At 58.9% G+C, this 56987-nt stretch carries 52 protein-coding genes and 2 pseudogenes (2 of these 54 cut by a window edge); 17 read left to right on the top strand and 37 right to left on the bottom strand.

What is annotated here, in order from left to right:
- The 4 genes in view from ACFOZ5_RS01340 to ACFOZ5_RS01325 are tightly spaced (at most 41 nt apart) and all read left to right on the top strand, a layout consistent with a single transcriptional unit that may run on beyond the window.
- Positions 1-162, top strand: partial view of a dipeptide ABC transporter ATP-binding protein gene (locus ACFOZ5_RS01340; protein WP_379884909.1) — the 3' portion only. The gene continues 1527 nt to the left of window position 1, outside the view; 162 of the gene's 1689 nt are visible here — the last part of the coding sequence; its start codon lies beyond the left edge, outside the window; its stop codon occupies positions 160-162.
- Positions 159-869 (top strand): GntR family transcriptional regulator, encoded by a 711-nt coding sequence (locus ACFOZ5_RS01335; protein ID WP_379884907.1) that lies wholly within the window; start codon positions 159-161, stop codon positions 867-869. Before ACFOZ5_RS01340 ends, ACFOZ5_RS01335 begins: the two co-directional genes overlap by 4 nt.
- A complete protein-coding gene (locus ACFOZ5_RS01330) occupies positions 866-2437 on the top strand; it encodes a gamma-glutamyltransferase family protein (protein ID WP_379884906.1) in 1572 nt (523 codons plus the stop codon). The genes ACFOZ5_RS01335 and ACFOZ5_RS01330 overlap by 4 nt, the downstream gene beginning before the upstream one ends.
- A gap of 41 nt (positions 2438-2478) precedes the next feature.
- Entirely contained in the window at positions 2479-3270 is a 792-nt protein-coding gene (locus tag ACFOZ5_RS01325; RefSeq protein WP_379884904.1) for a sulfite exporter TauE/SafE family protein, read from the top strand.
- Between the two features lie 145 nt (positions 3271-3415).
- On the opposite strand, the gene ACFOZ5_RS01320 is transcribed toward ACFOZ5_RS01325, so the two are convergent.
- On the bottom strand, positions 3416-3793 hold the full coding sequence (locus ACFOZ5_RS01320; protein ID WP_379884902.1) for a nuclear transport factor 2 family protein: 378 nt from the start codon (positions 3791-3793) through the stop codon (positions 3416-3418).
- A 450-nt stretch (positions 3794-4243) separates the two neighbouring features.
- Between ACFOZ5_RS01320 and ACFOZ5_RS01315 the strand changes: the two genes are divergently transcribed.
- The 3 genes from ACFOZ5_RS01315 to ACFOZ5_RS01305 all read left to right on the top strand — a co-directional run bounded on the left by ACFOZ5_RS01315 (position 4244) and on the right by ACFOZ5_RS01305 (position 11117).
- Positions 4244-6946: an endo-1,4-beta-xylanase gene (locus ACFOZ5_RS01315; RefSeq protein WP_379884901.1), complete on the top strand. Its 2703-nt coding sequence runs from the start codon at positions 4244-4246 to the stop codon at positions 6944-6946.
- A gap of 145 nt (positions 6947-7091) precedes the next feature.
- Entirely contained in the window at positions 7092-8249 is a 1158-nt protein-coding gene (locus ACFOZ5_RS01310) for a hypothetical protein (protein ID WP_379884900.1), read from the top strand.
- A gap of 285 nt (positions 8250-8534) precedes the next feature.
- Complete coding sequence (locus tag ACFOZ5_RS01305; RefSeq protein WP_379884898.1) at positions 8535-11117, top strand: sensor domain-containing protein; 2583 nt, start codon at positions 8535-8537, stop codon at positions 11115-11117.
- A gap of 56 nt (positions 11118-11173) precedes the next feature.
- On the opposite strand, the gene ACFOZ5_RS01300 is transcribed toward ACFOZ5_RS01305, so the two are convergent.
- Genes ACFOZ5_RS01300 through osmF form a run of 8 tightly spaced genes read right to left on the bottom strand, consistent with a single transcriptional unit; the run spans position 11174 to position 16724 of the window.
- Positions 11174-11791, bottom strand: coding sequence for a SagB/ThcOx family dehydrogenase (locus ACFOZ5_RS01300; RefSeq protein ID WP_379884897.1), 618 nt, complete (start codon positions 11789-11791; stop codon positions 11174-11176).
- 36 nt (positions 11792-11827) lie between these two features.
- Positions 11828-12286, bottom strand: a complete 459-nt coding sequence (locus tag ACFOZ5_RS01295) for a GNAT family N-acetyltransferase (RefSeq protein ID WP_379884896.1) — start codon at positions 12284-12286, stop codon at positions 11828-11830.
- 16 nt (positions 12287-12302) lie between these two features.
- Complete coding sequence (locus tag ACFOZ5_RS01290) at positions 12303-12551, bottom strand: DUF1272 domain-containing protein (protein WP_379884895.1); 249 nt, start codon at positions 12549-12551, stop codon at positions 12303-12305.
- An 18-nt stretch (positions 12552-12569) separates the two neighbouring features.
- Positions 12570-12860 (bottom strand): YkgJ family cysteine cluster protein, encoded by a 291-nt coding sequence (locus tag ACFOZ5_RS01285; RefSeq protein ID WP_379884893.1) that lies wholly within the window; start codon positions 12858-12860, stop codon positions 12570-12572.
- Positions 12861-12895: 35 nt separating this feature from the next.
- Positions 12896-13642 carry an ABC transporter permease gene (locus tag ACFOZ5_RS01280; protein ID WP_379884892.1) on the bottom strand — a complete coding sequence of 249 codons (747 nt, stop codon included), beginning with the start codon at positions 13640-13642 and terminating at the stop codon, positions 12896-12898.
- A complete protein-coding gene (locus tag ACFOZ5_RS01275) occupies positions 13642-14589 on the bottom strand; it encodes an ABC transporter ATP-binding protein (RefSeq protein ID WP_379884890.1) in 948 nt (315 codons plus the stop codon). The genes ACFOZ5_RS01280 and ACFOZ5_RS01275 overlap by 1 nt, the downstream gene beginning before the upstream one ends.
- Positions 14590-14609: 20 nt before the next feature.
- Positions 14610-15797, bottom strand: a complete 1188-nt coding sequence (locus ACFOZ5_RS01270) for an ABC transporter permease (RefSeq protein WP_379884889.1) — start codon at positions 15795-15797, stop codon at positions 14610-14612.
- Positions 15798-15800: 3 nt separating this feature from the next.
- Positions 15801-16724, bottom strand: coding sequence for a glycine betaine ABC transporter substrate-binding protein OsmF (gene osmF / locus ACFOZ5_RS01265; RefSeq protein WP_379884887.1), 924 nt, complete (start codon positions 16722-16724; stop codon positions 15801-15803).
- A gap of 442 nt (positions 16725-17166) precedes the next feature.
- Between osmF and ACFOZ5_RS01260 the strand changes: the two genes are divergently transcribed.
- The 3 genes from ACFOZ5_RS01260 (at position 17167) to ACFOZ5_RS01250 (ending at position 19618) form a co-directional block, all read left to right on the top strand.
- Entirely contained in the window at positions 17167-17649 is a 483-nt protein-coding gene (locus ACFOZ5_RS01260) for a hypothetical protein (protein ID WP_379884886.1), read from the top strand.
- Between the two features lie 157 nt (positions 17650-17806).
- Positions 17807-18385, top strand: coding sequence for a hypothetical protein (locus tag ACFOZ5_RS01255; protein ID WP_379884885.1), 579 nt, complete (start codon positions 17807-17809; stop codon positions 18383-18385).
- Positions 18386-18700: 315 nt separating this feature from the next.
- Positions 18701-19618: an alpha/beta hydrolase gene (locus tag ACFOZ5_RS01250; protein ID WP_379884884.1), complete on the top strand. Its 918-nt coding sequence runs from the start codon at positions 18701-18703 to the stop codon at positions 19616-19618.
- 84 nt (positions 19619-19702) lie between these two features.
- On the opposite strand, the gene ACFOZ5_RS01245 is transcribed toward ACFOZ5_RS01250, so the two are convergent.
- Positions 19703-20656 (bottom strand): alpha/beta fold hydrolase, encoded by a 954-nt coding sequence (locus ACFOZ5_RS01245; protein WP_379884882.1) that lies wholly within the window; start codon positions 20654-20656, stop codon positions 19703-19705.
- A 48-nt stretch (positions 20657-20704) separates the two neighbouring features.
- Positions 20705-22180 (bottom strand): flavin-containing monooxygenase, encoded by a 1476-nt coding sequence (locus tag ACFOZ5_RS01240; RefSeq protein ID WP_379884881.1) that lies wholly within the window; start codon positions 22178-22180, stop codon positions 20705-20707.
- Positions 22181-22283: 103 nt separating this feature from the next.
- Between ACFOZ5_RS01240 and ACFOZ5_RS01235 the strand changes: the two genes are divergently transcribed.
- A complete protein-coding gene (locus ACFOZ5_RS01235; protein WP_379884880.1) occupies positions 22284-22412 on the top strand; it encodes a hypothetical protein in 129 nt (42 codons plus the stop codon).
- 10 nt (positions 22413-22422) lie between these two features.
- On the opposite strand, the gene ACFOZ5_RS01230 is transcribed toward ACFOZ5_RS01235, so the two are convergent.
- The 4 genes and pseudogenes from ACFOZ5_RS01230 to ACFOZ5_RS01215 form a co-directional block, all read right to left on the bottom strand.
- Complete coding sequence (locus tag ACFOZ5_RS01230) at positions 22423-23274, bottom strand: ABC transporter substrate-binding protein (protein WP_379884879.1); 852 nt, start codon at positions 23272-23274, stop codon at positions 22423-22425.
- 162 nt (positions 23275-23436) lie between these two features.
- On the bottom strand, positions 23437-23943 hold the full coding sequence (locus ACFOZ5_RS01225) for a hypothetical protein (RefSeq protein ID WP_379884878.1): 507 nt from the start codon (positions 23941-23943) through the stop codon (positions 23437-23439).
- A 166-nt stretch (positions 23944-24109) separates the two neighbouring features.
- On the bottom strand, positions 24110-24448 hold the full coding sequence (locus ACFOZ5_RS01220; protein WP_379884877.1) for a hypothetical protein: 339 nt from the start codon (positions 24446-24448) through the stop codon (positions 24110-24112).
- A 586-nt stretch (positions 24449-25034) separates the two neighbouring features.
- Positions 25035-25163, bottom strand: a pseudogene (locus ACFOZ5_RS01215) (glycosyltransferase family 1 protein); the annotation flags it as partial.
- A gap of 492 nt (positions 25164-25655) precedes the next feature.
- Between ACFOZ5_RS01215 and ACFOZ5_RS01210 the strand changes: the two are divergent.
- Entirely contained in the window at positions 25656-26681 is a 1026-nt protein-coding gene (locus ACFOZ5_RS01210; RefSeq protein WP_379884876.1) for an IS110 family transposase, read from the top strand.
- 471 nt (positions 26682-27152) lie between these two features.
- Here ACFOZ5_RS01210 and ACFOZ5_RS01205 read toward each other — a convergent pair whose 3' ends face one another.
- Complete coding sequence (locus ACFOZ5_RS01205; protein ID WP_379884875.1) at positions 27153-28319, bottom strand: cation:proton antiporter; 1167 nt, start codon at positions 28317-28319, stop codon at positions 27153-27155.
- Positions 28320-28721: 402 nt separating this feature from the next.
- On the opposite strand from ACFOZ5_RS01205, the gene ACFOZ5_RS01200 reads away from it, so the two are divergent.
- Positions 28722-29798, top strand: coding sequence for a TauD/TfdA dioxygenase family protein (locus ACFOZ5_RS01200; RefSeq protein ID WP_379884874.1), 1077 nt, complete (start codon positions 28722-28724; stop codon positions 29796-29798).
- A gap of 448 nt (positions 29799-30246) precedes the next feature.
- Here the strand turns inward: ACFOZ5_RS01200 and ACFOZ5_RS01195 are convergent, their stop codons facing one another.
- The 4 genes from ACFOZ5_RS01195 to ACFOZ5_RS01180 all read right to left on the bottom strand — a co-directional run bounded on the left by ACFOZ5_RS01195 (position 30247) and on the right by ACFOZ5_RS01180 (position 32152).
- Entirely contained in the window at positions 30247-30600 is a 354-nt protein-coding gene (locus tag ACFOZ5_RS01195) for a hypothetical protein (RefSeq protein ID WP_379884873.1), read from the bottom strand.
- Between the two features lie 185 nt (positions 30601-30785).
- Positions 30786-31214 carry a hypothetical protein gene (locus ACFOZ5_RS01190; protein WP_379884872.1) on the bottom strand — a complete coding sequence of 143 codons (429 nt, stop codon included), beginning with the start codon at positions 31212-31214 and terminating at the stop codon, positions 30786-30788.
- Entirely contained in the window at positions 31192-31494 is a 303-nt protein-coding gene (locus ACFOZ5_RS01185) for a hypothetical protein (RefSeq protein WP_379884871.1), read from the bottom strand. Before ACFOZ5_RS01185 ends, ACFOZ5_RS01190 begins: the two co-directional genes overlap by 23 nt.
- Position 31495: 1 nt before the next feature.
- Positions 31496-32152: a hypothetical protein gene (locus tag ACFOZ5_RS01180; RefSeq protein ID WP_379884870.1), complete on the bottom strand. Its 657-nt coding sequence runs from the start codon at positions 32150-32152 to the stop codon at positions 31496-31498.
- Positions 32153-32422: 270 nt separating this feature from the next.
- Between ACFOZ5_RS01180 and ACFOZ5_RS01175 the strand changes: the two genes are divergently transcribed.
- The 3 genes and pseudogenes from ACFOZ5_RS01175 to ACFOZ5_RS01165 all read left to right on the top strand — a co-directional run.
- A complete protein-coding gene (locus ACFOZ5_RS01175; RefSeq protein WP_379884869.1) occupies positions 32423-33394 on the top strand; it encodes a transposase in 972 nt (323 codons plus the stop codon).
- 474 nt (positions 33395-33868) lie between these two features.
- Positions 33869-34501, top strand: coding sequence for a hypothetical protein (locus ACFOZ5_RS01170; RefSeq protein WP_379884868.1), 633 nt, complete (start codon positions 33869-33871; stop codon positions 34499-34501).
- A gap of 1153 nt (positions 34502-35654) precedes the next feature.
- A pseudogene (locus ACFOZ5_RS01165) lies at positions 35655-35933 on the top strand (transposase); the annotation flags it as partial.
- A gap of 806 nt (positions 35934-36739) precedes the next feature.
- Here the strand turns inward: ACFOZ5_RS01165 and ACFOZ5_RS01160 are convergent.
- The 3 genes from ACFOZ5_RS01160 to ACFOZ5_RS01150 form a co-directional block, all read right to left on the bottom strand.
- Positions 36740-37165, bottom strand: a complete 426-nt coding sequence (locus tag ACFOZ5_RS01160; protein ID WP_379884867.1) for a GNAT family N-acetyltransferase — start codon at positions 37163-37165, stop codon at positions 36740-36742.
- Between the two features lie 79 nt (positions 37166-37244).
- Complete coding sequence (locus ACFOZ5_RS01155; protein WP_379884866.1) at positions 37245-37466, bottom strand: hypothetical protein; 222 nt, start codon at positions 37464-37466, stop codon at positions 37245-37247.
- Positions 37463-38260 (bottom strand): hypothetical protein, encoded by a 798-nt coding sequence (locus ACFOZ5_RS01150; RefSeq protein WP_379884865.1) that lies wholly within the window; start codon positions 38258-38260, stop codon positions 37463-37465. Before ACFOZ5_RS01150 ends, ACFOZ5_RS01155 begins: the two co-directional genes overlap by 4 nt.
- A 319-nt stretch (positions 38261-38579) precedes the next feature.
- On the opposite strand from ACFOZ5_RS01150, the gene ACFOZ5_RS01145 reads away from it, so the two are divergent.
- On the top strand, positions 38580-40874 hold the full coding sequence (locus ACFOZ5_RS01145; protein WP_379884864.1) for an NACHT domain-containing protein: 2295 nt from the start codon (positions 38580-38582) through the stop codon (positions 40872-40874).
- A 152-nt stretch (positions 40875-41026) separates the two neighbouring features.
- Here ACFOZ5_RS01145 and nuoN read toward each other — a convergent pair whose 3' ends face one another.
- From nuoN to ACFOZ5_RS01075, 14 genes are all read right to left on the bottom strand, one after another.
- Positions 41027-42454: an NADH-quinone oxidoreductase subunit NuoN gene (gene nuoN / locus ACFOZ5_RS01140; RefSeq protein ID WP_379884863.1), complete on the bottom strand. Its 1428-nt coding sequence runs from the start codon at positions 42452-42454 to the stop codon at positions 41027-41029.
- Positions 42454-43986 (bottom strand): NADH-quinone oxidoreductase subunit M, encoded by a 1533-nt coding sequence (nuoM, locus tag ACFOZ5_RS01135; RefSeq protein WP_379884862.1) that lies wholly within the window; start codon positions 43984-43986, stop codon positions 42454-42456. Before nuoM ends, nuoN begins: the two co-directional genes overlap by 1 nt.
- Positions 43983-45851 carry an NADH-quinone oxidoreductase subunit L gene (gene nuoL / locus ACFOZ5_RS01130; protein WP_379884861.1) on the bottom strand — a complete coding sequence of 623 codons (1869 nt, stop codon included), beginning with the start codon at positions 45849-45851 and terminating at the stop codon, positions 43983-43985. Before nuoL ends, nuoM begins: the two co-directional genes overlap by 4 nt.
- A complete protein-coding gene (nuoK, locus tag ACFOZ5_RS01125; protein WP_379884859.1) occupies positions 45848-46156 on the bottom strand; it encodes an NADH-quinone oxidoreductase subunit NuoK in 309 nt (102 codons plus the stop codon). The genes nuoL and nuoK overlap by 4 nt, the downstream gene beginning before the upstream one ends.
- The gene (gene nuoJ, locus ACFOZ5_RS01120) at positions 46153-46680 is read right to left on the bottom strand and encodes an NADH-quinone oxidoreductase subunit J (RefSeq protein ID WP_379884858.1); all 528 of its coding nucleotides are present in this window, start codon (positions 46678-46680) and stop codon (positions 46153-46155) included. The genes nuoK and nuoJ overlap by 4 nt, the downstream gene beginning before the upstream one ends.
- Positions 46681-46695: 15 nt before the next feature.
- The gene (gene nuoI / locus ACFOZ5_RS01115) at positions 46696-47265 is read right to left on the bottom strand and encodes an NADH-quinone oxidoreductase subunit NuoI (protein ID WP_379884856.1); all 570 of its coding nucleotides are present in this window, start codon (positions 47263-47265) and stop codon (positions 46696-46698) included.
- A 9-nt stretch (positions 47266-47274) separates the two neighbouring features.
- On the bottom strand, positions 47275-48252 hold the full coding sequence (gene nuoH, locus ACFOZ5_RS01110) for an NADH-quinone oxidoreductase subunit NuoH (protein WP_379884855.1): 978 nt from the start codon (positions 48250-48252) through the stop codon (positions 47275-47277).
- On the bottom strand, positions 48249-50969 hold the full coding sequence (nuoG, locus tag ACFOZ5_RS01105; protein ID WP_379884854.1) for an NADH-quinone oxidoreductase subunit NuoG: 2721 nt from the start codon (positions 50967-50969) through the stop codon (positions 48249-48251). The genes nuoH and nuoG overlap by 4 nt, the downstream gene beginning before the upstream one ends.
- Before the next feature lie 74 nt (positions 50970-51043).
- On the bottom strand, positions 51044-52426 hold the full coding sequence (gene nuoF / locus ACFOZ5_RS01100; RefSeq protein WP_379884853.1) for an NADH-quinone oxidoreductase subunit NuoF: 1383 nt from the start codon (positions 52424-52426) through the stop codon (positions 51044-51046).
- Positions 52423-52935 carry an NADH-quinone oxidoreductase subunit NuoE gene (nuoE, locus tag ACFOZ5_RS01095; protein ID WP_379884852.1) on the bottom strand — a complete coding sequence of 171 codons (513 nt, stop codon included), beginning with the start codon at positions 52933-52935 and terminating at the stop codon, positions 52423-52425. Before nuoE ends, nuoF begins: the two co-directional genes overlap by 4 nt.
- 2 nt (positions 52936-52937) lie before the next feature.
- Entirely contained in the window at positions 52938-54704 is a 1767-nt protein-coding gene (nuoC, locus tag ACFOZ5_RS01090) for an NADH-quinone oxidoreductase subunit C/D (protein WP_379884851.1), read from the bottom strand.
- Positions 54705-54743: 39 nt separating this feature from the next.
- Positions 54744-55421: a NuoB/complex I 20 kDa subunit family protein gene (locus ACFOZ5_RS01085; protein WP_379884850.1), complete on the bottom strand. Its 678-nt coding sequence runs from the start codon at positions 55419-55421 to the stop codon at positions 54744-54746.
- Between the two features lie 70 nt (positions 55422-55491).
- Complete coding sequence (gene ndhC, locus ACFOZ5_RS01080; RefSeq protein WP_379884849.1) at positions 55492-55902, bottom strand: NADH-quinone oxidoreductase subunit A; 411 nt, start codon at positions 55900-55902, stop codon at positions 55492-55494.
- A gap of 151 nt (positions 55903-56053) precedes the next feature.
- Positions 56054-56987 carry the 3' portion of an ABC transporter transmembrane domain-containing protein gene (locus ACFOZ5_RS01075; protein WP_379885416.1) on the bottom strand. It continues 806 nt past the right edge of the window, so the window shows 934 of its 1740 coding nt (coding positions 807-1740); its start codon lies beyond the right edge, outside the window; its stop codon occupies positions 56054-56056.

The following is a 56987-nucleotide window of genomic DNA, read 5'->3' as shown; positions in this document are numbered from 1 at the left end:
CTGTGTGACCGCATCATGGTGATGCAGAACGGCGTTGTGGTGGAGGAAGGCGATGCCGGACAGCTGCTGGATGCCCCGGCCACCGACTACACCCGCACCCTGCTGGCGGCCATCCCCCATCCGCCGGAAACCGAACCGGCCCTTGAGGGAAGCCAGGTATGAGCCGGCTGCCGCCACAACCGGAGCGTGCCGGCAAGGGCACCGTGGTGGACAGTATTGTCCAGACCCTGGCGGACGATATCGTCAGCGGTAGCCTGACCCCGGGCACCAAACTGGACGCCCAGGCCATGGCGGAGCGATTCGGCGTGTCCCGCACGCCCATACGGGAAACCTTTGGCCATCTGGCGGCGATGGGCCTGGTCACCCACCGCCCTAACCGGGGCGTGATCGTCGCCACCCTGTCGCCTGAAGCGCTAAACGACCTGTACGAGGCCATGGCGGAACTGGAAGCCGCCCTGGCCAGGCTGGCGGCCCTGCGAATGAACAGTCAGCAGCGGGACGCCCTGCTTCAATTGCACCAGGAATCTGTACACCTGGTGCGTGACGGCAGCGCTGACGACTATGCCCGTTATAACCACGATTTCCACGCCCTGATTTTTGAAAGCGCCCAGTCCAGCCAGTTACAGCAGTTGGCGGAAGCCACCCGAACCCGCCTGGCGCCCTTTCGCCGGGCCCAGTTCCGGATGACCAATCGGGTCAGCAAATCCTGGGAGGAGCATGATGCCATCGTCCGCGCCATCCTGGCCGGCGATGCCGACGGTGTTGCCCGCCTGATGCGCCTGCACGTGCAGACCGTCAGCGCCATGTCGGCGGAGTTTGTAGCCGAACACCAGCCCGCATCAGAACGCCCGGGAGAGACGACCGCATGAAAGCTCAGTCCAACGCCGGTGTCATCTGCACGCCGGACGCCCGCGCCACGGAAGCCGGCATGGACATCCTTGATGCTGGCGGTACCGCGATTGATGCCGCAATGGCGGCCGGCGCTGTGCTGTCTGTGGTCTACCCCCATATGACCGGCCTGGGCGGCGATGCCCTGTGGCTGCTCAGCGACGGTGCCCGGGTCGACACGCTGCTGGGCCTGGGGCAGGCGGGCCGGCGCCTGCCCGTTGCCGGTACTGTCGACATGCGGGGGCCTGCATCGGCCGCCACTACCGCTGGCGCGTTGCGGGGGTGGGGCATGGCCCATGACTGGAGCACCCACCGCTGGGGCTCCACCCTGACCTGGCCCGACCTGCTGGAGCAGGCCATAGCCTTCGCGCGGGATGGCTATGGCGTATCCGCCAATCAATCATTCTGGCAGCAACAGCGTGAGGACCTGATCCGCGACCTGCCGGATCTCACCGTCCTTTGCTGTGACACGGACGGAGAGCTGCTAGCGGAGGGCGCCCGGGTAACACGCCCGGAACTGGCCAGAACCCTGGAGCATCTCGCCCGGGCGGGGATGGCTGATTTCTATGAAGGTGAACTGGCCACTGCTCTGGCGGAAGGGTTTGCAAAGCTGGGCAATGGCCTGACCCGGGACGATCTGGTCTCGACCAGGGCGTGGCACAGCGAGCCCCTGAGCATCCGTTACCGCAATGGCATCCTCTACAACTTCCCGCCGCCGACCCAGGGCCTGTATACCCTGAGCGCCTTGCATGCCCTCAGCTTTGTGGATGTGGGGGCCCTGCAGAATGGCGGGCCTGACTATTTTCATTACCTGGTGGAAGCCATCAAGGCCCAGCTCAAACAGCGCAACCGACAGCTTTGTGATCCCGCCGGCGGCACCCTGGATACCCGGCGCCTGCTCAGTCATGGGCGGGCAGCCGCCAACTATGCCTCTATCGACGCGGAGATTGCGGTGCCCTGGCAGGAGCAGGGCCGGCCAGCCGATACCGTCTGGCTGGCCGCAACTGACGGTCAGGGCCGCACCGCCTGCCTGATGCAGAGCCTGTTCCACGACTTCGGCTCCGGCTGCATGGTGGGTGACACTGGCATCCTGTGGCTCAACCGCGCCGCCGGCTTCCATCCGGATTTCGCCCATGCCAACGGCTGGGCGCCGGGCAAGCGCCCGGCCCATACCCTGAATCCCTCGGCCTACCTGGCGGATGATGGCCGCCAGTTCTACTTCGGCACCCAGGGTGGCGACGGCCAGCCCCAGACCCAGATGGTGCTGGCCACGCAACTGGTGGACTATCAGCAGCCCATCGACCAGGCCCTGCGGGCGCCCCGGTTCCTGCAGGGGCGCAGTTTCTTCGGCAGTAGCGAGAGCCTGAAGCTTGAGCAGACCATCAAGCCGGCCGTGGGTGACGCCCTGACCCGGCGGGGACACGATATTGAATGGATCCCGGAACTCAGTCCCTTTACCGGCCTGGCCGGAGCCATTTCGATCCAGCCCGACGGCCGCCGAGAAGCCATGCACGACCCTCGGGGCGAAGGCAGCGCTCTAGGTAAGTAAACACTTACTTTCAATATAAGACACGCAAAGAAGGAAACACCATGGACATGATCATTGCCTGCTCCGCCCTGGGTATCATCTCCGGCATACTGGCTGGCATGCTGGGGATAGGCGGCGGCGTCGTAATCGTGCCCGCCCTGGTGCTTATACTCACAGCCCAGGACTTTCCGTCGGAGTTCATCATCATTACGGCGGTGGCCACCTCCCTGTGCACCATCATCTTTACCTCGGTTTCCGCCGCCCGGGCCCAGATCAAACGTCAGGCGGTGGACTGGGCCATCTTCCGTCTGTGGGCTCCCACCGTGGTCATGGGCAGCTTTCTAAGCGGGTTTATCGCCGCGCGCCTGCCGGCGGTGGTACTGGAGATCGGTATCGCGGTGTTCCTGCTGGTGATCTCGCTGATCATGCTCAGCCGCTGGGTGCCGGACCCGGCCCGCACCATGCCTGGCAAGGCCGGCACTACCGGGCTGGGGCTGTTCAGCGGCGTACTGTCCGGCCTCGCCGGCATCGGAGGCGGCAACGTCATGGTACCGCTGATGGTGTTCTTCAATGTCCCCATGCAGCGGGCCGTGGCCACCTCCAGCACCCTGGGCTTCCCGCTGGCGGTGGTCGGCACACTGGGCTATGTAATCTCCGGCTGGGGCCAGTCCCCGGCGAACTGGTCCCTGGGCTACGTCTACCTGCCGGCGGTGGCGCTGATTGCGGTGTTTACGGTACTGCTGGCGCCGGTGGGCGTGGCCCTGAGCCACAAGATTCCTGCGCCGACGCTGAAGCGGTGCTTTGGCGGGTTATTGCTGCTGGTGGCGGGGCGGATGTTGGTGAATGCGATTTGAGTGCATGCCGGTCTTCAATGCTGGAGGCCAGTGGCCAGGCCACCGACGTCCCTGAGAACAAGATCAGGATCTCGACCTGGAACAACCATGCGTCCTCTCGGAATGACCCTTGGCATTACCTGCCCCCTGATGGTTAAGTGACGTGTCAGCCGGCTGACGGCAGATGACCACCGAGCATGTTCTCGACCACGGCGGCGTTATAGAAGGCCTCCACCTTCCGTATTTTGTCGTCATGAACGCGAAACCAGACGGCAAGTCGCACATCGCCAATCGGTTCAAAGTTGGTCCGGTAATCCAGAATGGCAAACACATGCTCACCATCGGCACTGAGCTGACGGACGATCAGGTCTTTCTGGATGGCAGCCATACCGAACTGGTAAGACAGCATGTCATCCCGGTTAAGGAAACGCATGTTTGGACCGACATACTCAAAACCCTCTGCATCCAGCAATGACTTTGCTTCATCAAAGCGCTGGGCATGAATATCAGCGATAAACTGCGCCACGATGTCTTTTGGCTGCATGAATACACTCCACCTCTAAGCTGGGGATGATTGGTAAGGGTAGGATAACCACCCGGGCCACTCTGGTTGTCCTGTCTGAAATCTATCAGAGGTTTGCCCACTTTACCCGGCTGAACCTCCGACTTTTGCGAGCGCACTCGCCAGTCGCCGACACTCTGCCCTGTTTCGCAAAACCTCAACATTAAGAATTCTTAAACCGGCAGTGAATCATCATTCCGTGACTGGGTTAGCGAACCCGTTGTGTTCGATCACACAGCCGACAGCCGATTCGTGCAAAAAGAACGATATGTACTCCATGGCTACAGTTGTTCGAGACCATGAAAACGTCAGCATACGGGGCATCACCCTCCATCGACGTCCTGTGGAATTAAGCAGTCGCCGGAGTGCGAATTGAAGGGGAGCTTAAGCCACCCTTTCCGAAACGGAAAGTCAGAACAAGGAAGGCCCGTCATGTTAAACCGAGCGACGCTGAATCCGGCGTCATTATTCAAAGCGCTTGTGCTGGTCAGTACCTGCCTGGTAACCGCCGGCCCTGCCGTTGCCAGCAACCCGATTGTTACCCACGCGTATACCGCTGACCCTGCAGCCAGGGTCATGAATGGGCGTGTGTATGTAGTGACAACCCATGACCAGCCCGGGCAGACCGATTACAGCCAGCTGGTTGATTACCGCCTGTTCTCGTCTGACGATATGGAGAACTGGCAGGATCACGGGATCATCTGGAACTCCCGTGAGGACAGCTCCTGGGCCAACCTGGCCTACGCGCCTGACATCATCGAACGTAACGGCAAGTATTACCTGTACTTCCCCGATGGTGGGTCAACGATCGGGGTTGCCGTTGCAGACCGGCCTGAAGGGCCTTACCGGGACCCCATCGGTGGGCCTCTGGTACATCGCAGCATACCCAACGCCAATGTGGAGTGGGTATTTGATCCGGGCGTGTTCATTGACGATGACGGCCAGGCCTACCTGTACTTCGGTGGCGGCGGGCCGGGTAACGCCCGTGTCATCCGCCTGAACGACGACATGATCAGCACCCGGGGTTCCGCCATTACGCTGGATGTGCCGTACTTCTTCGAAGCACTGCATATGCACAAGCGTAACGGAACCTACTACCTGTCGTATTCCACGAATTCCCAGAACGGCATCCGTATTGACTACATGACCAGCAACAGCCCGGTGTCCGGCTTTACGCACCGGGGCACCATTCTGCCGAACCCGTGGGAGAACAATAACAACAATAACCATCAGTCCATTGTCGAATTCGACAACGACTGGTACCTGTTCTACCACAACCGGGCGCTGTCCAATGCCCAGGGTGGTACCACCTATATGCGTTCAATCAACGTTGACCGTCTGACCTATAACAGCAATGGTCTGATTCCCCAGGTCGACGCCGGGCCCGGTGGTGTTTCCGCCATCAGTACGGTCGATGCCTTTGCGGTAAACCAGGCGGAACGTTTTTCAGAACAGAGCAACATCAATATTGAACCCGCCAGCGAAGGCACCCAGAACCTGATGATGCCCGGGCAAAGCTGGGTCAAGGTCTCCAACGTGGACTTTGGCAACGGCGCTTCCGGGTTCCAGGCGAGGGTTGCCGGTGAGGTTCAGTCCGGTATCCAGGTCATTCTGGACGACATCAATAACCCCCCTGTCGCCACCCTGCAGACAACGTCTACCGGTGGCTGGCAGACGTGGGAAACCCAGACGGTGAACTTCAACCAGGTGACGGGTGTACATGATGTCTACCTGCGGTCAATCGGTTACCACAACCTGAACTGGTTCCGTTTTGTGGCTGGCGAATCCGACGGTCAGCCCGGGCAACCCGCCGACCCGAATCGCAAGTTCCTCGGCAATATTGTGGATGCGGGAAATGCCAATTTCACACGCTACTGGAACCAGGTGACGCCGGAGAATTCCGGCAAATGGGAATCGGTTGAACCCCGGCGGGATGGTTACAGCTGGTCGAAAATGGACGAGGCCTACAATTTCGCCAAGTCCGGCAATATGCCCTTTAAACACCATACGTTCGTCTGGGGCAGCCAGGAACCCAACTGGCTCGGCTCCCTGTCCAACGCTGATCGCGCGGCAGAGGTGGAAGAGCTGATCCGGGATACCTGCCGCCGTTACCCGGACATGGAAATGATCGATGTGGTTAACGAGCCAATCCATGCGCCTTCCAATGCCCGTTGGGGTCTGGGTGGTGATGGCGCAACCGGCTGGGACTGGATCGTCCGGTCGTTCGAGCTGGCCCGTCAGTATTGCCCGAACTCGAAGCTGTTGCTGAACGAGTACGGCATCATCAACGACCGCGCCAAAGCGACCCGGTACCGTCAGATTGTTGAAATTCTCAACGACCGCGGGCTGATCGATGGCATGGGCCTGCAGTCGCATTCCTTCAATCTGGTGGGCTACGACGCCGCAACTCTCAAGGGGAACCTTGACTTCCTTGCGCAGGCCGGTGTGCCGATCTACATCTCGGAATGGGATATCGACGGCAGTGACCAGATGCAGCTTAACGAGTTCCGGCAGAAGTTCCCGGTGGTCTGGGAGCATCCCGCCGTCGCCGGGGTCACTCTGTGGGGCTACATGGTCGGCCGCACCTGGATGGACAACTCCGGTCTGATGTACGCCGATGGTACCGAGCGGCCTGCGTTGGCCTGGTTGCGTGAGTACACTGAGCAGAACACAGACACACCGCCGCCGCCCACATCCGGATCCGGCGATATCCTGGTCAGGGCCAGAGGTACCCAGGGTGATGAGCAGATTCGACTCATCGTCAGTGGCGAATCGGTTGCCCAGTGGACATTGAGCACGGGCTACCGGGATTACACGTACTCCGTTGATGCCGAGGGTGACATCCTGGTCGAGTTCGTCAACGACGCTGACGGCCGGGACGTGCAGGTGGACTACCTGCAGGTCAACAATGAGACCCGTCAGGCGGAAGACATGTCACACAACACCGGTGCCTGGGACGGCGAATGTGGCGGCGGCACGCTGAGCGAATGGCTGCACTGCAACGGTTCCGTTGGTTTCGGCACCACCTACGACTGCTACAGCGGCAGTTGTTCCGGCACTTCTGAGCCGGTGACACAACCGGGGTCAACCCTCCGTGATCGCTGGGCGGCCATCCGTGACCGCTGGCGTTTCTGAGTATCCCTTAAGCAGACGCGGACCGCGTCGCTGACCCTTCGGCAGAAACCGGATGTCGTCGAAGGGTCTTCATGGGACGGGACTCGTTGTTGAGTCCATGACAGCTGTGAACTTCCTTAACCCATTACAAGAACGAGGCACTGATATGGATTCGTTAAAACCCTTCGTTTCTTCTGTTAAACACATCAGCCTGATTGCAGGCCTGTGCCTGGCGTCATCCGTGAGTTACGCCGCCGGTGGTGGTGGCAGCGGTAGCGGTGATGTCGTGCAGGACGCCTGCGATGCCAGCACCATGCTGCCGGTGAGCGAAAACCCGGCGGAACGTGGCCCCTGGGCCGTGGGCTCCCGCACGGTGACCATTTCCGGTCTGACGACCGAAGTGTTCTACCCCGCAGCGCCGGGCAGCGACGCCGGCCTGCCGCCGAAAGAGTGGGATATCCGGCAGTTTCTGCCAGCCGACCAGGCGGAAAAACTACCGGACGAGGTAGCGTTCAAGTCCTGCGAAACCTGTGTTGCCGACCTGCCCATCGACGAAGCAAACGGTCCTTATCCGGTGCTGATCTATGTGCATGGCACCGCTGCCACCCGGATATATTCACTGCCGTTCTTCGAGCACTGGGCCAGCCGCGGCTTTATCGTATTGTCCGCCGATAACCCTGGCATCTATCAGAAGGAAGCACTGGAAAGCGCCCTGAATATTATCAGTGCCGACCAGAAGGGTGATACCCGGGACCTCCTGCGCAGAGTGTACACACCGTCCTATTTCGATGGTTCCCGTTTCCTGCGGGGGCACGTCGATGAGGCCAGGATTGGTTTGAGCGGCCATAGCGCCGGCGGTTTTGCGATTCGTGACCTGGGCTCGGATGCCGGCGTCCGGGTGATCATGCCCATGGCGTCCGGCGGTACTGAAGCCGGCTCAGAGCTGGAATCCACGCTGGTGATCGGCGGGCTGGAAGATCAGACGGCTACTTTTGATATCACCTCTGGTGCCTATGAGGATTCGCCAGCCAAGAAACGCCTGGTTGGTATCGAGAATATGGGCCACGTAGGCTTCGTAGACATCTGCCGCGGCCTGGAACTGCGCCAGGAATACGGACTGGAATACTCCGACGCTATTCTCGATCTGCTGGCTGACGGATGTGGCGAGGGATATGTGGAACCGGAACAAGGCTGGGAAATGGTGAACTATATTTCCACCGCTGTGTTCGAAGAAACGCTGAAGTGCTCAGCGGAATCTACCGACGCCATTAACCGGTTTACCGACCAGTATCCCGGTCAGGTGATCATGGAAGAGGAGCTGTAAGCTGCATGCGGAAATGCCCCACGATGAGTCAGCGTGGGGCATTTCAATCTCTGACTCCCTGCTATCAACACTTTGCACGCCGTGCCTGTCAGGTACATGATTGATACAAATCGACACCAAGTGCCGATACACAACGTTTGGTCAATTTGGCATTCTCGGATTAAGTAACTAATAAAAACAACGCGATGTCCTCTTGAAAAGAACCGTTTCATGAACCCATCGAATTCAGTCAACCTGAATCAAGGCAGAGACAATCCAGGTCCGGATTGGGAAACCCTGGTTGGCATGTCCGGCGTCGTGGGCGACTGGGTCTGGGAGCAGGATACCGAGCACCGTCTGATTCGGCTGGCAGGTCAAGTAGTGGAAGGCGACGCGGAAGCGAAGCCCGATGCCCTGCTCGGCTATCGCCGCTGGGAGCTGGCGTTGATGCCGGCGGAAGACGGGATGGACTGGCTCGCCCATCGCGCGATGCTTGAGTGTCGGGAGCCCTTCCGCAACCTGCTTTTGCGCCGGGAAGGGCAGGATGGCCGTATTACTTTCGTCAGTGTCAGTGGTATGCCCTGTTACGATTCCGATGGCAACTGGACCGGTTATCGCGGCATTGGACAGGACGTCACCGAAGAGCAGCAACGCTACCATACGGTTCAGCGATTCCAGGCGAGCATGGACGCCTCGCCGGACTGCATCATGATCACCGACTTCGAAACCCATCAGATGCAGTACATCAACGACACGGCTTGCGCGGTTATGGGCTTTCCCCGTGAAGAGTTGATGAAGCTCAAGCCCCACGAGATTTCCGGGCTGACTCGCGAGGAAGTGGCTCAGATCTTCTCTGCGGCGATGTCCGCGGGGCCGGAGGGCCAGACCGCCCCTCCCTTTCTGGCCGCCACGAAAGATGGCTCGCGCAAGGGTTGGTGGGAACCCCATCACCGGGGTGTGCGAATTGACGGCCGATGGGTGATCGTGACTGTCTCACGTCAGATTACGAGGCGTGTGCTGGCGGAACAGGCCGAGCTGCGTGCCAAGCGCATGTACGCGACGCTCAGTGCGACCAATGAAGCCATCATGCAGGTCAAAAATGCGGGCGAGTTGTTTCAGCAGGTTTGTGACGCTGCGGTTGATGCCGGGAAAATGGCATCGGCGAGTATCCTGCTGACGGATGAGTCCACCGGGGCCCTGTTTGTCTCTGCGAGCGCGGGTATTGGCCAGGAAGCGCTGCGTCACACCCGTATTTCAACCGACTCCACTGTACCGGAAGGCCATGGCCTGAACGGCACCGCCTACCGTAGCGGCGAGCCCTGCGTCAGCAACGACTTCCAGAGTGATCCCCGAACGGCCCCATGGCATGAGAGCGCCAAAGTAACGAACCTGAAGTCGGCAGCCTCGATACCGATTCTTCGTGATGGCAAATCCGTCGGTGTCCTCTTCCTGTGCGCCGGGGAACGCCGTGCCTTCGATGACGAGACCCTCGGTTTGCTGACCCGTATGACCGAAAACCTGAGTTTCGCCCTGCAGACCCTGGAGCACGAACAGGACCGGGCGCGTGCGGAAGAACGCATACGCTATATGGCCACCCATGACGCGCTGACCGGTTTGCCGAACCGTGTGCTGTATGGCGAGCTGCTGGACCAGGCATTGCTCACAGCGCAACGCTACGGTCGTAATCCGGCAGTGATGTTTATCGATCTGGACCGGTTCAAACTGATCAATGACAGTCTCGGCCATGCCGCCGGGGACGTCTTGCTCAAGGAAATGACCAAACGGCTGCGCTCGGTGCTGCGTGCCAGCGATGTACTGGCGCGCATGGGCGGAGACGAGTTCGTTATCCTGCTGCAGGATGTGGAATGCCGCGATGATGCGGTAACCGTTGCCCGCAAACTGCTGGATGTCGCCCTTGAACCCATGACCATTCTGGACCACGAGTGCCGTGTCACCGCGAGTATCGGGATCAGCCTCTATCCGGCCCATGGTGAAGATCAGCAGACACTGATGAAAAATGCCGATACCGCCATGTATCTGGCCAAGGAGAACGGCAAGAATGCCTTTGAAATTTACGAGACCGGCATGCAGTCCCAGTCCATTGAACGTCTGGAGCTTGAGGCGGCATTACGGACTGCCCTGGTAAAAGAAGAGTTTCACCTGCACTATCAGGCCAAACTGGATCTGAAGACCAATCGCATCACCGGTGTGGAAGCACTGCTCCGCTGGGAGCACCCGGGCCTGGGCCCCGTTTCCCCCCAGCAGTTTATCCCGCTTTGCGAAGAGAACGGCGCCATTGTGCCGATCGGGCGCTGGGTGCTGAAAACCGCCTGCAAACAGAACGTCGAGTGGCAGCGCCAGGGGCTTCCCCCGGTAAAAATGGCGGTCAACCTGTCGGCTCGCCAGTTCTCGGATCCGGACCTGCTCAACGACATCCATGCCGCCCTGAACGAATCCGGAATGGACCCGACCCTGCTGGAACTGGAGCTGACCGAGAGCATGGTCATGCTCAATCCCGCGCGTACCATCGAAATCCTGACCGCGATCAAGTCTATCGGTGTGCGTACCGCCCTGGACGATTTTGGCGTTGGCTACTCATCGCTGGCGCAGATAAAGGGCTTTCCCATCGACACCCTGAAAGTGGACCGCTCGTTTATCCGTAATCTGCCTGAAAGCGACCAGGACCGTGCGATAACCCAGGCCATCATCAATATGGCCCGCACCCTGAGCCTGCAGGTGGTGGCGGAAGGCGTGGAGACACAGGCTCAGGAAACCTACCTGCGGGACATCTCATGCGATGAATCCCAGGGCTTCTATTTCAGCCGGCCTGCATCACCGGAAGATTTTGCCACCCTGCTCAAGGGGCACGGGATCGACTTGCCGGGATAACAGTGGGAAGATCTTGCCCGATCACGATGACGATTCGCGCCCACACGGCGGGTTTCTCATTGCGCTTGCCCAAGGCAGAGGAGGGCCACGGGTTCCAGTGCCGAGGACAGCTTGAGCACTTCACTGGCCCTGATGTCATCAAACCCCGCAACCAGAACACAGCCCAACTCGAGGTCGGTGGCATGGAGGTGAACATTCTGGGCCAATGCACCGGTTTCCATATAGACGTATCGTTTGCCTCGCTCACCCACGGGTGGCTGGGATGCGAAGTGTTGAGCCGCACCGGCCAGATCGGCGACGACGCCCAGTACGGCAGCGGACTCCACCAGCCACGGCTGATCGCCAATACCCACCGTCTGAATGATGTCGTCTGAGGGCAAGCCACCGACCATCTCTAGTGAATGGCTGTCCCCCAGGTAGTCATAGATTCCCGGTTCCAGCCCCTCAACGCGACGGACCAGAACACGGATACGTAGGGGATACAGAGCACCGGCGGACGGCGTGGCCCGCTTGCCGTCCGGCCGTGTCACTCCCTGTGCGGACCAGAGTAACCGCGACAGGTATTGAATGGGGATGGGTGACATTGAGTACTGGCGAATGCTTTGGCGGGTTCTGGTGCACGCGACCAGTGAATGGGTGCTCTGTGTATCTGGTGCCGGTAAGTCCAATATCACCTTCTGACCTTCATGTACGCTGTTATCTTTTGCGGTTTAATTGGGTCCACGAGGTAAGGGCTTTCGCAGGTAAACCCGATCAAGCCCCTGCTCAGTGCGATGGTCATATTCTTCATAGCCAATCCGGGCGTATAGTTCCCGGTTCTCCGACATCAGTGCATTTGTATACAGGTAGATGGAATCGTAACCTGCAGACTGGGCGCACTGCTCGGCGAGTTCCAGAAGCGCTCGACCGATGCCTCTGCCTTGCAGCCCCGGATTCACGGCAATGTTATCCAGCAGGAAGCCTTCCCGGGTTTGGTCCAGAACCAAAACACCCTGTATCTCCTGGTCTACCACCGTGACAAAGACATTGTACTCCCGGATGACCTTGTGATAATCCTGAACCATAGGCCCCGGTGTACGGCCAATGCGTTTCTCGTAATGTTCGTAGGCCCTCGTAACGCAGTCTGAGACAGCGTCGGCATCTGCCTCGGTCGCTCGTCGAATATCCACGATTTTCCCAATACTCTTATGGGTGTTCAGCACAACCACGGGCTTTCAGGACACGCCTGGTGGAAGCCGGGAATTTCTCCATATGCGTGGCAGGACGAATGGGCCGGGGCACGAAATTGCCGCCGCAGTTGGGGCATCGGTTGTTCAGCACACCGGACGCACAGGACTGGCAAAAGGTGCACTCGAAGGTGCAGATGACGGCCTCGGTGGAGTCGGGGGGCAAATCCTTATCGCAGCACTCGCAGTTGGGTCTCAGTTCAAGCATAGGTCTCTCCTTGTTGACTCACAGCATCTCCGCCCTTTCATCCAGACACTCATCGGACCCCATCTCGAATTCCCGGCAGATCCAGGGGCGGTTTTCATAGATGGTGCACAGGAAGGTGTCCCGGTCCAGGGCGGAGCACCAGCCATCGTCCAGGCGCCGCATGGTCTCGCCACCCCATCGGTCCCGGGCGATATGGCGCTCGGGAACGCCGGTGTCGGTGATCAGCATCACTTCCAGGCGGCAGCAGCAGGCCCGGCAGTTGGAACAGGTCACTTCCGAACTGCTCAGGTCTTTGAGGGGGATCGTCATGCATCGTCGGCCAAGTTCATATCCAGGGTACAAGTTTACGCCATGGATTCCCGGGGCGAAAACCGGCGGTCCCAGGTCCGTTCCAGGGCCTCGAACAGGCTGTCGGTAGTGAGTGCCAGCAGCCCGATCAGGATCGCACCCTGCAGCACATAGGCGGTATTGCCATTCACCAGCCCGGCGATGACCGGGTCACCCAGGGTGCGTGCGCCAATGGTAGAGCCGATGGCGGCGGTGGCGATATTAATGGTCACCGAGGTGCGGATGCCGGCCAGGATGACGCGGCCCGCCAACGGCAGTTCAACCCGCACCAGTGCCTGCAGTGGGGACATACCCATGCCACGCGCGGCCTCCAGCACCGCCGGGTTGATGCCTTCCAGGCCTGCCAGGGTGTTGCGCAGGATTGGCAGCAGACCATACAGGATCAGCGCCACCAGAATGGGGGCCTCGCCAAAGCCCAGCACCGGCACTGCCAGCGCCAGCACGGCGACCGGCGGGAACGTCTGGCCGATGGACGCCACCTGGCTGACCAGCGGCAGAAAATCCCGGCCCGCCGGACGGGTGGCGAAGATGCCGCCTGCCACCGCCGCAACCGTGCCGACAGCGGCGGAGAGCAGCACCAGTGTCAGGTGGTTCTGCAGCAGGAACAGGAAACTCTCCCGCTCATAGATCACGCTCTGCTTGTCCGGCTGCACCCACTGGAACAAGGGCTCCAGCACGGGCATGGCGGCACTCAGCCCGCAAAGCAGTGTGGCCAGCAGTACCGGGGGTAACCAGCGGCGCATCAGGCGCCTCCCTGAATGATGCGCTCGCGGGTGATCACACCGCTCTCCTGCCCCTGGGCGTTGAACACCGCCATCTCGGGCAGGTCCTGCCAGAGCATGACGGACAGGGCCAGTCGCACATTGTCATCCTCTTTGACCCCTTCGGCCCCGGCGGCTCCGGGTTTCGGTGATTGGTGGCGGTCCATCAGGTCGCGTACCGGCCGCAGGCTCATCAGTTTCAGGCCACGGTCCTGCTTGCCGACGAGGTTTTCCACAAACTCGGATGCGGGCCGGCGAAGGATATTCTCCGGCGTGTCATGCTGGATGATCCGCCCCTGATCCATCACCGCAATACGGGTGGCCAGCTTCAGGGCCTCATCAATGTCGTGGGTCACGAACACCGTAGTCTTGCGGACCTGTTGCTGGATGCGCAGCATCTCCTGCTGCAGGCTCTCCCGAGTAATCGCGTCCAGGGCACCGAAGGGTTCGTCCATCAGCAGGATGTTGGGGTCCGCCGCCAGTGCCCGGGCGACCCCCACCCGCTGGGCCTGCCCGCCGGAGAGTTGCTGCGGGTATTTGTGGGCATGGGCGGCCGGGTCCAGGTCCAGCAGCGTCATCAGCTCGTCGACCCGTGCGTCGATGCGTTCCTTCGGCCACTTCAGCAGCCGGGGCACCATGGCGATGTTGCGGGCCACGGTCCAGTGGGGAAACAGCCCCGTGCCCTGGATGACGTACCCCATGTTCAGCCGCAGCTGTTGCGGGTTCATGGAGGTCACGTCCTCACCGTCCACCAGTATCTCGCCCTCACTGCTGGGCAACAGGCGGTTGATCATCCGCAGCGTGGTGGATTTGCCACAGCCGGAGCTGCCCACCAGCACACAGACTTCACCGGTTTCGATGGTCAGGTTGATGCGGTCCACCGCGACGGAGTCGCCAAAGCGTCGGGTTACCTTCTTCAGTTCGATCATTCGGAGATTTCTCCTGCCTGTCAGACCGTTGCCGGTGTGGGCCTGAGACTGGCGGCCAGCATGGTGAGCAAGGCATCGGCCAGCAGCGCGAGTGCGATGGTGGGCAGGGCGCCGAGCAGCACCAGATCCATTGCCGCCTGCCCCAGCCCCTGGAAGATAAAACCACCGAAGCCGCCCGCGCCGATCAGGGCCGCCACCGCAGTCAGGCCGATGGCCTGGATGGTGGTGATGCGGACACCCTCGATCATCACCGGAAGCGCCAGCGGCAGCTTGACCTGGAAAAACAGCTGGGTCTCCGTCATACCCATGCCCCGGCCGGCGTCCACCAGGTGGTCGGGCACATCGGTAATCGCGACAAAGGTATTGCGCACCATGGGCAGCAGGCTATAGGCAATCAGCGCCAGCATGGCCGGCGCCCAGCCGATGCCCCGGATACCCAGCGTCTGTAGCACCGGGAACGCCGACGACAGAGCACTCAGCGGCGCGATCAGCAAGCCGAACACCGCCAGGCTGGGGATGGTCTGCAGAAAACTCACCGTGCCGAGGATGGGTCGCTGCCAGCGGGGGCTGCGGATCATTTTCAGCGCCAGCAGAAACGCCATGGCGGCACTGATGCCGACCGCGCCGAAGGCCAGTGTCAGGTGGGTCCACAGGGCCTGCTCAAACTTGTCGGGCCGTGCGTTGAATTCCCGCACCAGCGACAGGCTCTCCAGGCCGTCGCCCCGCAACAGCACCAGCCAGCTACCACTTATTACAACCAGCAGCAGGAGTTGCAGCCACCGATTGGCGCGTAATCTTCCCAGTATCTCGATCAGCATCAGGGACAGCAGGAACAGCAGGCACCACAAACCCGCCCCGATGGATGAGCGGGCATAGGGCGCGTCCTCAGGCAGGTGCCGCGAGGCAAATACGTCCAGCAACCAGGGCATCATGGCCAGCGACACACCCACCAGGCCAAGGAGGATGCTGTAACGCTGCCGCAGCGGCAGTACGGACAAGGTGATAGTCGCCACGAGCACACCGGTCACCAGCACTGCCCCGGGCCAGCCCACCGCCGACAGCAGCCCGTGGCCGGTGCCCGGCACGATGCGGTTTGGCTGGATGGTACCCAGGTCCAGCAGCCAGACCAGCACCAGGGCCAGTAGCCCCAGTGCCGGAATGACACGGTTCGGTATCAGTTGGTCTGATACTGGCCCGACGATCGCCAAACCTCAGTCCTGCGCCAGGGTGTCCAGGTAATCCCGCGCGACGGTTTCCGCCGGCACGCCGTTCACCGCCACCTGGCCGTTCAACCGCTGGAGGGTTTCCAGATCCAGGGATTCGAACACCGGCTGCAGAACGTCGCGAATCTCCGGGTAGGTTTCCAGCACTTCGGCGCGAACGATGGGGGCAGGCTGGTAAACCGGCTGCACGCCCAGGGTATCTTCCATCACCTTCAGGTTCAGGGCATCAAGGCCGCCATCGGTGCCGTAGGTCATGGCGCCGTTGACGTCGTTGTCGTTAAGGGCAGCAGCCCGAAGTGTCGCGGCAGTATTGCCGCCGGAGAGGATCAGTAACTGGTCAGACTCCAGCTTGAAACCATAGGCCTCCTGGAACGCCGGCAGGGCGCTGGCGGATTCCACAAACTCGGCACTGGCGGCGAATTTGAAGTCGCCGCCGTCGTTGATATACCTGGCCAGATCTTCCAGCGTCTTGAGGTCGTGCTCCTGCGCGAGGTTGCCCCGCACGCTCATGGCCCAGGTGTTGTTGGCCTCGGCTGGTTCCAGCCAGATGATGTTATGTGCCTCCTTATCGAGGCTGGCCGCCTGCTGATAGGCCTTGTCGGCATCCTTCCAGATATCCCTGTCAGCCTGGTCGTGGAAGAAGGCGGCGTTGCCGGTATATTCGGGGTAAAGGTCGATCTCGCCAGCCTTGATGGCATTACGCACGATATTGGTTGCCCCCAGCTGAAGCCGGTTCTCCACGGGTATGCCGGCCTCTTTCAGGGATTGCAGGATCATCTGCCCTAGTACGGCGCCCTCCGTATCGATCTTGGAGGACACCACTACCGGATCCGCAGCCATGGCAGGCCCGGCGATCATCATCAGGGTTAACGCCGCAGCGCGGCGAAAGCGGGAAACAGGGGACACAGCCATTCCTCTTGTTTGAAAGTGACTTCGTCGACAGCTACTAACAGTCTATGGGAGGTCGGTACGAAGGCAAGGGGGAATTGGCTTGTTGGTTATTTCCTTGACTCGGTCTCCTCGGAGGATACAATCGAGTTTGTGACAGTGGAGGTCGCGCTTACAAGGAAACCAGAAGTTCTCCCCCCAAAGCCCGAGACGCCTTGCGTCCAACCATCCTGCATTCCTGTCACAAAACCGGGAGTTGATATCTCCTGAAAGAAAATTCCAATGCTTTAAAGGAGTAAAGCCAGTGAACGTCCAGTATTGCAAACCGAAAGCAGATTCCTATTTGATAGTCGAGTCCGTTCACAGTTCTGACGCGTTTCGAGTCTCTTTAATTACACAGCTATTTCACCTTGCTAACATATCAGCATCAACTCGATAGGGGCTGGCCGGGCACGGGAATATGACAATGAATCCTGTATTTCGATTAACGATATTTTTTGTTTTTGTTTTAGCGTTCTCGGTGTGCGGTTTTGTTTTTTATCAAGATATCCTGGCATGGGTATATCCTTCTGTTATCGTCACTGATGGAAACGGCCTGTTTTCGGGTGCATTAATTAATGCGATAGCCTTTTGTATCTTGGCCGCCACAATTGCCTTTGCGTATACACGACACCCTGCTAAGGGTTTAGGCAGGTTTTTATGGGCTATAAGCCTTTTGGTCGTGGGGTTGGGAACACTATGGCTGGTGCTTGACTATATGCGTACTGATCTGGCGTCTGTAGAAAACAGCGTTAAAGGATTTGGCCCGGTTCAGATATCGATTGAAAATATAAAGCTCTATGTAGCACCGCTTATATCGATCATTTTGATAATTTCAATGACCTTGGGGAAAGAAGTCTTATCCCGGCGACGTATGGTTAGCAACTGGGTGCCAAGTGAATCTGCCTGATTTCAGAATCTCATGCCTGGCCGTACCTGGAAATCAGGATTCGACACTGACCGGGCGTAGTGGAGCTTTCACGATACCAGCGGATCCTCTATTTCGCGGGTAGGCTACAGATATCCCCTTTAACGGAAGAGTAAATGGAATACACAAGGAGTCAGTTATGAAGCATCTCAAATTGATTACGTTCAAATGCTGCGGGGGCCTTCCCTTCCTCCTGGCGGTGATCGCTAGTCTCTCCCTCACTGGAATGGTACAGGCAGATCCACTGTCCTCCGGTCAGATTCAGTCCTTTCTGGACACTCGGGCGGATCTGGAAGGATTCGACGATAACTATCCAGGCCTTGAAAAGGCGTCGGACCAGCAAAGAGATATGACCAGGCCCATGTCCAGTGCGTTGCCCGCGCTGGACGAGTTTCCCGACGCTCGTGATGAGCTGGAGGCCATCGTCGGCAAACACGGATTCGACAGTATCGAAGAATGGGCGCATGTTGGTGATCGCGTTTTCATGGCGCAGATCGCGATCTCGATGCAGGATATGTCAGCCGAAGAGCGAGCCATGAGTGAGGCTATGATGAGTTCCGATTACGGTGAAGACATGCCTGCCCCTATGAGGGAGCGAGCCAGGGAAATGGCCAAACAGGGCAAAACCATGATGGATGCCGCTAAAAATGTGCCAGAGGAGGACATGGAAGCGGTCAGGCCATTCATGGGCGAACTGGATCCGGAAGAGTATGAGTAGGCCCGCTGTAGCAACCAGATAATCCCCCCCCCACCCAGCGTCGCCCCGAGAGCCAATCCGGGGCGCCCGGCTCGTGCCTTGCCCTGCAGATCGTGTGGCATCACACAGCCACATTGATTTCATGTCGCGTCCTGCTATATTCGATACCGAATAACAAAAATCAAAAACGAAAATAACCGAAAATATTAGGATCGATAACGCTAACAACAATAACGGAGAACGACGATGCAGGGTACGGGATCTTACAGAGGCAAGCGCCTCGCAACTCTTTGGTTCATCGCAATAATCGGTGTGCTGCTTTCAGGAGGCAGGGTTATGGCGGAAGGCAGCCAGTGGCGGCAAATGGACGCCGCTGATGGTACGGAGGTTCATTACCGCTACTGGGCCGCAGCGTCCGAGCCCCATGCGGTGGTACAGGTGGTGCACGGGGCCGCGGAGCATAGTGGTCGTTATGACCGTTTTGCCCGATTTCTCAATCAGCGCGGCTATGCGGTATATGCAACAGACCATCGCGGTCACGGCCAGACCCGAGTACGCTCTGGCGAGCTGGGTGACGCCGGACCTGATGCTTGGAACCGTTTTGTCTCGGACGAGATACAGCTGAGCACGATAATCCATAAGGAACACCCAGATGCGGACCTCGTACTGTTTGGACACAGCATGGGGTCGTTCATTGCACAGGACTATATTACCCGCCAACCGGAACTGATTGACGGTCTCGTGCTGTCAGGCACCGCGTACGGGCCGGCTCCGCCCCAGGATCTGCTGGACGCTGTTGAAACGGCGGCCGAGCAGGACCCTCTCGGTGACTCACAGATCTGGGCCGGCATCTTCACGGACTTCAACAAACCGTTCAGTGATGAGCCTGGTTACCAGTGGCTGAGTCGTGATGAGGCTGAAGTTCAGAAGTACATTGACGATCCGCTCTCCGGGTTTGCCTTCAGCAACGATCTGGTACGGGATTTCTTCCACGGCATGGCCGCTCTGCGGGACCCTGCCCGGGAACAGAATATTCCGGAGGATTTGCCGATTCTGGTCATTCAGGGGGAACTGGATCCGGTTGGCAACAACCTGGAGGCCACCAAAGCGTTGCTGGAGCGCTATAAGCAACTGGGCCTTACCGACGTCGAGCATCAATTCTACGATGACGCCCGCCATGAGCTTCTGAACGAAACCAACCGTGAGCAGGTGCAGGCCGATGTTCTTTCCTGGCTCAATGAAGTGACCCGCTGACCTGGTTGGCAACGCCCTTTCCCGGAAAAGCGTGCTGGCGCGGCCCCGGGAAAGTCTTTCTTCCCGGGGCCGTAAGCGATTGGGTTACCCGGCGATCTTCCGCTGCATCTGCCGCTCGATAAATGCCGTGGTAACGTCGGGCTGGGTCAGCGGCAGCATGTGACCGCCGTCGATCATTTCCAGCTCGATACCGGGCAGCCGGTCGGCCATGGCCTGGCCCTGCTCCTGCGGGTCGAGGATACGGTCCTGGCGCCCATAGAGAATGCCGATGGGCAGCCTCAGATCGCCGTAGCGTTGCTGCATCGCTGGCAATACCCCTTCCAGGGCGTGCATGTCCGCCGAGGCGGCAATGAAGTGGCTGGGGCGCAGGCCCAGGTAGCCACCGCCGCTCTGGGCGAAACCAGCAGGCACCGCCTCGGGGCCGAACACGATATCCAGCACCTTGTCCCGTTGCCGGACTGACAGCGGGGTTGCCAGGGTCCACGCCACCAGCTTGCGGAGCAGGGACCAACGGATGTTCAGGCCGGCAAAAGCCTCGGATGGACCTTGCGGCAGGTGGGTCAGGGGTGCGATCAGTGCCAGGCTGCTGACCTTGTCCGGGTGACGCAGGGCGGTGGCCAGGGAGACGGCGCCCCCCAGTGAATGCCCGACCAGCATCGGCTTGCCAAGGTCCAGGGCATCGATGACGCCGGCCACCACGTCGGCCTGTACGGCCAGCGAGGCGGACGAGCGACGATGGCGTACCGAGTAGCCGCTGCCGGGCCGGTCAATGGCCACCACGCGGTAATGGCGGGCCAACTGGCCCATTACGCTGTAGCCAAAGTGTTGGGCCACACCACTGAGGCCGTGAATCAGCAGGATGGTCTGCTCCCCGCTGCCCTGCTCGATGTAATGTATACGGTTGCCCATGATGGTGACAAAGCGACCCTCCGGGGGCATGCCAAGTTCCACCCGCTTGGCGATGAACAGGGTATACAGGTAGAGACCGATAACGGCAGCCAGCAAAACAATCAGCACGATACTGAACAGAGAGCTCACGAAGATGTCCTTGGGTGATGGATCGATATCAGACGGGGTGTTATCTGACTATCTGAACTGCATAACGCTGTCGTCGATACGACCGTACTGGATGGCCAGCTTGTCTTTCAGGTAGTTCTGGTGCACCTGCCACGGCGCCCGGTCGCCCTGTTTCGGCAGGATATCCGTGGCCCGCTGCACGTACCCCGAGGTGAAATCGAGGAACGGCATGACACCCACCGACGGATCGCGATAGGCGACGGCCATACGATAGCCTTTACGATCCATATGACGAATCAGACGACAGGTGTAATTGGAGGTCAGCTCGGCCTTCAGCGTCCAGGAGGCGTTGGTATAGCCGAAGGTGACAATCATGTTGGGGATGCCGCTGAGCATCATGCCCTTGTAGGACATGCAGTCGCCAAAGGCCACGGGCTCGCCGTCCACGGTCAATGCCACATCGCCCAGCGCATTCAGCTTCAGCCCGGTAGCGGTGATGATAATGTCGGCTTCCAGCTCTTCTCCGGAACTGAGCAGAATACCCCGGGGGGTAAAGCGCTCGATGGTGTCGGTGACAATGGACGCCCGCCCGGCGCGCAGGTCATGAAACAGGTCGCCGTCCGGGACGGCGCACAGGCGCTGGTCCCAGGGTTTGTAGGAAGGCGAGAAGTGCTTCATGTCCACATCGCTGCCCACCTGGGTTTTCACCATATTCAGCAGCCGTTGCCGGAACATCTCAGGCTTCCGGCGGGCAATGTCGTAGAAAAACGACCCCAGCAGCACGTTCTTCCAACGGGTCAGCCCGTGCGCGAGGGGGAGCGGCAACACTTTCTGCAGTGACTGGGCAATCCCATCCGTCTGGGGCCGCGACACCACGTAGCTGGGTGAACGCTGCAGCATGGTGACGTGGGCGGCCTTCTCCGTCATGGCCGGTACCAGCGTGACCGCAGTGGCGCCGCTGCCGATCACCACCACCCGCTTGCCGCTGTAATCAAGATCTTCCGGCCAGAACTGCGGATGGACAATCTGCCCTTCGAATGCGTCTTCATTGGGAAAGGTCGGGCGGTGGCCTTCGTCATAGCTGTAGTAGCCGGAGCAGGAGGAAATGAACCGGGTCTGGTAGTGCTGCTCGTGCTCGTTGCCGTCGTCATCTGCGACCATGGCTGTAACCGTCCAGAGTGCGTCTGTACTGGACCAGCTGGCAGAGACCACTCGGTGTCGAAAACGGATGGTGTGGATAGCGCCGGACTCTTCGGCCATCTCCTCGATGTAGCGTTTGATATTCGGGCCATCGGCGATGGCCTTGCGGTTGGTCCAGGGTTTGTAGCTGTAGCTCAGGGTGTACATGTCCGAGTCGGACCGGATGCCGGGGTACCGGAACAGGTCCCAGGTACCGCCGATGGCTTCGCGGCGCTCGAGAATGAGGTAGCGTTTATCCGGGCACTTTTCGGTCAGGGCGCTGGCTGCGCCGATGCCTGACAGGCCGGCACCAATGATCAGGACATCCAGCGGAGAGGGTTGGAATTGTTGTTGTGTACGGCTCATGGGTTCTATCCCGTCGATGGGGTAATGGTGACAATCTAGATTGTCAGGTAGTCTTTGACAATCTACCCGCGCCCTCGCCCAGCCCGGCCAGCACTTCGATGAAATGCTGCAGGCAGGCATCCTGGGGGGCGTGATCCATATTGCCCTGTACTGGATGGAAAGCGGTTATGCACAGCCGGTGGAGGTGGTGACGGAAACGGCGATGAAGCTGGGACTGTCGTTGCTGGAGTGAAGAAACCTTGCTAAGGGCTATCTGGTCGACAATCCACCGGCTCCACACCGGGCACGAAATCGGCGTCGAGTCCGTAATGGTCGAGGATCGTGCAAAGTCGTCCGTCCGCCCGGATCTCTTTGATGCCGCGGTCGAACGCACGGGCTATGGCGTTTGATCGGTCAGGGTGCTTCGGGGAAAGGGCCAGATAACCGGTATGGCGTTCTTCCAGGCAGCCGGCGTTAACAAGGCCAACGTGCTCCCCGGAATATTCAAGAAGTAACCGGTCATCAAGAAGCGCATCAAACCGTCCGATCAGGACCAGTTCCCGCAGCCGCCTGGGTATATCATCGCCCTTGATCAGGGTCACGTCCTGGTCCAGGTTCGCAGCAATGTGAGCATCAACGGCTTCTGCATAACTGTAGCCAGATGTCGCCACAAACCGGATGGTGTCGAGTGAGTCAGGACCCGCATAACGCCAGGGGGCATCACTGGATACATAGAAGCAGTATTCGGTCACCGACACCGCATGCCGGGGTAAGATGAAGCCGGGCGTTTCACCCCTGAAAGCGGGTACGATAGCGTCCACATTCCCCCTGGCCGTTTCGACAAGCGCGCGGTCGTAGGGCATATTACGATAAACGATGCTGTGCCCGGAGGCTTCCAGGGCGGTACGGGCAATTTCGACCGTGAATCCACGACGCGCCTTGTCCGCCTCACAGGCATAGGGGCACCAGTAGGCCGGTGCGGCAACGGAGACTGTCAACGATTCCCCGTCGGGCACCTCAGACCCCGCCGGCAACGACCAGAACAACCCGATCAGGTTGACAGCCAACGCCCTGAACCAGACGCCATAACTGAGCGACCCAGGATTCCCGGCCAAATCGTACCCCTTCCGAAATCGGAACCATTCACCTGACAACCCTAGCGCAAGTCAGCCAATTACGCCCGAAAACAGGCCCCCAGGTTTGTTGGGCGGGAGGATACGAGGACATATATGGACGCCCCCCCCCGACGCTATATCGTGCCGGGCATTGTCATTAACTCAGTGTTCTGACCTTGTTTTGTTGTTTTCATTTATCGCGTTCAATGCCTCGAACAGTGCATTAAATGCGCCCTTCTCCGGGAACATCATGCTGGTGAACTCGACTTTTCCTTTTGCATGCTGGAGCGTAATAATCCGGGTCGATTGAATAGATTGCATGCTGACGTTCTGAACATCAGAGACTGGAATTTCCAGGAGATTTTTTGAAAGGTTCGAGGCTGGGGTGCGTATCGTGCCGGCCCCGATTTCCACATATCGCTCACCCAGGGTTTTTGTCCAGTAAGCGGCACCGGCTGCCGCTATAGAAAAGGCGATGCCCACCCATCCCAACACGGTCAAAACCAACCCGGCATCCAGGTCAAGACGGCTTATGACCCTTCCTATAACGTGACTGTGGGTAGGCTGTTGAGCGGCAAAAAGCACGAATATACTCATTGCCAACAGTACGATAAAACCTATTAGAAACAGGCCAATCCGGGGCTGATATTTCACTTTCAGAGTATCCATTCACCTTCCCGATACGTCGAATACCTCAATACACTTGCCACAGCAAGCAGTCCACAAAGCGCCTACACCAGGATTGGTCTACTGATCCGGTATGAACCAGGGTGCGGTAGCGCGAGGTGAGTACAAGACTGGTCTAACCGGGTGGTCAGACCAGTCCAGGCAACCGTTAAAGGCCGTAGACCTCCACGTAGAACTGGTCGCCTTTATCGGTGCTTTGCACCGTATAGCTGATATCGGCTGTTTCTGTTCCACCGGGGCCAGTCATTTCCAGCTGAGCGGCGCAGGTATAGGAATCCACGGTTTCATTACGATCAGTGGTGCGGATTGCCTCTACACTGACCGCAAGGCTGTTGGCGGCATTGCCCCAGGCGGATCTTAGCTCATCCATGGTAATTTCTTTGACCAGATCAACCGTTTCACTGTCGCTGCACGTTGGAGTGGACGATGAGCAGGCCGACAGGAATGCTACTGAAGTGATCAGAGCAAAGGTCGCAGCTTTTTTCATGTTTTCTTCCTATAGTGTCGTTGGAACCCATTGGGGGGGAAAGAGGTCGGGCCACTTAACAGTGGCCCGACGAAGACCTTTTTATATAATTGAATGGCAGTGTTTCAGCGCGGCCCTCTATCAGGCTATTCACTCTGAAACATGCCGGCTTATAATTTGAAAAGCAGCGCCAGAAACGTAACAATCCACACGGTGAAATAGGCCATATTATGGTTCAAAGCTTCCTTTTCTCTCGCCTTTTTCTTCATAGAACCAGAAGACGTCGTTGTCGGCTGTTTGTGAAGACACTCACTATACCTTGGTTATAATGGTTACCAGGCCCTTTAGGGAACCTATAAGGCTTTACGCAGCCTTGTTGCCTCGCCCGCTACCAACTCGTTCGGCTGCACAGTGTTAGGTCCTTCAATCGTAGGGTGCTATCAAGTTAAGTCCTTGAAGTTTTTCACTAACCGTTTTCGCTGGCAATAGAATTGCGGAGGAAAGGACGATGTTTTGCATTGTTTTGCTTATAGATAACAATGTGTTACGCAAAGAAGCCAGCACGAACGCTTAGTGACTGTCCCTGTGATCTTAGGCTATCGCGCTCGGCACCGGGCACCAGCAGACTGGTGAGCAGGTCGGTGATGTGGGACAAAGCCTGATGCTTGGCTTGGAGGCAGGTGCGCACGCCACCGCTGGCAGGCGCATAAAACATGGTTACATCGGCAATATGCAAGGGAGGCTCCAGCCCGGGCGTGGAGTCGATCCTGTCAGTCTACGACGCCATTGTGGCAGTTGTGAGTCAGTTGAACTGTTTGAGAGTGAGTGTGCGTTTTCCTTTGCGATCACCGGGCATTCGAGTGAACTTTTCTTTTCGGCCAGAATGCTTTTGGGAGTGTNAGAAGAGAAACCCCGCGTCGCTACGCTCCGATGGGTGGCAGCCTTGCTCCGGTCCGAGTGGCAGGCTTCACGTGGAATGGGTGGCAACCTTCAGCGGTTTACGCACAGAACCGTCGATTTCAGTAACTACCACCCTATCGAGTGTGTTCTGAGGCAAGTACCGGATGGCAAGGACTATCGGTTAGAGGGTTCTTTCTGAGGGGTGCTTGTCCAATTTATTATTTCTGAGAGGTGCCTGATGAGATGGACGCCTCCCCTCTCGACACGGCGTCGCAATGCGCCAAACTTATGGTGTCAAACCCAGTCACTCGAAAGAGGAGGCGTCACCATGCAAGTTAAACTGATTGGCATCGATCTGGCAAAAAACGTCTTTCAGATCTGTGGTGTGAACCAGGCTGGAAAAGTGGTGTTTAACCGTCAGCGCACGCGTGAGAAGTTTCTGGCAGAGCTACGAAAATATCCAGAGGTACCGGTGGTGATGGAGGCCTGCTACAGCGCGCACTATTGGGGTCGCACCCTGCAGTCGATGGGGCATAACGTTCAGTTGATTCCGCCTCAGCACGTCAAACCTTTCCTGCGGGTCAACAAAACGGATGCCTGTGATGCTCGCGCTATCTGCGAGGCCTCTCAGCGGCCGGATATTCACTTCGTTCCGGTCAAATCGGTCGAACAACAGGACTTACAGCTGCTCCAACGGCTGCGCAGTCGTCACATACGAAACCGCACGGCGCTGGCCAATCAGATCCGCAGCATAGCGGCAGAGTACGGTTTGGTATTCTCCCCAACGTTGCACCAGTTGCGCATACAACTCCCGCGTACTCTGGAAGATGCTGACAATCAGCTGTCTCACGTGGCTCGCGAAATGATCGCGGCCATGGCAGATGACCTCCGAGTGCTGGACCGTAAAATCGAATACCTCACACAGCGTTTGACCCAGCAAGCCGGCCATTCACCGCAGTGGAAGCGCCTGCAGAGTGTTCCCGGTATCGGTCCGATCGTAGCAGCTGCGCTGCTTGCTGCCGTTGGCTCCGGGAAACAGTTTCGATGTGGTCGGGATCTGTCCGCATGGCTTGGACTGGTGCCTCGCCAGCACAGCTCTGGGACGTCGAAACGATTATTGGGAATCAGCAAAAACGGGGACCGTGAACTAAGGGCGCTGCTCATTCACGGAGCCAGAGCGGTCATGAGTCGAGCGAAACATCGTGATGATCCCTTGGCCCGTTGGCTACTAGCTTTGAGGGAGCGGCGAGGCCACAACAAGGCCATCGTGGCCCTGGCCAACAAAAGCGCTAGAATCGCCTGGCGCGTGATTCGTTACGATGAGACGTATGATGTTCACAAGGCTGTCGCCTGACAGCGACAGAGAAGCTTAAAACCAGTATCCAGAACTCACCGGGTTACACCAGCCAACAGATAAAGCAACCGGTTACCCGGCCTTGGCAAGAGCCTGAACATAGGACAAGTCGCGTTGCAGCACGAGTGCCTGTATAGGCTGCCGGGGTCGGATTTCATCAAGGCGCGGGGCGCGGTATCAAGACGCCCCAGAAAGACGCCGGATATATGTCCGTGAACCACTCGCTTCATCGACAGGCAGACTTGACCCCGGGGAGGTGTCCATATATGTCCATAGATCTACTANGGGGCGCGGTATCAAGACGCCCCAGAAAGACGCCGGATATATGTCCGTGAACCACTCGCTTCATCGACAGGCAGACTTGACCCCGGGGAGGTGTCCATATATGTCCCAGTCGCGCAGTAATTCTCCGCTGCTTTTGGGAGTGTCTGTCCCAGTCGCGCAGTAATTCTCCGCAGTTGCGGCACAGTGTCATGCGGACTCCCTCGTCCGTCGAAGCGCCAGTCTCGTCATTGGTGGCCCTACGACTTCGAACACAACGGTGGAAGCAAGAACAACCGATAGCAAAACTTCGGCGCGCTCGGGGAACCGCTGGGCGGCCACGAGCGCCATGCCCACGGCGATGCCCGCCTGGGGCAGCAATGCAACACCCATCCAGAGGCCCGTGAACGTTCGCATGCCGCGCCACCGAGCCCCGGCCGAAGCTCCCAGCAAACGGCCAACGATACGAGCGACTATGTAGCCAGCACCCAGCCACCCCACCGCCGGCAGTATTTGCACGTCCAGCGCGGCGCCAGCTAGCAGGAAGAAAACCAGCATGAACGGCCACTGGATGTTCTCGATGGCATGGAACGGCCGATTGTGGTGGCGGGCCAGGTTGGCGACCACAGCCCCCATTACCACGGCCGAAAGCAGGAAAGACACCTCTAGCCAGCGGGCTGCCCCCAGGCACAGGAACACAAGCCCGAGCGCCTCGGCCAGGGTCGGGTCGCCGCGGGAAACACGGCCTGTGGCGAAGGCGGCAGGGACGCCCAGGACCACGCCAAGGCCCAACGCCCCCCCGATCTCCCAAGCCCCGAGGGCCAGTGCCGTCATCCCGTCACCGCCATCCAGCATCGCCACCGAAGCCAGCAGCAAACTGAACATGAGCACCCCCCAGATGTCATCCACAGCAACCACACCCAGAAGGGTCTCGGTGAACGGCCCCTCGGCGCCGCTTTCGCGCACAACGTCCGCGGTAGCCGCCGGTGCTGTGGCTGTCGCCAGGGCGCCCAGCAGTAGCGAAAGGCCGAGGTCGCCTGACAAAAACCAGGCTGCTGCGAACACCAACACAGCAGTAACGGTGACGACCGCGAATGACAATGCCAGGACATCGGCGCCATGGCGCCTCAGATTCAGGCGATTCAGGTGGCCACCCAGCAAAAACCCGACCATGGTCAGGGCCACCTGGGATACGACGGTGAACCACTGCGTTCCGGCGGGTACCACCCAACCCAGTAGGGACGGGCCGAAAACCACGCCAGCGATGATCAATAGTGTCACCCGGGGAAGTGGCGTACGCCGACCCACCAATTCCGCTACCAGGCCAACCAGAAGCACGGAGCCCAGAAGCAGAATCATCTCAGTAAGTTCGTCCATAAGGTCCTCGAGAGCGGGTCGGTGACACGACAATATCGGCGCAGTGCCATAATCCTCCTGAGTACCGCCGAACGCAAAAATAAGCGTCGGCCCGACAGGGATGTTTACAGCCAGGGTTTGGGCGTTGGATCGTCGACTTCAGAGTTATACCGGACATAACCATGCCCTTCTATCCTTGATCGTATTTTTGAAAGTGCCTGTTTCAGTTACTCCCACCAAGTCGCCCCAGAACGACGCCGGATGTATGTCGGTGAACCACTCGCTTCATCGACAGGCAGACTTGCCCCCGGGAGGCGTCCATATATGTCCCGGCTAACTCGATTGTCGCCGGGGCCGGGGGTTGTCTCTGTAAGACACTGCGTTAGTCTGTATGAAATTCACCCATAAAAGTGACTGTGCATTATGGGTAAAGCAGCAGAATCAGCCGACCGTACGCGCCCAACCATCCCTCCGGTAGACCCGCACAGGGTCGCGCTGATCGAGAAGGCGGGGCTGACGGTCAAACAACTGGAGCCACTCGGTATCGAGGTCTACGGCGCCGATGTTCGCACCCGGCTTGCGGAGCCGGTGATCGAGGCCCTGGCGGTAGAAATGGCAAACCGGGGCTTCATCGTCTTCAAGCATCAGACCAATCTCTCTGCGGACGAGCTGGTCGATGCCAGCAAGTGGTGGGGTGCCGGCGAGATCCACTCCACCCATGGCGTCCATCCCGCCACTCCCGGGATGAACCGGGACATCTTCCGCTGTTCCAACGATGATCGCCATGGCATCCTCGGCGTTGGCCCCCAGTGGCATAACGATGGCAGCTTCGAGGCGGCAACCTTCTCGCATTCCGCCTACTACATGGCCCGGGCGCCGGAGCACGGCGGCGGCACGCATTTCGCCCATCAGGGCGCCGCCTTTGACGCCCTTCCCCGGGAAAAGCAGGACTTCTGGCAACGCCTGGTGTCCGTGAACTCCGCTACCGGCGTAACCCATCCCGTGGTCCATACCCACCCGGTCTCTGGCCGGAAGAGCGTCTGGCTGCACCTGGGAATGACCGGCGCCGTGATCGAAAGGCTGCCTGAAGAGGGGGTGCCGGTCGGCAGGCTGCAGCAAGAGCCGGCCACCACCGACCAGCTCCGTCTGCTCAACAAAGAAGAAATGGCGCAGCTGTTCAACGACTACAACGACCTGATGAATGCGTCGTTCGATGATGGATACGGCATACGCTATCACTATGACACCGGCGATCTGCTGTACATCGATAACTGGGCCCTGGCTCACAGGGCCGCGCCGGAGGCGCATATGCCGGCTGAAAAGCAGGGCCTGCGCATCATGGACCGTGTCACCATCAAGTCGAAACAGAACCTGGCCCCCCACTTCGGCCTGCCCCAGCATATTAATATCTCCAGACCTCACCCACTCAATAGCGATGGTGTCTGGCAGGCCGGCGGCGTCGGATTCCGATGGAAAGACGACATCCCCATGCAAAACTGACCGCTGCCTCGCGGCCTAATTGAGAGAAATTGAGAGGAATTGAGAGTGTCTGTCCCAGTTCCGTTTGAGAAATGCGGATTCAGTGTCTGACAGTGGGGACACTGAAAATTGCAGGCTTTCTTCCATGGGGCCAAGTGTCTCCTTACAGTTGGAACTGTGAGTTTTTAACGAGCGAGCGTCCAAGTCAACGCTGACCAGTGCGGGCCGTCCCAGTTTGCCCAGGTTGACTGAAGAATTGATAAGCCAAGGGGCCTCAGAGCACTCGTGACCGATCCTAAGCCGGCCAGGAACCCTGAATGGCTGGCTGAGGCCATGGTACTGAAGTGAGGATCAGGTTTCTTTTGAGAGTGACTGTCCCAGTTATTAGAGGTTGAGGTGGGAAATCCTGGACTTCTTTTGGGAGTGTCTGTCCCAGTTACCGGGTTGTCCCAGCTACCGGGTTACTTTACTAGCGAATGCCGAAAATGGTCGCGATTGCTACCAGCAAGACAAACCCGTGCCCGGCAATCATAAAAACCCAGGCTCGATAGTAGTCCGCTCTGGTGGAGTAGCGTTTCACGTCTGATGTCTTGAGCTGACGATTGTCGATATCGTTGAAAAAAGATTCCGGCAGCGCTACGGCGTAGGCATACCAGACCAGACGTCCACCGACACCATCCCATGGACAGGGCCGTGGTTTTCCTTCTGCCATTATGGCCCTTTCAATCCGGGCCATGGAGAGTCTGCCAAACACCAGCCAGGAGAGCATGGTAACGATCAGAAACGTCACACCTATGAAGGCAAAGGCCAAGTCAAAAGTCATTGGCGCTTCCTCTAGTCACCGAACAGATAACCGTATACCTGGCTTGCCCGGCTTTGGCCTGTTCGATCGGCTTGGTGAGCGGCGTAGAGGCGCCCATGGCAACAGCTGAACTAATTGTGAGTGACCAGCCTCAAGGCATTTTTGAGAGTATCTGTCCCCGTTGGGTGACTAAGCCTCGTTACTTTCTACGGCGAGGGAAAGCTTCCTGCCAAGTACTCTTGAGCCGCAGCCGCCTGTCGCTCACACCGCTCACCGGTATAGTTTCTCAGGCGATAGTCCTCCAGAGTGTCGTCTTCATGCACAATGATATCTGTCCGGTTTTCCATCACCAGGACGGCGGCAGTTGCAGTGTCGCCCGAAGTCCAACCTACCACGCCAGCCTCCTCTAACATGCGTATAGAAAGATCTGAGTAACGCTCTGCGGATACCTCATCCTGCTCAAAGGTAAGTGCTGTATCTGCACAAACAGCAAGGTCTAACTGAGTCATCATCGCTGACTGGAGCCTCTCGTCGACAACCAAGTCATCTGCCTGAACCGGAACCATGAATAATAGCGCTACGGTCGAGACTATCAGCGCAATCGGACATCCATCACTCAGCATCTTGAATCTCACTTTCACTCTTACGGTTAACGCTAGAAGCAACTACCCAATAGCCCCCATGAAGAACTAAAGCAATTAACGGCCATAGGCTAAAGGTGAGCCAAAGATTGGCATTTGCACCAAAATAGTGAGCAACAATCGTTGCACTCACTGAAATCAGAAGGGAGCTGGCAAGGACACAACGGCTCCAGATCGCCCAAGATCCTTCAAGCTTACCTATCATCAGGCCATCGAGCATGACGTAATAAAAGAAGCTTCCCAAGCACCCTGAAACAATAAGGACTAGAAGCATCTTAAAGCTCGCTATAGACCAGTAAGCCTCTCGCAGCGAGTTCCCGACGGGCTTTGTCGTGTTCGCCTTTTGCCATGATATTAAGGCCCGAGATCACAATAATGGTTGGAACACTTACTATGCCAATGCCGGCAGCAAGCTTCTTTGCAAAACCAAGCCTTTCTGCAACAGCCTCAAAAAGTTCCGTGTTTTTCAGGCTTCCGATTTTTTCCCGGGCGTACGCTCTGGGGCCTTGTTTGGACATTCCATAAACAGCCCCAGCAACACCAAGTACAGTGACATCGGGCAGCTCTACCGGGTTGAATTGGCTTGTGAATTCAAGCTTGTTCTTCGAAAAACTATAAAAGTCCAACAGTTCTTCATCGGACAAAGACCACATGAACCAGAAGTGTTGGACGCTCTGATCTGCTACCAAACCAATCAGTTTCTGGAGCAACATCCCATGGGCGTTATTATGGATCAAACGATTGACACTGATCCGGTCCGCCGCCTCCAAATGACGGAAAACGGCTATACCATTCAGGATGGATGTGTAGATTTCCGGAGAAGCGCCAATCTGCTCCTTGTACTGGCCAAGGCCCATAAGGTCAGCCAGAGCCAGGAGAGGGGCGTTGCTGAAATCAGCGGTTACATAACGTTCAGTGGCTGGTGCAGCCATAGCACAATCCTTGTCTGTGGTGGGTTCGACATTCCAGTGTCGCCTGCATCTATAGCGAAGATAATCAACAATAACAGTGCCTGCTGTCAACTGTTCCTGTCATTACACACTTTGCGGATCATTCTGACGCTGAGCGTTTACGAGGACACTCGCTACACCACTTTCCGCTACACCACTTTCGACGGTAATCTGCAACCAGAGTCGACGCTTGCGGGGCCCAATTTACCGTGGTTTTATACAGCTATGTTCGCGACCCGCTAAAGGACTGGCATGACTCGCCCCAGGGAACAACTTATCGCCGTTGATGACACACCCTACTACCACGTCGTTTCGCGCTGCGTGAGGCGCACCTACCTGTGCGGGTTCGACTCTGTTACCGGCGTAAGCTACGAGCATCGGCGCCAGTGGATCGAGGAACGGATACGGTTATTGTCCTCGCTGTTTGCGATCGACCTTTGCGCCTACGCCGTCATGTCCAACCACTACCACCTGGTGGTGAAGCTCTGCCCGGAGCAGACCGAAGATTGGAGCAATTCGGACGTACTGACGCGCTGGACCAGCCTGTTCAAAGGACCGCCCATTGTTCAACGCTTCCTCGCAGGTGAGGTTCTACATGAGGCAGAGCATCGGTACGTCGAGCGGATGGTTGAGGTCTATCGAAAACGACTGTCGGATCTGAGCTGGTTTATGAAGTGCCTGAACGAGTCTATTGCCAAAGAGGCCAATCGCGAAGACGACTGTACGGGTCATTTCTGGGAATCCCGGTTCAAATCACAGGCGTTGCTGTCAGAGCAGGCCGTACTGAGCTGCATGGCCTACGTGGATCTAAACCCCGTGCGGGCCGAGATGGCTGACACACCAGAAACCTCTGAACACACCAGTATCAAGGAGCGACTTGCCCCAACCTTTAATCTGTCCGAGGCCATCCAGGCTCAGACCGAGCAACTGTTCCTGAGGCAGTTTCCCGTGCCCTTGAAGCCACTACTCAACTTCGAGGAAGCCGTCAGGAACGAATTCCAACGGGGCATCCTGTTCAGTCTCAACGACTACCTGGAACTGGTGGACTACACCGGTCGAATCGTAAAGCCGGGTAAGCGGGGCAGTATCCCTGAACACATGCCACCAATCCTTAGCCGGCTAGAGCTGACCCCCGACGAGTGGCTGGCGGAAGCCACGGAATTCGAAGCCCGATATCAGGACAACCGCAGAGCTCACCTGGACCGACGACGATCGGCGGCCTGACCTCTCCAAAGCACTTCACTAACTGACATACGGGACTTCCCCCGGGGCTACGCTCGAGCTGAATTCGGCTGTATCGGTCGAAAAGCCCGGAATCGGACGCTGACTGCCAGAAATCTGCTTGAGATGAGCTTTCGGAAGTTGCGGGCGCTGAGTCTGACGACAGAAAACTCAGACTCCCTTTAAGAGTGTCTGTCCGAGTTCCACCACACTCCCCGGATCTATTTGTCCCCGTTAATGGTTATTTTTCGAGGGCTTACGTGTCAATAAAAAATACGGGTAGAAGTTTTTATGGCTCAATAATGAGACTTACGTCACGTCAAGGGCGCGTAGTGGTGCACGCGATTGGCGCTGAGGCACACTAGAAGCCAGTATTAGCGTCCGAGGTGTTAGTTTTTTGCAAAGGAATGCAAAGATGTATTTCGACGTATTTGCAATTAGTGGTCCTCGCAAACAAAATCTAATCGAGGAATAATTGTGAAGATAATATCAAAGATAATCTTGTTGGGCGCTCTCTTACCTATATTTGTAAATGCCACTGAAGTTCGCAACATCAATTCGCCCTTCTCGGCCGAAAGTCTTGAACAAAAAGAAAATACGATTATTGAGGCCCGTAGTAAGCTTTCGAGAATCGTCTCCACTATGCCTGATAAAAGGTATAAGGCGGTGGCTTTTTTTGAACGTGATATGCAGGTAGAAGAGGCTATAGAGAGCATAAAAAGCCAAGACATAACGATCACCGGGTTCAGGCATGGGACGCCCGACAACAGCGGTGGCTACATGATGGGCGAGAATGAAACTATCGAGGAGGCCCTCGCGAATTATCGACGAGACCATGTTCTTTTTCTTGAGAGAGATGCAGAGTTTAGTCAATCGGTGTTAAATGATCCCCAGAGTGACGCGGATGTAAAAAGAGCTATGTCCGCAAGACTTCGCAAAATTCACTTGCGCCAGGCCGACTATGTTGATCGAGGCCTTCGAATCATCGGACTAGAGGTATCCGGAGCCTCAGCTGAGTTGTCGAAAGCCTGGAACTCAAATCCAAACAGTATTAGGGTTCTCGAGCTAGTCGATGGCAAGCCAGTACCAAATAAATTTGATATTCAATAAAGGGATTTATTATGTCTAGTTTTATGCGAAAACTGCTTGTTACTATTATTGGAACGGTAGTGCTGGTAACTTCCACTAATACGCTGTCTGCAACGGTAAGCTGTTCGTCAGCGAGCACAACTGAGTGGGTCCCCAGCAAAGGCTACGCTGACATCTGGGACGACGGAATCAATGCATCTAACTCTCATGTGATTGAACAATATGTTTACTGGAGAGACCAGTCGAGGCTGGCGTGGTTCTGGGATAATTGGACAAGTACCTATGAGCCAGATGCTCTATTTTACAACTACGATGATAACGGGACTTTCGGGTATGCTCCTTTAGGGTATTGGTCTTCTGATTTACCTTCGCCTTACGTAGACACCCAAGCTTTTGATAGCGAAAACGAGATGGCTGTCACGATTGGTTCAGCCCAAGCTATTCTCCTTAATCCTGGACAGTTTTATCGTACGATTACCCGTATGATTTGGGTAAGTGGGCCGAACAGCACTGGCACCAAAGTAAAGCTAAGCTCTCAGCGTGGACGGAGAAGCCCGGATGAATGCTACACCACATACTGCTCATTTGGGTGTAGCAGTGGTAGCAATGTTTTCACGGTTCCTTTCCAATCAGGGTTTACAGCTCCCGGAAACCGCGAATGGTGGCACTTAGACCCAATCTCCGATGATCAACCGTGGTATTAATTACCGAAAGCCAACGTTCAGCTGTATTATAGAGGTGTAGTAATTTAAGGAGCCTGCTTTTCTTTAAGCAGGCTCCTTAGGCGAGGGTTACATGTGATGCCTAGGAATAAAATTGCGTATTGGCTATGCTCCGCAGCTTTATCTATTATGATCCTTTTAGGAACATTGATGATACCGCGCACCGTAACGAAACAGTCGGATCTTGAGCCTCTTTTTCTTGGCTGGCCGTTCCATTTTATTGCTCAAGATATGTCGAGATATAGTCCTGTTGTATTTCCGCAAGAGTTTGGGCTTTCTGGCCCCTGGGAGAGCCCTATAAATGTTCTATGGTGGCGTATGTTTGCGTCCTTTTTTCTGATTTTTATAGTGTTAGCTTCTGTCTCGTGTCTTGCTCGGTTTTTCATAATAAAGTTAAGTAAGCATTAGTTTTGAGAGTGTCAGAGTTTTGAGAGTGTCAGAGTTTTGAGAGTGTCTGTCCCAGTATCGTTAGTTCCGGCGACAAGACACGACTGCTGGGGATCACCAAAAACGGGGATCGTGAACTGCGCGCACTGTTAATACACGGTGCCAGGGCCGTCATGCAGCGAGCGCCGCGTCGTGATGATCCCCTGGCGCGCTGGTTACTGGCGCTGAAGGAGCGACGGGGCCACAACAAGGCCATTGTTGCCTTGGCCAACAAAAGCGCCCGTATCGCGTGGCGCGTGATTCGCTATGAAGAGACATTCGACGTTCAGAAAGCTGTTGCCTGATAACGAAGGCAGAGAAAAACACACAACCAGGATAAAGAGCTCACCGGGTTAGACCCGCCAATGGATGAAGCAACCGGTTACCCGGCCCTGGCAAGAGCCTGATCATTGGGACAAGTCGCTTTGCAGCACGAGTGCCTGTATAGGCTGCCGGGGTCGGATCTCATCAAGGCGCGGGGCGCAGCATCAAGTCGCCCCAGAACGACGCCGGATATATGTCCGTGAACCACCCGCTTCATCGGCAGGCAGGACTTGACCCCGGGGAGGCGTCCATATATGTCCCTGTTATCGCCCACTGGCAGGAACAACCGCACCTGCCATGTCAGGTGCGGCTAATATGCCAGTCAGTGTCTGTCAGGGTACTCCCAGCAATCTTTTATCAGGTAGATGGTTAACCTGAGGATGACCCTGAATATAAGCTTGAAGACCATGTCTTTGACCTCTTAGAGCGTTCGTTTCGGGTTTCCTCGGCCGAGGCTGTTTCGTTCTCTAGAGGCCTTCTATTGTGGTCCGCCGCAAAGAAATTGGACAGGGGAACTTTGTACCAGTTCGGCAAGTTTTTGCGGTTTTCGAGTGGTTCGTGTTTACACTTGGTCGATATCTATCGATAAATCTGAATATCCAGAAATAAAAAAAGTACAATAAATCAGTCTTTTAAGAGTGACTGTCCCTGAGTCTCTCTTGGGAAGCTGCGGGCGGTGAGTCTGATGTCTGAAATCACGGGCTTCTTTTGAGAATGCCTGTCCCAGTTAACCTGACTTTTTGAGAGTGTCTGTCCCAGTTATTAGTCCCCTCACTTAAGAAATTTGTCAGGAAACTTCCCGCTCCATGTAGTGCATTTCGTCTTTAGTTTTTCGAATGCGAAATCCCATGCGCTCGTATAACGAAACGGCTGGATTTCTGCGGAAAACGCGAAGCCTCAGGAGCCCAAACCCTGAGTTGCGGGCAATATCAGCCGCATATTCGATCGCCTGTGTACCGAAGCCCTTACACTGCCAGCGAGGATCAACCTGGAGGTCTCGGATATAGTAGGCCAAGTGGTCATGACTTAGGCGAAGAATCCCCACCGGAGCGAAATTGACGAGCAGTTCGTAGTTTTCAAATACATCCCAATTCTTGTCGAACAGGCCCTGATCCCAATCGATGCCGAGTTCCCTATAGTAAGACTCCATGTTCTTCCGGATCAGTTGGCCGGTGAAATCCTTATCCTTGGTTCGACGGAACTGAGCTTTCATTCATGTATTCCTAACGCAAACTGTCCGACTGACACGTATTGTTAGAGGGGGTGATAGTGTCTGTCCCAGTTGCAGTCCCCTACCGAGAGCGGCGGGGTTTTATGTCGCCGTTGAGCAGACCGTAGACAGGCATGGCCAGGACAATAACCAGCAGGAAGCCGCCAGCGGCGGCCCAGAGCGAGTCCCAATGCGCCCATGCAACACCGCCGGCGAGAAAAGCCAGCAGCCCGGCGATCTGCATAAACGCGGCCGCAACGAGATACTGGATAACGACGAACAGGCTTTTCAGGAACTTCATCATCCGCAAATGCTCTCCCAGTGGAGGTTTTCCGGCTTTGAGCAGAATTCACTGATTGGTATCGGCCCAGTCCCGACCTGGGCAAGCTTATTGATTTCCACCAGTATCTTTTTCAGCCATTCCAGTTGTTCCAGTTCCTCGGAAGTTATGGCGGCAGTGCTCAGCAGCAATTCGAAGTGGGGCGGTATCTGCATGTCGGAGCCAGTCAGAATGCTGAACAGCACATCGCGAAGCTTCGAGCGTCCAAGCCCTACGGCCATTATGCCTGCACCGTAACTGGCCAGCGCCAAATTCGTAACGAGCACCCCGGTCCCGAAGGCAATCTTGGCTGGAGTTTTGAACCCTGCCCGGGCGCGCTGCCCAAACAGGCCGCCCGTAGAGGCAAAGCTTGTAAAACCTCCTCCTGCCAGGCGCCCGACAAGCATTGAGCGATGGTATTTGAGGGCGTACCGCACGACATTGGTTACGATGGACTCATCGTCGCTTACCAGACTCCCCTTTGCATCGGCCCATAGGGGGGCAAGGATTGTCGACAGGTGCCCAGCATTGGAATTGGCCAGCCGCTGCAGACGATTACCCATTCGCCCAGTCTGCATTTGTAGTGTGAACAGACCGATCCACCAGGTCTTGGGGTTGTCTACGGCGCCTTTGATAAAACTCTGGATACCGTTTCGATTGCCATTGAGGATGTAGCGCATGAAATCGTCTACATCGTCCTTGGGGGCATCCTGAAGGGCTTCGAGGGTTTCCTGAACCGCATCGCGGTCGGGCGAGGTGAGTTCGAACTTCAGTTCCATAACGGCTCCTTGTCTTGTGTGGGCTTCCAGTGCCTTCAGTAAGGCTACCGCAAACCTCGGCATCCGCCAATCCGTCTGTACGTGCCTGAGTCGCCAAGTAACGACATTCAACGCCCTCGGGGGCCTCCCTCCCATAGTCCTGGTAGTGTCTGTCCCAGTTGAGGTCGTTGAGGTCCGGTTTATAGTGACTGTTCCTGTTACTCGCTCCCTGTTACTCTGGGAATCGACGAGGCAACGATAAAAACAAAAGGGCTGACCGTCGTAGTGTGTGGTGGCGGTTTCAGGCTACAAAAAATTGAAAGGAAAAGTGGGTATAACTGTGGACACAAAAAAGACAGAACGGATCAGCAAGCTAAAACATGAAGTAAATGACCTCCACCCGATCCTAGAAGTACTTTTCAAACGGTTACCCCAAATAAGCAATGTTGAATATACTCAAGGGCCACAAGAGATGGGCGCTGACTTCGTTCTAACTAAGGTCGACGAGACATTAGGTGGCGAAGAATACATTGGCTGTGTAGTAAAAGTTGGTAAAATTAAGCAAGATCATCAAGAAATAGTGAGACAAATAGAAGAGTGTGAAATCAAAAGAAAGATTGAAGGAGGAAAAAAGGAGATTTTTCTAACTGAAATCTGGGTAATAACTAATGAAAATATTACCGGTGGGGCACAAGAAAAAATACATCATCGTTTCAATAACAAGAACGTAAAATTCATTAGTGGAGAAAGACTCGTTTTATTAATAGATAAGCACTATCCAGAATATTGGAAAGATGTATCTGTATCTACGGGCGAATATTTGAGAACCGTACAAAAAAAGGCTGATGAGCTATCAATAGCCGGGTCTGTACTAGGTTCAAACAATGAAGATCACTATATACCCCAAACGCTTGAAAGAGTCCGCCCCAAGAAGCAACTAAACAAATTACGCTCTAGAAAAACCAAATTCACTATCGAGCAAGCAACTGCGCAGCACCCCTTTATTTTAGTTGAAGCACAGATGGGGACCGGTAAGTCAACCCTGCTTGCCGAAGTCGCAAGAAAGTTATCTGATTCGGAAACATTCAACTTAACACACGAGCTTCCAGTACTCATAACAGCAAAGGAACTTCTTGAAAAATACCATTCTAATTGTACAAATCTCATTGCGGAAGTAGAAAAAGAGAATGAACCGTTAGAAGACCAAAAGTATACTTTGCTAATTGACGCGCTAGACGAACTAAAAATTCCGGCTGGTGAAAGAATTGATTTTCTAGAAGGCGTTGCTCAATCTATCAACGGTAGACCGAACATCAAGTTAATAATAACAACGAGAAATATAGATAACCCCGAACAAGAGGCTGAAATAGAAAAACATTATGCGAGGTTCCGGCTTAGCTATTTAACAATAGCTCAAGTTATTGGGTTAGTGGAGAACTACTGCAAAGACAAAACCATTGCAACCAAACTTTCGAAAGACATAAACAAATCTCAGTTATTTCGGAAGCTTCCTAAAACTCCGATTTCTGCAATACTGCTTGCAAAGCTGCTAAACGAGCATGTGCAAGAGATACCCTCTACAATGACAGAGCTTTATGAGAAATATATGGAGCTGGTTATTGGAAGATGGGATATGAGTAAAGGACTACAGTCTCAGCGAGAGTACGAAGTACTATTAAATGTAATAATAAATTCAGCCACCATGATTATGGAGAACTCGTTACTCGACCTACCTATAGGTGACGTAAGATCCTTATTCAACCAATACGTTGACGACAGAAATTTAAAAATCGAGAAAGAAGAACTTTTTCAAAAGATGCTGTTTAAATCAGAGATTTTCACGTTCAATGAGCAGAGGCAAACATTAAGGTTTAGGCACAGAACTTTTACGGAGTTTTTCTTTGCCAAAGGACTGAATAGAGATTCAACAGCCACAATTAGTCAAGAGATCTATGATCTATACTGGAACACAAGCTACTTTTTCTATCTAGGGCTTAGGCGAGACTGCCCTGAGATACTCGAACAAATAAATAATATTGAATTTACGAACGATAGATATGAGCTATTAAAAATATTTAGCCATGGGTCCTTTTTGTTGGCAGCCTATCTCACTCCTTACAAACAAATAGAAAAGAGTGTTACGCAGTCTTTCTCCGAAGCTGCTAGGCTATATGATGATGTAGTAAACAATCGCATAGAAAGCCCTTTAACTGCGCTCCCTAGTGTCCAAATATTATGTTTATTTACTAGCCTTTTGTGCGAAAATTTCAGTTACGAGTACTTTATTCCAGCACTTGAGGCACATGCCGAAGATCTTTTTACCTCTCCGAACAAGGAAGATAGAGACTTTGCAGAGCTATTTCTAACCGAGAGCGTATTGATCACTTTAAAGAACCAAAAAGCCTATGACCGGTTAATAAAGGATTATGGAAAGTCCATTCCAGTTCAAATCCAAGCTGGAATAATGGAGCACTCGGCTGATGAGAATAACGATTCGCCAGTAGTGAAAAAATTCGTTAAAAACTTCAAAAAACGCATCAAGTCAAATTTGGGGCTTAGGAAATATCTAATTAAAATGTACGAATCCCCAGTATATGATGAGTCACAAGGTATCGAGTCAAAAAGTGCACAGTGAAATATTCTGCAGGCGATCGTAGTCTGTTAGTCCACTTCCAAGTGTTCGGCCTTCGCTGAAACCTTCAGACTAGAGGGCGACTCGACGGGTGTGATGTCCAGTGGAATTCGAACACTGGACTCCAAAAGAACCGCCCAACAAGGCTGACTCCCTCAAACCAACCCCCCAACCCAATCAATAACCGGCGCCGGGTACACCCCGATCACCAAGATCAAAACGGCAACAACCACCAGAGCCAGCCCCCCAACCCGACTCCCCCAATCATGCACAGCATCCCGATGCCGCATCCCAGGCTCCGGCATATACAAGGTCACCATCACCCGCAGATAGTAGAACAACCCAATAGCACTACCAGCCACAATGCCAGCTACAAGCCACCACCGAGCATCAGCAACACCCAGAGCAATCACATAAAACTTCCCAATAAACCCAGCGGTCAGCGGTATCCCCGCCAGCGACAAAAAGCTCACCGTCATCACAGCCGCCAACCACGGCCGACGCCAGAACAACCCCCGATAGTGGTGCAGCCCAGCAGCATCCTCGCCACCAAAGGGACTGGACACCATAGTCACCACGCCAAACGCCGCCAGGGTAGTGACCAGGTAGGTGATCAGGTAGACGCCGGTGGTTTCCACCGCCAGCTGGCCGCCCACCACGATGGCCACCAGCAGGTAGCCGAAGTGGGCGATGGAGGAATAGCCCAGCAGGCGTTTCAGGTTGGGCTGGAACAGGGCCAGCAGGTTGCCGCCGAGCATGGTGATCAGCGCCAGCAAGGTGAACAGGGTGCGTAACCATTCACTGTCGAAGATGGGCGCGACCAGGATCAGCCGCAGCAGCACCAGGAACACGGCGAGTTTGCTGACGGTGGCCAGGAAGATGGTGGCCGGTGCCGGGCCGCCCTGGTAGACGTCCGGGGTCCACAGGTGGAAGGGCACGATGGACAGCTTGAAGCCCAGGCCCACCACCATCAGCACGGCGCCGGCCAGGGTCCAGGGGTCGGGGGTGGCGGCCAGGCCCGCAGCCAAGCCGGCCAGGTCCATGCGACCGGTACGGGCATAGATCAGCGCCATGCCGAACAGCAGGAAGGCGGTGGCGGCGGCGGACAGCACCAGGTACTTGATGCCCGCTTCCAGGGACCGTTCCGCGCGGAAGCTGTAGGCCAGCATTCCGTACAGGGGCATGGACAGCAGTTCCAGGCTGATGAACAGGGTGGCCAGGTGGTCGCTGGCCACCAGCCCCAGGGCGCCGGTGACCGCGCACAGCAATAGCAGGTAAAACTCTTCCCGGGGGCCGATGTAGCCGGTCAGGTAGTGGTGGCTCAGGGCCACGGTGACCAGGGCGCACAGCAGCACCAGCACACTGCCCATGATGACGAGGCCGTCCATGGTCATCAGCGGCGGTGACGACAGGGCCCCTGCAGACATCGGCACGCTCAGCAGGGCCAGCACCAGGCCGACGGCGGAGACGACGGCGGTTGCAGCGTGATGGCGTTTCCAGGCGATGCCCAGCATCACCACCACGGCGGTGGTGGCGACAATGATCAGCGGCAGTATGGCGATCAGGCTTTGCAGGGTCAGCATCAGTTCACCTCCCCTGCCCGGGCGGCCAGATCCGTGCCATCCGTGAACAGCTCCGCGATCGGGGCGGACACGGCGGCGGTGGTATCCAGCAGCGGTTGCGGGTAGAGCCCCACGGCGATAGTGAGCGCTAACAACGTCAGCATCATGCCGTACTCACGGGCGTCAGGGCCTTTCAGTGGGCCGGGCCGATACTCGGGGCCGTAGTGCACCCGCTGCATCAGCAGCAGGGAGTAGATGGCCGCCAGCACCAGCCCCGCGCTGGCGATAACGACCACCACCGGCGCCCCGGGGAAGGTGCCGAACAGGATCATGAATTCCCCCACGAAGTTGGCGGTAACGGGCATGCCCAGGGAGGCGGCGACAAAGCACAGGGTGAACCCGGGCAGTATCGGTATGCGGCTCCACAGCCCGCCCATCACGCGCATGTCCCGGCTGTGGATGCGCTCGTACAGCTGGCCGCTGAGGATGAACAGCCCGGCGCTGGAGAAAGCGTGGGCCACCATCAGGATGATGGCCCCCTGGATGGCCAGTTCCGAGCCGGAGTACAGGGCGATCAGCACAAAGCCCATGTGGGAGATACTGGTGTAGGCGATCAGCCGCTTGATGTCCTGCTGGCCACAGGCCAGAACCGCGCCGTAGATGATGCCCACCAGCCCCAGGGTCATGGCCACCGGGGCAAAGGCCTCGGACTGTTCCGGAAACAGCGGCAGGGCGAAGCGGATGATGCCGTAGGCGGCGGTTTTCAGCAGGATGCCCGCCAGGTCGACACTGCCGGCCGTGGGTGCCTGGGCGTGGGCGTCCGGCAGCCAGCCGTGGAAGGGGACCACCGGCAGCTTCACCGCAAAGGCAATGAAGAAGCCCAGCATCAGCCAGAAGGCCAGGGGTTCCGGCACATCGGTGCCCCGCAGCGTGTCATAGCTGAACGACAGCTCGCCGGTGTTGCTGTAGTGCACGAATACCAGCGCCAGGATGGCCACCAGCATCAGCAGGCCGCTGGCCTGGGTGTAGATGAAGAAGCGGGTGGCGGCGCGGATGCGGGTCTGGCCCGGGGAGCCACTGTGGCCCCACAGCGCGATCAGGAAGTACATGGGCACCAGCATCATTTCCCAGAACAGGAAGAACAGGAACAGGTCCAGGGCCAGGAACACGCCCACTACACCGCCGAGGATGAACAGCAGGTTGAGGTGGAAGAAGCCCACCCGGTGGGCAATCTCGTGCCAGGAGCAGAGCACCGCCAGGGTACCGAGGAAGCCGGTCAGCGCGACCAGGATCAGCGACAGGCCGTCCAGGGCCAGGTGGATCTCGATGCCGAAGCGGGGGATCCACGGCGCCCGCCATTCCAGCAGCCACTGGCTCTCGCCGGTACCGGGCAGGCTGAAGTCGCCCCCGATCCAGAGCACCACACTGATCACCAGCACGAACAACATGGTGGCCAGGGCGATCCAGCGGGGTGTCTGTTCGCCCCAGCGCTCCGCCTGCCAGCTCAGCAGGCCCCCGAGGAAGGGAATCAGGATCAGCCATACCAGGATCATGCGGCACCTCCCGGCGCAAGCGCCAGGGCAACAAGGATGACCGTGGCACCGAACATCATCACCAGGGCGTAACTGCGGGTACGCCCGTTCTGGGCGCGTACCAGGCCGGCGTTAAACACCCGGGCGATCAGCGCCGGCAGGTTCATGAACATGTTGATAAAGTCGAACCGCAGCATTCGTACACTCCATTGCCAGGGCCGCACCAGCACCCGGTCGAACAGGGCGTCAAAGCCCCAGGCGTGGTGCCAGAGTTTCCAGAGGCTGGCGCCGGCACCTTTGCTGGCCACGTCATCAAGCCATGGCCGGCGTATCAGGAACAGCCACCCGGCCAGGGCCAGGCCGGCGATCACTGCACCGATGGCCAGCACCTGCAAAAGGGTATGGCCGCCTTCGGCTGCTTCCCCGGGAGCTTCCGGGAACAGCCCACCCAGGCCGGGATACAGCCAGGCACCGATAAAGGTGGACAGCACCGCCAGCACCACCAGCGGCAGGTGATGGGTGAAGAGGTTGGTCCCGGGCTCGGGATCGCGGGCATGGTCGCTGCCCGGCTCGCCGTGGAAGGTGCCCAGGATCAGCCGCACCGTGTACAGACAGGTCAGCATCGCGCCGAGCAGGCCGGCGATCAGCAGCCCGGTCTGGTCCGCGGCCATGGCCTGCCAGAGGATTTCGTCCTTGCTGAAGAAGCCGGCGGTCACCAGCGGCAGGGCCACCAGCGCCGCGCCGCCGACGATAAAGCCGCCATAGGCCACCGGTAGCTTACGCCAGAGGCCGCCCAGCCTGGCCATATCCTGCTCGTGATGGCAGCTGATGATCACCGCCCCGGCGGACAGGAACAGCAGGGCCTTGAAGAAGGCGTGGGTGACCAGGTGGAAGATGGCGGCATCGAAGGCGCCTACGCCCAGGGCGAGGAACATGTAGCCGATCTGGCTCATGGTGGAATAGGCCAGCACCCGCTTGATGTCGGTCTGGGCCAGGGCCGCGAAGGCCGCCAGCAGCAACGAGACCGCGCCGATCACGCCCACCAGCAGCATTACGTCCGGCGCCAGCAGGAACAGGCCGTTGAGGCGGGCAATCAGGTAGACGCCGGCGGTGACCATGGTGGCGGCGTGGATCAGGGCGGATACCGGCGTGGGGCCGGCCATGGCGTCCGGCAGCCAGGTATGCAGCGGTACCTGGGCGGATTTGCCCAGGGCGCCACCGAGGACCAGCAGCGCGGCCAGGTTGGCGGTGGTGCCGCCCTGCTCCCACAGCTCCGGCGCCCGGGCCAGCACCGTGGCGATATCCAGGGTGCCCAGCTCCATGAAGATCAGGAACATGCCCAGGGCCAGGAACACGTCACCGATGCGGGTGACCACAAAGGCCTTGAAGGCGGCCCGGGCATTGTCCAGCCCGCGATAGTAGTAGCCGATCAGCCCGTAGCTGCACAGGCCGACGCCTTCCCAGCCCAGGAACAGCAACAGCAGGTTGTCGCCCAGCACCAGCAGCATCATGCTGAACACGAACAGGTTCATCCAGGCGTAGAAGCGGGTGATGCCCGCCTCGCCGGTCATGTACCAGGCGGCGAACAGGTGGATCAGGAAGCCCACGCCGGTGATCACCGACATCATCACCAGGGCCAGGCCATCCACCGCCAGGCCGATGGTGGGCTGGAAGTCCCCTACCGCTATCCAGGTCCACAGGGTCACGCCCTGGTTGCCGCCGGTATGGCTGAGCATCGTCCACAGGGTGGCCAGGGCCGCCAGCCCCACGCTGCCCACGCCGATGGTGGCGCTGGCCCGGGGGCCCAGCCTGCCGGCGGAAAAGGCCAGGATCAGGGTGCCCGCCAGGGGGAACAGGAACGAGAGTATCACCGCCATTGCCATCATCCGCGCATCCTGCTGGCTGCATCGAGGTTAAGGGAACGGAAGCGTTGGTACAGCTGGATCATCAGCGCCAGGCCCACGGCCGCTTCCGCCGCCGCCAGGGTGATCACCAGCAGGAACATGGCCTGCCCGTCCGGCTGGTTCCAGGCGGTGGCGCCCACCACGAAGGCCAGGGCCGCCGAGTTGAGCATCACCTCCAGGCTCATCAGCACGAACAGCATGCTGCGACGGAGCATCAGCCCGGCCAGCCCCAGGCTGAACAGGATACTGGCCAGGATCAGGCCGTGTTCCATGGGGATACCGTTCATGGGGTGCCTCCACGGTTCTCGTTATTACGCAAAGGGTTGCTGCGCCGGCCCACGTGGGAGGCGGTGACCAGTGCCGCCAGCAGCAGGATGGCGGACAGTTCCACCACCATCAGCCAGGGGCCGAACAGGGTCATGCCCACGGCCTTGGCGGTGAGCAGTTCGCCGTCGATGGTCTCGCCGGCGCCACCCTGGCCCAGCAGTGCCACCAGCGCCGCCAGCAGCACCAGGGCCAGCACCGAGGCCCCCAGCCAGTGGCGGGGGTGGGTCCAGGCCAGCTCCCGCTCGGCGTCCGGGCGCAGGTTGAGCATCATCACCACGAACACGAACAGCACCATGATGGCGCCGGCGTAGACAATGATCTCCAGGGCGCCGGCAAAGGGCGCCCCCAGGGCAAAGAACACCAGGGCCACGGCGATCAGCGAGACGATCAGGTACACCACCGAATGCACCGGGCTGTTGCCGGTGATCACGCCCACGGTAGCCAGCACCGCCACCAGGCCGCTGAGGTAGAAGGCGATTTCCATCAGGTCTGGCTCCTTCTATGGCAGCAGTGTACGCACATCTTCCGGTGCCTCCTCGTTGCTGGCCTCGCCCTTGTCCTTGCCGCCAATGGCCATGCCCGCCACCTTGTAGAAGTGGTAGTCGTGGTCCTTGCCGGGCCCGTTGATCAGCAGGTCTTCCTTCTCGTACACCAGTTGCTGGCGGTCGTACTCGCCCATCTCGAAATCCGGGGTCAGCTGGATGGCGGAGGTGGGGCAGGCTTCCTCGCACATGCCGCAGAAGATGCAGCGGGAGAAATTGATGCGGAAGAACTCCGGGTACCAGCGGCCGTCGTCCTGCTCCCCTTTCTGCAGTGAGATGCAGTCCACGGGACAGGCGACCGCGCACAGGTTACAGGCCACGCAGCGTTCCTCGCCGTCCGGGTCGCGGGTCAGTACGATGCGGCCCCGGTAGCGGGGTGGCAGGTAGACCTCCTCCTCCGGGTAGTTCACGGTTTCCCGCTTGCGGAAGCTGTGCATGAACACCATGCCCAGGGTGCGCAGCTGGGACCAGGTGGCGGGCACCAGCCAGAGCACGGTTCTGATAACAGGGACCTTGGTTTTTTCCATAAGTCCTCCCTAGGTTTCCAACAGGAGCATCACCGCTCCCGTGGCCAGTAAGTTGATCAGGGTCAGCGGCAGGCACACCTTCCAGCCGAAGCTCATCACCCGGTCATACCGGGGCCGGGGCAGCGAGGCCCGCAGCAGGATGAACAGCATCAGGAAGAAGCCTGTCTTGAGGGCGAACCACAGGATGGGTGGTAGCCAGGGGCCGTGCCAGCCGCCGAAGAAAAGCGTCACGATCAGCGCTGATACCAGCACCATGCCGACATATTCGCCGATGAAGAACATGCCGAACTTCATGCCGGAGTATTCCACGTGGTAGCCGTCAGCCAGTTCCTGTTCCGCCTCCGGCTGGTCGAAGGGGTGGCGGTGGGTAACGGCGATACCCGCGAGCAGGAAGGTGGCAAAGCCGAAGAACTGGGGAATGATGAACCAGAAGCCTTCCTGGGCGTTGACGATGTCGCGCATGTTGAAGGAGCCGGCCAGGGCCACTACACCCATCAGCGACAGGCCCATGAACACCTCGTAGGACAGGGTCTGGGCCGAGGCACGCATGGCCCCCAGTAACGCGTACTTATTGCCGCTGGCCCAGCCGCCGAGCAGCACGGCGTAGACATTGATGCCCGCCATGGCGAGGAAGAACAGCAGCCCGATGTGCATGTCGGCCACCCCCCAGCCCGGGGTGATGGGGATGATTACGAACGACAGTAGCAGCGACGCAAAGGCGATGATCGGCGCCAGCACGAACAGGGGCCGGTCGGCGAAGGGGGGTATCCAGTCTTCCTTGAAGAAGATCTTCAGCATGTCAGCGACCAGCTGCAGCGTGCCGAAGGGCCCGACCCGGTTGGGACCATGGCGGTCCTGCCACAGGCCCAGCAGCCGCCGCTCCACCACGGTCAGGGCGGCGCCCAGCAGCACCGCGCCGAGGAGGATCACCAGGGCCTGGAACATGGCCCAGAGGATGGCGGCCAGTTCGGGGGTCCACCAGCTCATGGCTCACCTCCCGTGGGCTTCGTCAGGGTAATGGTCTCGCCCTGGGCCAGTCCGGGACTCAGGCCGGCGGGCAACCCGGCCCAGCCCATGGGCCAGTCGTCCCGCTCCTGCACGGTCATGGCCGGGCCCGAGTCGCCCAGCACCACGGTGTCACCGTGGCGAACGCCCAGGGCCTCGGCATTGACGTGGCACAGGATCACTACCGGCGACGCCATGCGCTGCTGGATGGGTTCGGCCCGGGCGGAGGTTTCGTCGCCGCCGAACAGGGCGGGCAGCACCAGGGCCTTGAGGGTATCGTCGCTGGTGGCTGCGGTAGGAATGCCGGAGGTGTAGTCCCGGTGGCCGGGATGGCGATGGATCAATCGTGCCCCCGGGTCGCCGCCGCTCAGGTGGCCGCCAACCTCGTCGGTGAACTTGTTCCAGGCCTGGGGCGAGTTCCAGCCCGGGGCCCAGGCGAAGGCGACCTGCTGCCGGGGGCGGTCGGCGCCGCTGTAGCCTTCCATGGAAAAGGCGAAGGGCGTGTCCGGGTCCTGCTGGGGCCGAACTTCGCTGACGGCGAGGTCGGCCCGCATGGCGGTGCGGCCACTGTAACGGTGGGGCTCCCGGGCCAGGCGCTGGCCCTCGACACGGTAGCCGGACCCGGGCGCCGCCTCCACCATGCCGGCCAGGGCCGGATGGGCCTCGGCGCAGGCCCGGGTGACGTCATCCAGGTCGATATCGGTGGTGCCCTCGCCCCGCAGGCCGGCCGCCAGGGCGTGCAGCCAGCGCCAGCTTTCATGGATGCGGGTCTCCGGGCGCAGGTAGCGGGGGTCGTAAACCTGGAAGAAGCGCTGGGCCCGGCCCTCGAGGTTCACCAGGGTGCCGTCCCCTTCGGCGAAGCTGGCAGCCGGTAGTGAGAAGTCGGCCTGGGCCAGGGTGGCCGTGCGCTGGTGGTCCAGCACCACGCGGATGTCCGCCCGGCTCAGGGCCTGGTCCACCCGTCCGGCCGGTAGCCGCTTGTAGAGGTCGTTTTCCAGCACCACCACGGCATCGGCCCGGCCTTCGGTCAGTTCGTCCATGGCCCAGTCCAGGGTCTGGCCGCCCATCAGGGACAGCCCGGTGCTGTTGGCTTCCCGGCGGATCAGTACCAGCCCGCCCCGTTTGGCACGCCGGGCCAGGGCCTGGGTAATGTTGCCGGCGGCCTGCAGTACGGCGTCCGAGACCAGGCTGCCGCCGCTGACCACCAGTGGGCGTTCCGCCGCCATCAGGTCGTCGGCGATGCGTTGGGCGGTCTCCCGGGTCGCGGGGTCGAGGTTATCCACCGCTGGTGACGCGGGGTCGATGCAACGCGCCACCGCAAAGCCCAGCCGGGCGATGGCCTCCGGTGCCAGGGCGTGGCGTGTTGCCACCTCGTCCAGCTCGGTGGGGGCCGGCCAGGCGATATGAATTGGGTGGTAGAGGTCCTGGCCCAGGGTCTTGAGGGCTTCGGCATTCCAGGCCGGCACGCCGATTTTCTCGCCCATGGCTTCCCGGCGGGACAGTGCTGCCTGGCGCAGGTTGAGGCCCAGGCGGCCGGCGCTCTGTACCGGGTCTTCCCCCAGCACCAGGATGGCGTCGTGCTCCTCGATCTGCCGGGGCGTCGGGGTGGGCAGGCCGGCGGTGCGCTGGAGTTCGTCCATCAGGGCCAGGCAGGCCTGTTCCCGGGCTTCGATACCGGTGGAGAAGTTATCGGCGCCCACCAGTTCCCGCAGCTGGTGGTTGCTTTCCAGGCTGGCCCGGGGTGAGCCGATACCGATCACCCGCCGGGTGTGGCGCAGGGTATCGGTAATACGGGCCAGGGCCGCATCCACTTCCAGGGTGGTCGGTTCCTGGTCCGGCTGTTGCCGCCACTCCGGCACCCGGGGGCGATCGGCGCGGTTGACGTAGCCGTAGCCGAAACGGCCCCGGTCGCAGAGGAAGTAACCGTTCACTTCGCCGTGGTAGCGGTTCTCGATGCGGCGGATGGTGCCGTAACGTTCGCCGGGGCTGATGTTGCAGCCCAGGGAGCACTGGTGGCAGATGCTGGGGGCGAACTGCAGGTCCCACTTGCGGGTGTAGTGTTCGGAATGGCTCTGGTCGGTGAACACGCCGGTGGGGCACACCTCGGTGAGGTTGCCGGCGAAGGGGCTTTCCAGGGTGCCTTCCTCGTACCGGCCGAAATAGACGTTGTCCTTGGCGCCAAAGGCCCCCAGGTCGGTGCCGCCGGCGTAGTCATTGTAGAAGCGCACGCAGCGGTAACAGGTGATGCAGCGGTTCATCTCATGGGCGATGAACGGGCCCAGGTACTGGTTGCGGCGGGTGCGTTTGCGGAAGCGGTAGCGGCGCCGGTCATGGCCGGTCATCACGGTCATGTCCTGCAGGTGGCAGTGGCCGCCCTCCTCGCACACCGGGCAGTCGTGGGGGTGGTTGATCATCAGCCATTCCACCACGCTGGCGCGGAAGGCCCTGGCTTCCTCATCCTCGATGGAAATACGGGTCTGGTCTTTCGCCGGGGCCATGCAGGACATCACCAGCATGCCCTTGTCGTCGTCGGCGTCCTTGTACTGGCGCACCGCACACTGGCGGCAGGCGCCGACGCTGCCCATGGCCGGGTGCCAGCAGAAATAGGGGATGTCCAGGCCCAGGGACAGGCAGGCCTGGAGCAGGTTCTGGGCCCCATTCACCTCGTACTCTTGTCCGTCCACATGAATGATGGCCATGGTTCAGTCCCGTTGGTGCGTTTTGATGCCGAGAGTCGTGCTGCTCATACCTGCGCCCTTAAACCTGTGCCCTCTCATACCTGGCCTACCGGAATCGGATCCTCGTGGGCCTTGCCCCGGGGTTTGCTGACCCCCTGCTCGAACTCGTGCCGGAAATGCCTGAGGGCGGTTTCCAGGGGCATGGCTGCGCCGGGGGCATGGGCACAGAAAGTCAGCCCCGGGCCGCAGTCCGCCGCCAGCTTGTCCAGCAGTTCAATATCGCCTTCCTCACCCTGCCCGTGCTCCAGGGCCTGCAGCAGTTTGACGGTCCAGGGCAGGCCGTCGCGGCAGGGGGTGCACCAGCCGCAGGACTCCCGGGCGAAGAACTCCTCCAGGTTGCGCATCAGCGCCACCATGCTCATTTCCCGGGGTACCACTGTGAGCAGGCCGGTGCCCAGGCGGCTGCCTTCCTTGCCCACGGTGTCGAAGTCCAGGGGCAGGTCCAGGTGCTCCGGCAGCAGGAAGCCGGTGCTGGCGCCGCCGGGCAGCCAGGCCTTGAGCTGGCGGTTGTCCCGCATGCCCCCGGCCCGGTCGAGGATCTCGGCGCCGGTGGTGCCCATGGGCAGTTCCCACAGCCCGGGTTTGACCACCGGGCCGGACACGCCGTAGAGCTTGGTGCCGCCATCGTCGGTGCGATCGCCGGACAGGCCCTGGTACCAGTCGTCGCCGTTGAGGATCACCCCCGGCACGTTGCACAGGGTTTCCACGTTGTTGACCACCGAGGGCTTGCCCCAGGCCCCGGACTGGCCCGGGAACGGCGGCTTGGCCCGGGGGTTGGCGCGCTTGCCCTCCAGGGAGTTGATCAGGGCCGTTTCTTCGCCGCAGATGTAGCGCCCGGCGCCGGTGTGCACGGCAATGTCGAAGTCGAAGCCGCTGCCGTTGATGTCCTGGCCCAGCCAGCCGGCGTCCCGGGCCTCGTCGATGGCCCGGTTGAGCACCCGCGCCGATTCCACGTACTCGCCCCGCAGGAAGATGTAGCCATAGAAGGAATTGTTGGCGTAGGCGCCGAGAATCATGCCTTCGATCAGCAGGTGCGGCTGCTGCTCCATGAGCAGGCGGTCCTTGAAGGTGCCCGGCTCCATCTCGTCGGCGTTGCAGATCAGGTAGCCCCGGGGCATATCGCCCCCCTGCAGGGTCAGGCTCCACTTGAGGCCGGCGGAGAAGCCGGCGCCGCCGCGGCCGCGTACGTTGGCTTCCTTCATGGCGGCGATGACGGCCTGGGGATCGCCTTCACTCAATGCCTTGCGCACCGACTGGTAGCCGTCCTTGCGCAGGTACTCGTCGAGCCAGACGGTCTCGCCGTCGTCCCGCAGTCGCCAGGTCAGCGGGTGGGTATCGGCGCGGCGCTCGGTCTCCGGTTGCAGGATCCGGCTGCGATATTGGTGCGACTGGCGTTGGCTGGGAATGGACTGGCTCATGGGTAGCCCTCCAGCAGGCCGGGCAGGTCCTCGGGGGCGACCGGCCCGTAGGTGTCGTTGTCGATCATCAGCGCCGGGGCTCCGTCACAGGCGCCCAGGCAACACACCGGCAACAGGGTGAAGCGGTTGTCGTCGGTGGTGTCGCCGTAATCAATGCCCAGTTGATCCACCAGGGCCTGCTTCAGTTCGTCGAAGCCGGTCAGGAAGCAGGAGCTGCTGTCGCATATCAGCACTACGTGGCGCCCCACCGGCTGGCGGAAGATCAGGCTGTAGAAGGTGGCCACGCCCTCCACGGCACCGGGGCCGATGCCCAGTACCCGGGCGATGGCGGGGATCGCTGCGTCAGGCACCCAGCCGTGGCGTTGCTGCACGATCTTGAGGGCGTCGATGCAGGCGGCCTGGGGCTGCTCGTAGTGTTCCAGCTGCCGCAGGATGGCGGTTTCGTCCGCCGGGTGCAGCTCGAAGCCGTCGCTGCCGATCAGTGTGTTGGTGGAGTCGGGCTCTGCCATGGTTAGCGGTCCACGTCTGCCATTACGAAATCGATGCTGCCCAGGTGGGCAATCAGGTCCGGTACGAAGCCACCGCGCATCACCGCCGGTATCTGCTGCAGGTGCGGAAAACTCGGCGTGCGGATACGGGTTCGGTAGCTCATGGTGTTGCCGTCACTGGTCAGGTAGTAACTGTTGATACCCTTGGTGGCCTCCACCATCTGCAGGGATTCCTGGGGCTTGAGTACCGGCCCCCAGGACACCTGCAGGAAGTGGGTAATCAGGGTTTCGATGTGTTGCAGCATGCGTTCCCGGGGCGGCGGCGTGGTTAGCGGGTGGTCTGCCTTGTAGTCGCCCGCCGGCATGTGGTTCACGCACTGCTGGATAATGCGCAGGCTCTGGCGCATTTCGTCGATGCGCAGCTGGCCCCGGTCGAAGACATCGCCGTTCTGGGCCACGGGTATCTCGAAGTCGAAATTCTCATAGCCGGAATAGGGCCGCTGCTTGCGCAGGTCGAAGTCGCAGCCGGTGGCCCGCAGGTTGGGGCCGGTAACGCCCCACTCCAGGGCTTCGGCGGTGTTGAAGGCGGCCACGTGGCGGGTGCGCTCCCGCACCAGGGTGTTCTCCATCATCGCCTTTTCATATTCCCTCAGCCGGGGTGGCATCCAGTCGAGGAAGCCCTGCACCAGCTTTTCCCAGCCCTGGGGCAGGTCCTGGGCGACGCCGCCGATGCGGTACCAGGCCGGGTGCATGCGGAAGCCGGTGATGCCCTCGATTACCTGGTAGCCGCGCTGGCGGTCGCTGAACGTGTAGAACACCGGCGACATGGCCCCCAGGTCCTGCAGGTAGGTGCCCAGGAACAGCAGATGGCTGGTGATGCGGAACATCTCCGCCATCATCACCCGTATGGTCTTCACCCGGTCCGGCACCTGGATATCGGCCAGCTTTTCCACGGCCAGCACGTAGGGCAGGTTGTTCATCACCCCGCCGGTGTAGTCGATGCGGTCGGTATAGGGGATAAAGCTGTGCCAGGACTGGCGTTCGGCCATCTTTTCGGCGCCCCGGTGGTGGTAGCCGATGTCGGGCACGCAGTCGACAATCTCCTCGCCGTCCAGCTGCAGCACTACGCGAAAGGCGCCGTGGGCGGAGGGGTGGTTGGGCCCCAGGTTAAGGAACATGAACTCGGCGCCGTCCCGCTCCCGCTGCATGCCCCAGGCTTCCGGATCGAAGCGCATGGCTTCCTGCTCCACATCCTGGCCTTCCACGGTCAGGGTGTAGGGGTCGAACTCGGTGGCCCGGGCGGGATAGTCCTTGCGCAGGGGGTGCCCCGTCCAGGTGGGCGGCATCAGGATGCGCTCCATGTGCGGGTGGCCGGTGACGGTGATGCCGAACATGTCCCAGATTTCCCGTTCGTACCAGTTGGCATTGGCAAACACCGACGCCACGCTGGGCACCGACAGGTCGCCCTCACTCAGGGCCACCTTGAGAATCAGGTCTTCGTTCCGCTCCACCGACAGCAGGTGGTAGAACACGGTGAAGTCCGCCTCCGGCAGTCCGTGCCGGTGGCTGCGCAGGCGCTCGTCCACCGCCGACAGGTCGTAGAGCATGCTGTAAGGCGCCGGCACCTGCTTGAGGTGGGCCAGGATGTCGGCCAGCCGCTCCCGGCGCACCCAGAACACAGGCAGGCCGGTAAGGGTGGGCTGAACATGCAGCACATCCTCCCGGAACTCGTCCAGCAGGTGGCCGTTACCGGCGCCGGCCTGCGGGTTGTCGATGGTGCCTGTGGTCATGGTTCTGAATGGCTCCTGTAGGTGTCGGGCGGCAATGGGTCAGAGTTTGTCCGGGGTCCTCAGTTCGGTGGTCTGGATGCGGCGGTCCCGCCATTTCTCTTTTTGCGACGGCATGTCCGCCTTGTAGACGCCCTGGTCGCCCACCACCCAGGACAGGGGACGGCGTTCCTGCTGGATACCGTCCTGCAACAACTGCAGCCCTTGCAGGAAGGCCTCGGGCCGGGGCGGGCAGCCGGGCACATACACATCCACCGGCAGGAACTTGTCCACACCCTGCACCACCGAGTAGATGTCGTACATGCCGCCGGAGTTGGCGCACGAGCCCATGGAGATCACCCACTTGGGCTCCAGCATCTGATCGTAGAGCTGCTGTATGACCGGCGCCATCTTGATAAAACAGGTGCCGGCAATAACCATGAAGTCTGCCTGCCGTGGGGAGGCGCGGATCACCTCCGAGCCAAAGCGGGCAATGTCATGGGGCGCGGTGAAGGCGGTGGTCATCTCCACGTAGCAGCAGGACAGGCCGAAGTTGTAGGGCCACAGGGAATTCTTACGGCCCCAGTTGACGGCGTCGTTGAGCACCTCGCTGAGCTTGCCGGTGAACACGTTGCGCTCGAGCTGGCGCTTGACGGGATCCTCCGATGGCTCCTGCTTGTCCACCGGGTAGCGGCGGTCGCCTTCGGGCTCTCCTCCGGCTCTGGTCAGGGTGTAGGACATGCTTCGCCTCCATGGGCATCCGTCCCGGTGGTCGTCGGGCCACCGGCCAGTGCAATGATGATGCGTCGGTTCAGGCTGACGGTCTGTTGCGCCGTGACGCCTCCGGGGCCCAGTCCAGGGCGCCGGTGCGGCTGTCGTAGAGCAGGCCGGCCAGCAGTATCAGGATAAACACGGCCGCGCCCCAGAAGCCTGGCCATCCCACCTCGGGGATCACGATGGCCCAGGCAAACAGGAACACGGCTTCGATATCGAAGATCACGAACAGCATCGCGACCAGATAGAACTTCACGGAAAAACGCAGACGGGCATCGCCGGTGCCGACGATGCCGGATTCGAACGGGAGGGATTTGCTGACACCATGGCTGCGGCCGCCCAGCAGGCTGGAGGCGCCCACCATGAAGGCACACAACCCCAGGGTGGCGACCACAAAGAAGCCAGTGGCCCAGTACCGGGCCAGCAGGTCGGTGACGGTATCAGTCATTCGCTCTCCCTGGCAGCGTGCAGGCTGCCGTTGAGAAAACCGGTGGTGCTTCAGGACGAAGCCTACTTAAAAACTAGCAAGCACCTGACGATTGAGCAAATGTTGACCGTGGAAAATCAATGACCTGAATCATGGTGTGCCGCCGCCGGGATTACCCGGACGGGCCACCAGCGCGGAACTGCAGCTCTGCCAGGCGGGCGTAGAGCGGGTTGCGGTCCAGCAGTTCGTCATGGCTACCATGGTCCAGCAGCCGGCCCTGGTCGAGTACCAGAATACGATCGGCATGGCGCACCGTGGCCAGGCGATGGGCGATGACCAGGGTGGTGCGTCCGGCCATCAGCCCCGGCATGGCCTGCTGCACCAGGTGCTCACTTTCCGCATCCAGGGCGCTGGTGGCCTCATCCAGCAGCAGGATGGGGGCATCCGCCAGCAGGGCCCGGGCAATGGCCAGGCGTTGCTTTTGGCCCCCGGACAGGCCCAGGCCGGTGTCGCCCAGTGGCGTGTCATAGCCCTGGGGCAGTGCCTGGATGAAGTCGTGGGCATGGGCGGTGCGGGCGGCGGCCCTGACCTGCTCCAGGCTGGCGTCTGGCCGGGCATAGCGGATGTTGTCGGCGATGGTGCCGTGGAACAGGGCCGGGGTCTGGGGCACCAGGGCGAAACAGCGGCGCAGTTCCGCCGGGCCGAGCTGGCGGCTGTCGATGCCGTCGACCAGGATCTGCCCCTGTTGCAGGTCGTAGAAGCGCAGCAACAGGTCGAACAGTGTGGACTTGCCGGCCCCGGACGGGCCCACCAGGGCGACGGTTTCCCCGGCGTGAATGTTGACGGACAGATCCTGGATGACGGCGACGTCGGTGCGGGTGGGATAGCGGAAGCTCACATTCCGGAACTCGATGTCCCCCCGGACTCGATCCGGCAGAGTCCGCTCGCCGGTTGCTTCCGGATCGATCTCTGTGGTCGTCTGCAGCAGTTCGAAGATGCGGGCGGCGGCACCGGCGGCCCGCTGCAATTCACCGATTACCTCGCTGAGGGCCCCGGCGGAGACGCCCACCAGCAGACTGTAGAACACGAACGCCGCCAGCTCGCCC

This window comes from Marinobacter lacisalsi (genome assembly GCF_042651045.1).
GTDB classification, from domain to species: Bacteria; Pseudomonadota; Gammaproteobacteria; order Pseudomonadales; family Oleiphilaceae; genus Marinobacter; species Marinobacter lacisalsi.
This window is presented reverse-complemented; position numbering and strand designations above follow the sequence as displayed.

Excerpts from the sequence above, each read along its gene's own strand:
- ACFOZ5_RS01335 (WP_379884907.1), top strand. The coding sequence starts at position 159 with ATGAGCCGGCTGCCGCCACAACCGGAGCGTGCCGGCAAGGGCACCGTG.
- ACFOZ5_RS01330 (WP_379884906.1), top strand. The coding sequence starts at position 866 with ATGAAAGCTCAGTCCAACGCCGGTGTCATCTGCACGCCGGACGCCCGC.
- ACFOZ5_RS01325 (WP_379884904.1), top strand. The coding sequence starts at position 2,479 with ATGGACATGATCATTGCCTGCTCCGCCCTGGGTATCATCTCCGGCATA.
- ACFOZ5_RS01320 (WP_379884902.1), bottom strand. The coding sequence starts at position 3,793 with ATGCAGCCAAAAGACATCGTGGCGCAGTTTATCGCTGATATTCATGCC.
- ACFOZ5_RS01315 (WP_379884901.1), top strand. The coding sequence starts at position 4,244 with ATGTTAAACCGAGCGACGCTGAATCCGGCGTCATTATTCAAAGCGCTT.
- ACFOZ5_RS01310 (WP_379884900.1), top strand. The coding sequence starts at position 7,092 with ATGGATTCGTTAAAACCCTTCGTTTCTTCTGTTAAACACATCAGCCTG.
- ACFOZ5_RS01305 (WP_379884898.1), top strand. The coding sequence starts at position 8,535 with ATGTCCGGCGTCGTGGGCGACTGGGTCTGGGAGCAGGATACCGAGCAC.
- ACFOZ5_RS01290 (WP_379884895.1), bottom strand. The coding sequence starts at position 12,551 with ATGCTTGAACTGAGACCCAACTGCGAGTGCTGCGATAAGGATTTGCCC.
- ACFOZ5_RS01285 (WP_379884893.1), bottom strand. The coding sequence starts at position 12,860 with ATGACGATCCCCCTCAAAGACCTGAGCAGTTCGGAAGTGACCTGTTCC.
- ACFOZ5_RS01280 (WP_379884892.1), bottom strand. The coding sequence starts at position 13,642 with ATGCGCCGCTGGTTACCCCCGGTACTGCTGGCCACACTGCTTTGCGGG.
- ACFOZ5_RS01275 (WP_379884890.1), bottom strand. The coding sequence starts at position 14,589 with ATGATCGAACTGAAGAAGGTAACCCGACGCTTTGGCGACTCCGTCGCG.
- osmF (WP_379884887.1), bottom strand. The coding sequence starts at position 16,724 with ATGGCTGTGTCCCCTGTTTCCCGCTTTCGCCGCGCTGCGGCGTTAACC.
- ACFOZ5_RS01260 (WP_379884886.1), top strand. The coding sequence starts at position 17,167 with ATGAATCCTGTATTTCGATTAACGATATTTTTTGTTTTTGTTTTAGCG.
- ACFOZ5_RS01255 (WP_379884885.1), top strand. The coding sequence starts at position 17,807 with ATGAAGCATCTCAAATTGATTACGTTCAAATGCTGCGGGGGCCTTCCC.
- ACFOZ5_RS01250 (WP_379884884.1), top strand. The coding sequence starts at position 18,701 with ATGGCGGAAGGCAGCCAGTGGCGGCAAATGGACGCCGCTGATGGTACG.
- ACFOZ5_RS01240 (WP_379884881.1), bottom strand. The coding sequence starts at position 22,180 with ATGAGCCGTACACAACAACAATTCCAACCCTCTCCGCTGGATGTCCTG.
- ACFOZ5_RS01235 (WP_379884880.1), top strand. The coding sequence starts at position 22,284 with ATGCTGCAGGCAGGCATCCTGGGGGGCGTGATCCATATTGCCCTGTAC.
- ACFOZ5_RS01225 (WP_379884878.1), bottom strand. The coding sequence starts at position 23,943 with ATGGATACTCTGAAAGTGAAATATCAGCCCCGGATTGGCCTGTTTCTA.
- ACFOZ5_RS01220 (WP_379884877.1), bottom strand. The coding sequence starts at position 24,448 with ATGAAAAAAGCTGCGACCTTTGCTCTGATCACTTCAGTAGCATTCCTG.
- ACFOZ5_RS01210 (WP_379884876.1), top strand. The coding sequence starts at position 25,656 with ATGCAAGTTAAACTGATTGGCATCGATCTGGCAAAAAACGTCTTTCAG.
- ACFOZ5_RS01205 (WP_379884875.1), bottom strand. The coding sequence starts at position 28,319 with ATGGACGAACTTACTGAGATGATTCTGCTTCTGGGCTCCGTGCTTCTG.
- ACFOZ5_RS01200 (WP_379884874.1), top strand. The coding sequence starts at position 28,722 with ATGGGTAAAGCAGCAGAATCAGCCGACCGTACGCGCCCAACCATCCCT.
- ACFOZ5_RS01195 (WP_379884873.1), bottom strand. The coding sequence starts at position 30,600 with ATGACTTTTGACTTGGCCTTTGCCTTCATAGGTGTGACGTTTCTGATC.
- ACFOZ5_RS01185 (WP_379884871.1), bottom strand. The coding sequence starts at position 31,494 with ATGCTTCTAGTCCTTATTGTTTCAGGGTGCTTGGGAAGCTTCTTTTAT.
- ACFOZ5_RS01180 (WP_379884870.1), bottom strand. The coding sequence starts at position 32,152 with ATGGCTGCACCAGCCACTGAACGTTATGTAACCGCTGATTTCAGCAAC.
- ACFOZ5_RS01175 (WP_379884869.1), top strand. The coding sequence starts at position 32,423 with ATGACTCGCCCCAGGGAACAACTTATCGCCGTTGATGACACACCCTAC.
- ACFOZ5_RS01160 (WP_379884867.1), bottom strand. The coding sequence starts at position 37,165 with ATGAAAGCTCAGTTCCGTCGAACCAAGGATAAGGATTTCACCGGCCAA.
- ACFOZ5_RS01155 (WP_379884866.1), bottom strand. The coding sequence starts at position 37,466 with ATGATGAAGTTCCTGAAAAGCCTGTTCGTCGTTATCCAGTATCTCGTT.
- ACFOZ5_RS01150 (WP_379884865.1), bottom strand. The coding sequence starts at position 38,260 with ATGGAACTGAAGTTCGAACTCACCTCGCCCGACCGCGATGCGGTTCAG.
- nuoN (WP_379884863.1), bottom strand. The coding sequence starts at position 42,454 with ATGCTGACCCTGCAAAGCCTGATCGCCATACTGCCGCTGATCATTGTC.
- nuoM (WP_379884862.1), bottom strand. The coding sequence starts at position 43,986 with ATGATCCTGGTATGGCTGATCCTGATTCCCTTCCTCGGGGGCCTGCTG.
- nuoL (WP_379884861.1), bottom strand. The coding sequence starts at position 45,851 with ATGATGGCAATGGCGGTGATACTCTCGTTCCTGTTCCCCCTGGCGGGC.
- nuoK (WP_379884859.1), bottom strand. The coding sequence starts at position 46,156 with ATGAACGGTATCCCCATGGAACACGGCCTGATCCTGGCCAGTATCCTG.
- nuoJ (WP_379884858.1), bottom strand. The coding sequence starts at position 46,680 with ATGGAAATCGCCTTCTACCTCAGCGGCCTGGTGGCGGTGCTGGCTACC.
- nuoI (WP_379884856.1), bottom strand. The coding sequence starts at position 47,265 with ATGGAAAAAACCAAGGTCCCTGTTATCAGAACCGTGCTCTGGCTGGTG.
- nuoH (WP_379884855.1), bottom strand. The coding sequence starts at position 48,252 with ATGAGCTGGTGGACCCCCGAACTGGCCGCCATCCTCTGGGCCATGTTC.
- nuoG (WP_379884854.1), bottom strand. The coding sequence starts at position 50,969 with ATGGCCATCATTCATGTGGACGGACAAGAGTACGAGGTGAATGGGGCC.
- nuoF (WP_379884853.1), bottom strand. The coding sequence starts at position 52,426 with ATGAGCCAGTCCATTCCCAGCCAACGCCAGTCGCACCAATATCGCAGC.
- nuoE (WP_379884852.1), bottom strand. The coding sequence starts at position 52,935 with ATGGCAGAGCCCGACTCCACCAACACACTGATCGGCAGCGACGGCTTC.
- nuoC (WP_379884851.1), bottom strand. The coding sequence starts at position 54,704 with ATGACCACAGGCACCATCGACAACCCGCAGGCCGGCGCCGGTAACGGC.
- ACFOZ5_RS01085 (WP_379884850.1), bottom strand. The coding sequence starts at position 55,421 with ATGTCCTACACCCTGACCAGAGCCGGAGGAGAGCCCGAAGGCGACCGC.
- ndhC (WP_379884849.1), bottom strand. The coding sequence starts at position 55,902 with ATGACTGATACCGTCACCGACCTGCTGGCCCGGTACTGGGCCACTGGC.